Annotated in this window: 50 protein-coding genes and 1 tRNA gene (2 of these 51 running past the window's edge); 14 read left to right on the forward strand and 37 right to left on the reverse strand. The window is 47.8% G+C overall.

The window, feature by feature from the left end; all coding sequences use genetic code 11:
* The 15 genes from tyrS to DW931_RS04820 form a co-directional block, all read right to left on the reverse strand.
* Nucleotides 1-401 carry the beginning of a tyrosine--tRNA ligase gene (tyrS, locus tag DW931_RS04750; protein WP_118469522.1) on the reverse strand. It extends 823 nt beyond the left edge of the window, so only the first 401 of its 1,224 coding nucleotides appear in the window; its start codon is at nt 399-401; the stop codon falls past the left edge of the window.
* Nucleotides 402-1,139: 738 nt separating this feature from the next.
* On the reverse strand, nt 1,140-2,207 hold the full coding sequence (locus DW931_RS04755; RefSeq protein WP_107001487.1) for a M56 family metallopeptidase: 1,068 nt from the start codon (nt 2,205-2,207) through the stop codon (nt 1,140-1,142).
* Nucleotides 2,204-2,599, reverse strand: a complete 396-nt coding sequence (locus DW931_RS04760) for a BlaI/MecI/CopY family transcriptional regulator (protein WP_107001486.1) — start codon at nt 2,597-2,599, stop codon at nt 2,204-2,206. The genes DW931_RS04755 and DW931_RS04760 overlap by 4 nt, the downstream gene beginning before the upstream one ends.
* Before the next feature lie 64 nt (nt 2,600-2,663).
* Nucleotides 2,664-2,969, reverse strand: a complete 306-nt coding sequence (locus tag DW931_RS04765; protein ID WP_107001485.1) for a hypothetical protein — start codon at nt 2,967-2,969, stop codon at nt 2,664-2,666.
* Between the two features lie 17 nt (nt 2,970-2,986).
* Nucleotides 2,987-3,571: a hypothetical protein gene (locus tag DW931_RS04770; protein WP_107001484.1), complete on the reverse strand. Its 585-nt coding sequence runs from the start codon at nt 3,569-3,571 to the stop codon at nt 2,987-2,989.
* 195 nt (nt 3,572-3,766) lie between these two features.
* The gene (mfd, locus tag DW931_RS04775) at nt 3,767-7,297 is read right to left on the reverse strand and encodes a transcription-repair coupling factor (protein WP_118626913.1); all 3,531 of its coding nucleotides are present in this window, start codon (nt 7,295-7,297) and stop codon (nt 3,767-3,769) included.
* Nucleotides 7,294-7,923, reverse strand: coding sequence for an aminoacyl-tRNA hydrolase (gene pth, locus DW931_RS04780; RefSeq protein WP_118293418.1), 630 nt, complete (start codon nt 7,921-7,923; stop codon nt 7,294-7,296). Before pth ends, mfd begins: the two co-directional genes overlap by 4 nt.
* 239 nt (nt 7,924-8,162) lie before the next feature.
* The gene (locus DW931_RS04785; protein WP_118293417.1) at nt 8,163-9,431 is read right to left on the reverse strand and encodes a S41 family peptidase; all 1,269 of its coding nucleotides are present in this window, start codon (nt 9,429-9,431) and stop codon (nt 8,163-8,165) included.
* 212 nt (nt 9,432-9,643) lie between these two features.
* Complete coding sequence (locus DW931_RS04790) at nt 9,644-10,921, reverse strand: M23 family metallopeptidase (protein ID WP_118482352.1); 1,278 nt, start codon at nt 10,919-10,921, stop codon at nt 9,644-9,646.
* A 57-nt stretch (nt 10,922-10,978) separates the two neighbouring features.
* Complete coding sequence (gene ftsX / locus DW931_RS04795) at nt 10,979-11,887, reverse strand: permease-like cell division protein FtsX (RefSeq protein ID WP_117796018.1); 909 nt, start codon at nt 11,885-11,887, stop codon at nt 10,979-10,981.
* A complete protein-coding gene (gene ftsE, locus DW931_RS04800) occupies nt 11,877-12,560 on the reverse strand; it encodes a cell division ATP-binding protein FtsE (protein WP_117796019.1) in 684 nt (227 codons plus the stop codon). Before ftsE ends, ftsX begins: the two co-directional genes overlap by 11 nt.
* A gap of 79 nt (nt 12,561-12,639) precedes the next feature.
* Entirely contained in the window at nt 12,640-13,728 is a 1,089-nt protein-coding gene (locus DW931_RS04805; RefSeq protein ID WP_107001479.1) for a helix-turn-helix domain-containing protein, read from the reverse strand.
* 293 nt (nt 13,729-14,021) lie between these two features.
* Nucleotides 14,022-14,396: a RidA family protein gene (locus DW931_RS04810; RefSeq protein WP_117796020.1), complete on the reverse strand. Its 375-nt coding sequence runs from the start codon at nt 14,394-14,396 to the stop codon at nt 14,022-14,024.
* A gap of 21 nt (nt 14,397-14,417) precedes the next feature.
* Nucleotides 14,418-15,251 (reverse strand): S1-like domain-containing RNA-binding protein, encoded by an 834-nt coding sequence (locus DW931_RS04815; RefSeq protein ID WP_118472934.1) that lies wholly within the window; start codon nt 15,249-15,251, stop codon nt 14,418-14,420.
* Nucleotides 15,252-15,386: 135 nt separating this feature from the next.
* Entirely contained in the window at nt 15,387-16,103 is a 717-nt protein-coding gene (locus DW931_RS04820; protein WP_118293429.1) for an acyl-ACP thioesterase domain-containing protein, read from the reverse strand.
* 282 nt (nt 16,104-16,385) lie between these two features.
* Between DW931_RS04820 and DW931_RS04825 the strand changes: the two genes are divergently transcribed.
* Nucleotides 16,386-16,458 (forward strand) — tRNA-Gln (locus DW931_RS04825).
* Between the two features lie 183 nt (nt 16,459-16,641).
* Here DW931_RS04825 and DW931_RS04830 read toward each other — a convergent pair.
* Together DW931_RS04830 and DW931_RS04835 are read right to left on the reverse strand one after the other, a co-directional pair.
* Nucleotides 16,642-17,142 carry a DUF1700 domain-containing protein gene (locus DW931_RS04830; protein WP_107001476.1) on the reverse strand — a complete coding sequence of 167 codons (501 nt, stop codon included), beginning with the start codon at nt 17,140-17,142 and terminating at the stop codon, nt 16,642-16,644.
* Nucleotides 17,143-17,232: 90 nt separating this feature from the next.
* Nucleotides 17,233-19,170: a fructose-1,6-bisphosphatase gene (locus DW931_RS04835; protein WP_118472935.1), complete on the reverse strand. Its 1,938-nt coding sequence runs from the start codon at nt 19,168-19,170 to the stop codon at nt 17,233-17,235.
* Between the two features lie 232 nt (nt 19,171-19,402).
* On the opposite strand from DW931_RS04835, the gene DW931_RS04840 reads away from it, so the two are divergent.
* On the forward strand, nt 19,403-20,215 hold the full coding sequence (locus DW931_RS04840; protein WP_107001474.1) for an MBL fold metallo-hydrolase: 813 nt from the start codon (nt 19,403-19,405) through the stop codon (nt 20,213-20,215).
* A gap of 15 nt (nt 20,216-20,230) precedes the next feature.
* On the opposite strand, the gene DW931_RS04845 is transcribed toward DW931_RS04840, so the two are convergent.
* Nucleotides 20,231-20,680 carry a PaaI family thioesterase gene (locus DW931_RS04845; protein WP_182429163.1) on the reverse strand — a complete coding sequence of 150 codons (450 nt, stop codon included), beginning with the start codon at nt 20,678-20,680 and terminating at the stop codon, nt 20,231-20,233.
* A 320-nt stretch (nt 20,681-21,000) separates the two neighbouring features.
* Between DW931_RS04845 and DW931_RS16190 the strand changes: the two genes are divergently transcribed.
* Entirely contained in the window at nt 21,001-22,266 is a 1,266-nt protein-coding gene (locus DW931_RS16190) for a M23 family metallopeptidase (protein ID WP_265104164.1), read from the forward strand.
* Nucleotides 22,267-22,465: 199 nt separating this feature from the next.
* Here DW931_RS16190 and DW931_RS04860 read toward each other — a convergent pair whose 3' ends face one another.
* The 10 genes from DW931_RS04860 to scfA form a co-directional block, all read right to left on the reverse strand.
* Nucleotides 22,466-23,629: a phosphoglycerate dehydrogenase gene (locus tag DW931_RS04860; protein ID WP_022359875.1), complete on the reverse strand. Its 1,164-nt coding sequence runs from the start codon at nt 23,627-23,629 to the stop codon at nt 22,466-22,468.
* Nucleotides 23,630-23,769: 140 nt separating this feature from the next.
* Nucleotides 23,770-24,855, reverse strand: a complete 1,086-nt coding sequence (gene serC / locus DW931_RS04865) for a 3-phosphoserine/phosphohydroxythreonine transaminase (protein ID WP_107001472.1) — start codon at nt 24,853-24,855, stop codon at nt 23,770-23,772.
* 54 nt (nt 24,856-24,909) lie between these two features.
* The gene (gene ilvB / locus DW931_RS04870) at nt 24,910-26,592 is read right to left on the reverse strand and encodes a biosynthetic-type acetolactate synthase large subunit (protein ID WP_118482351.1); all 1,683 of its coding nucleotides are present in this window, start codon (nt 26,590-26,592) and stop codon (nt 24,910-24,912) included.
* 238 nt (nt 26,593-26,830) lie between these two features.
* On the reverse strand, nt 26,831-28,507 hold the full coding sequence (gene ilvD, locus DW931_RS04875) for a dihydroxy-acid dehydratase (protein ID WP_107001470.1): 1,677 nt from the start codon (nt 28,505-28,507) through the stop codon (nt 26,831-26,833).
* Nucleotides 28,508-28,614: 107 nt separating this feature from the next.
* On the reverse strand, nt 28,615-29,700 hold the full coding sequence (gene leuB / locus DW931_RS04880) for a 3-isopropylmalate dehydrogenase (RefSeq protein ID WP_117796026.1): 1,086 nt from the start codon (nt 29,698-29,700) through the stop codon (nt 28,615-28,617).
* Nucleotides 29,701-30,042: 342 nt separating this feature from the next.
* Nucleotides 30,043-30,318 carry a preprotein translocase subunit YajC gene (yajC, locus tag DW931_RS04885; RefSeq protein WP_022359870.1) on the reverse strand — a complete coding sequence of 92 codons (276 nt, stop codon included), beginning with the start codon at nt 30,316-30,318 and terminating at the stop codon, nt 30,043-30,045.
* Between the two features lie 17 nt (nt 30,319-30,335).
* Complete coding sequence (gene tgt, locus DW931_RS04890) at nt 30,336-31,472, reverse strand: tRNA guanosine(34) transglycosylase Tgt (RefSeq protein WP_022359869.1); 1,137 nt, start codon at nt 31,470-31,472, stop codon at nt 30,336-30,338.
* A gap of 17 nt (nt 31,473-31,489) precedes the next feature.
* The gene (gene secD, locus DW931_RS04895; RefSeq protein ID WP_117796027.1) at nt 31,490-33,652 is read right to left on the reverse strand and encodes a protein translocase subunit SecD; all 2,163 of its coding nucleotides are present in this window, start codon (nt 33,650-33,652) and stop codon (nt 31,490-31,492) included.
* Between the two features lie 19 nt (nt 33,653-33,671).
* The gene (gene scfB, locus DW931_RS04900; protein ID WP_107001519.1) at nt 33,672-35,075 is read right to left on the reverse strand and encodes a thioether cross-link-forming SCIFF peptide maturase; all 1,404 of its coding nucleotides are present in this window, start codon (nt 35,073-35,075) and stop codon (nt 33,672-33,674) included.
* A gap of 185 nt (nt 35,076-35,260) precedes the next feature.
* Entirely contained in the window at nt 35,261-35,407 is a 147-nt protein-coding gene (scfA, locus tag DW931_RS04905; RefSeq protein ID WP_022359867.1) for a six-cysteine ranthipeptide SCIFF, read from the reverse strand.
* A 336-nt stretch (nt 35,408-35,743) separates the two neighbouring features.
* On the opposite strand from scfA, the gene DW931_RS04910 reads away from it, so the two are divergent.
* On the forward strand, nt 35,744-36,103 hold the full coding sequence (locus tag DW931_RS04910) for a TIGR04086 family membrane protein (protein WP_107001467.1): 360 nt from the start codon (nt 35,744-35,746) through the stop codon (nt 36,101-36,103).
* Here the strand turns inward: DW931_RS04910 and DW931_RS04915 are convergent.
* The gene (locus DW931_RS04915; RefSeq protein WP_118482347.1) at nt 36,038-37,366 is read right to left on the reverse strand and encodes a hemolysin family protein; all 1,329 of its coding nucleotides are present in this window, start codon (nt 37,364-37,366) and stop codon (nt 36,038-36,040) included. The two genes, DW931_RS04910 and DW931_RS04915, sit on opposite strands and share 66 nt — an antisense overlap.
* Before the next feature lie 604 nt (nt 37,367-37,970).
* On the opposite strand from DW931_RS04915, the gene DW931_RS04925 reads away from it, so the two are divergent.
* Nucleotides 37,971-38,813 (forward strand): BadF/BadG/BcrA/BcrD ATPase family protein, encoded by an 843-nt coding sequence (locus DW931_RS04925; RefSeq protein WP_118626914.1) that lies wholly within the window; start codon nt 37,971-37,973, stop codon nt 38,811-38,813.
* On the opposite strand, the gene DW931_RS04930 is transcribed toward DW931_RS04925, so the two are convergent.
* Nucleotides 38,743-39,282: a signal peptidase II gene (locus DW931_RS04930; protein ID WP_118482346.1), complete on the reverse strand. Its 540-nt coding sequence runs from the start codon at nt 39,280-39,282 to the stop codon at nt 38,743-38,745. The two genes, DW931_RS04925 and DW931_RS04930, sit on opposite strands and share 71 nt — an antisense overlap.
* A 137-nt stretch (nt 39,283-39,419) precedes the next feature.
* On the opposite strand from DW931_RS04930, the gene DW931_RS04935 reads away from it, so the two are divergent.
* The gene (locus DW931_RS04935) at nt 39,420-41,111 is read left to right on the forward strand and encodes a S8 family peptidase (protein ID WP_118626915.1); all 1,692 of its coding nucleotides are present in this window, start codon (nt 39,420-39,422) and stop codon (nt 41,109-41,111) included.
* A 110-nt stretch (nt 41,112-41,221) separates the two neighbouring features.
* Here the strand turns inward: DW931_RS04935 and clpX are convergent, their stop codons facing one another.
* Together clpX and DW931_RS04945 are read right to left on the reverse strand one after the other, a co-directional pair.
* A complete protein-coding gene (gene clpX, locus DW931_RS04940) occupies nt 41,222-42,709 on the reverse strand; it encodes an ATP-dependent Clp protease ATP-binding subunit ClpX (RefSeq protein WP_118482345.1) in 1,488 nt (495 codons plus the stop codon).
* Nucleotides 42,710-42,999: 290 nt separating this feature from the next.
* Complete coding sequence (locus tag DW931_RS04945; RefSeq protein WP_347559425.1) at nt 43,000-44,607, reverse strand: trypsin-like peptidase domain-containing protein; 1,608 nt, start codon at nt 44,605-44,607, stop codon at nt 43,000-43,002.
* A 213-nt stretch (nt 44,608-44,820) separates the two neighbouring features.
* Between DW931_RS04945 and DW931_RS04950 the strand changes: the two genes are divergently transcribed.
* Complete coding sequence (locus DW931_RS04950) at nt 44,821-46,029, forward strand: class I SAM-dependent rRNA methyltransferase (protein ID WP_118482350.1); 1,209 nt, start codon at nt 44,821-44,823, stop codon at nt 46,027-46,029.
* Between the two features lie 239 nt (nt 46,030-46,268).
* On the opposite strand, the gene DW931_RS04955 is transcribed toward DW931_RS04950, so the two are convergent.
* Together DW931_RS04955 and DW931_RS04960 are read right to left on the reverse strand one after the other, a co-directional pair.
* On the reverse strand, nt 46,269-47,036 hold the full coding sequence (locus DW931_RS04955; protein ID WP_118482343.1) for a hypothetical protein: 768 nt from the start codon (nt 47,034-47,036) through the stop codon (nt 46,269-46,271).
* A gap of 17 nt (nt 47,037-47,053) precedes the next feature.
* Nucleotides 47,054-48,490: a hypothetical protein gene (locus DW931_RS04960; RefSeq protein WP_118482342.1), complete on the reverse strand. Its 1,437-nt coding sequence runs from the start codon at nt 48,488-48,490 to the stop codon at nt 47,054-47,056.
* A 138-nt stretch (nt 48,491-48,628) separates the two neighbouring features.
* On the opposite strand from DW931_RS04960, the gene DW931_RS04965 reads away from it, so the two are divergent.
* The 7 genes from DW931_RS04965 (at nt 48,629) to DW931_RS04995 (ending at nt 53,769) form a co-directional block, all read left to right on the forward strand.
* Nucleotides 48,629-48,808, forward strand: a complete 180-nt coding sequence (locus DW931_RS04965) for a YlcI/YnfO family protein (protein WP_118482341.1) — start codon at nt 48,629-48,631, stop codon at nt 48,806-48,808.
* Between the two features lie 14 nt (nt 48,809-48,822).
* Entirely contained in the window at nt 48,823-49,305 is a 483-nt protein-coding gene (locus tag DW931_RS04970) for a hypothetical protein (protein WP_118482340.1), read from the forward strand.
* A gap of 258 nt (nt 49,306-49,563) precedes the next feature.
* The gene (locus tag DW931_RS04975; RefSeq protein ID WP_118482339.1) at nt 49,564-49,920 is read left to right on the forward strand and encodes a DUF961 family protein; all 357 of its coding nucleotides are present in this window, start codon (nt 49,564-49,566) and stop codon (nt 49,918-49,920) included.
* Nucleotides 49,917-51,152, forward strand: a complete 1,236-nt coding sequence (locus DW931_RS04980; protein ID WP_118482338.1) for an FtsK/SpoIIIE domain-containing protein — start codon at nt 49,917-49,919, stop codon at nt 51,150-51,152. Before DW931_RS04975 ends, DW931_RS04980 begins: the two co-directional genes overlap by 4 nt.
* A 175-nt stretch (nt 51,153-51,327) precedes the next feature.
* Nucleotides 51,328-52,368, forward strand: coding sequence for a replication protein (locus tag DW931_RS04985; RefSeq protein WP_182364923.1), 1,041 nt, complete (start codon nt 51,328-51,330; stop codon nt 52,366-52,368).
* Nucleotides 52,369-52,371: 3 nt separating this feature from the next.
* Nucleotides 52,372-52,542, forward strand: a complete 171-nt coding sequence (locus DW931_RS04990; protein WP_118482337.1) for a helix-turn-helix domain-containing protein — start codon at nt 52,372-52,374, stop codon at nt 52,540-52,542.
* A gap of 84 nt (nt 52,543-52,626) precedes the next feature.
* Entirely contained in the window at nt 52,627-53,769 is a 1,143-nt protein-coding gene (locus DW931_RS04995) for a site-specific integrase (protein WP_118482336.1), read from the forward strand.
* A gap of 785 nt (nt 53,770-54,554) precedes the next feature.
* Here DW931_RS04995 and DW931_RS05000 read toward each other — a convergent pair.
* The 3 genes in view from DW931_RS05000 to DW931_RS05010 are tightly spaced (at most 28 nt apart) and all read right to left on the reverse strand, a layout consistent with a single transcriptional unit that may run on beyond the window.
* Nucleotides 54,555-55,469 carry an AEC family transporter gene (locus DW931_RS05000; RefSeq protein WP_182429162.1) on the reverse strand — a complete coding sequence of 305 codons (915 nt, stop codon included), beginning with the start codon at nt 55,467-55,469 and terminating at the stop codon, nt 54,555-54,557.
* A gap of 28 nt (nt 55,470-55,497) precedes the next feature.
* Nucleotides 55,498-57,195 (reverse strand): LCP family protein, encoded by a 1,698-nt coding sequence (locus tag DW931_RS05005; protein WP_118626916.1) that lies wholly within the window; start codon nt 57,193-57,195, stop codon nt 55,498-55,500.
* Nucleotides 57,196-57,208: 13 nt separating this feature from the next.
* On the reverse strand, nt 57,209-57,671 hold the end of the coding sequence (locus tag DW931_RS05010; RefSeq protein WP_107001458.1) for an undecaprenyl-phosphate glucose phosphotransferase. 959 nt of this gene lie beyond the right edge of the window; the window shows 463 of its 1,422 coding nt (coding positions 960-1,422); its start codon lies off the right edge, out of view; it ends in the stop codon at nt 57,209-57,211.

Consider the following 57,671-nt stretch of genomic DNA (forward strand, 5'->3'; position numbering starts at 1 on the left):
AGTAAGTTTACATAATTCAGATTCATCAGCCACTCTGCGTTGTTGACTAAGAGCGCCTTGTCATCGGAGAAATCGATGAAACGGCTCATCTGCTTTTTGAAGCAGTCGCAGTTGTGCTGGATCGTCTCCGGTGTCAGCATCTGGCGCATATCCGTACGTCCGGACGGATCGCCGATCATGCCGGTGCCGCCGCCCAGTAATGCGATCGGCTTGTTGCCTGCCATCTGCAGACGTTTCATCAGGCACAGTGCCATGAAATGACCTACATGAAGGCTGTCTGCGGTCGGGTCAAAACCGATATAGAAAATGGCTTTTCCTTCATTGACCAGTTTTTTGATCTCTTCTTCGTTTGTAACCTGGGCGATCAGGCCTCTGGCTACTAATTCTTCGTAAATCTGCATCTTCTCTCTACTCCTTTATTAAAATTTGGGGTACAAAAAGCCCCGTCCTCCAAAAAGGACGGGGCAAAATTCCCGTGTTACCACCTTTGTTCGCAGACAGCTCACGCCCATCTGCCTCTGCCGGTACCCTCTGATACCGTGACCGGATAACGTGTGTCTCTCACGTCGCAGCCTACCAAATCAACCGCCGCACATTTTCCACGCAGCCTTTTCATCGGATCCGATTTTAGATTCTTCGGTGCGAAGCTCCGGGATGTATTCGAATATCCGGTTCACGCGCGCCTCTCATCATCCGGCTGCTTTCTGTGCGCTCTCCTGCGGATCTCTACTTGTTCCCTTCATTGCCTTTGTAAGGTTATTGAGTATATTCTGTATTATAAGCGAAATTTATTATTTGTCAAGGCAATTTCTCAACTTCAAACTTCACGCTATAAAATTTTTACATTACTTTAAATTCAAAGCGTAAAAAGTAGTGTACATATTTATTAAATATAATTATCATATTATTACTTTAGTCACACAGTTCCCAATCTCCCAGCCACGTATCCTTAGAATAATTATATAATCTTCTATATAATTTCCCGTTTTCAACTTTATAAACATATTTTATAACATCTGCTCTAGCTATTGAACTCGATTTTTCAACAGCCACCTCTTTCTCTTATGCAAACGCAGTCCCTGAAAAAATACATGTCATAGCAATTATTACTGCTAAAATTCTGATCGTTTTTTTCATTTTTATTTCCTCCTAATATTAATATTCTTTAATTCATTTGGTATTTCATCCAATGTTCCTATATATGTACCATTCATATATAATTCATACCCGTTTTCTGTCTTTACAAAAAAGTTATTTTTTTTGACTATATCATCTTCTTCAAAATACGGTGCATGCAACTTCAAATCAGCTACTGGTTCTATTACTATTGTACCAGACAATATAATAGCAATTAAGAAAAAGAACAACTTAATATTGACCTGTTTTTTTTGTTCTTCATTCAATATAGAAGAAATTCTAATTTTCAAAAAACTTCCATTAAAAAAAGATAGTGTTCCTCTCCTTTTTAACGCTTTTGTCCTAGACATTTTTAACAATATTTCAACATAATGAATTTTTTCTATTTCAGATAACTCATTACAAACAATTAAATCATTTCTTATTTCTAATATGTTAGAAAAATAATACCGAACTATGTATACTAACGGATTCCACCAGTATAAAAGACATAATATTTCAAAAAAACACTTTAAAAATAAATCTCTTTTAATGTAATGTCCCACTTCATGCAAGAGTACTATTTTTTTTGTTTCTTCATCTATATTCGGTATTATTATATACGGATTTTTTATACCAACAATAAATGGATCTTCTATACTATCAACTTTCAATATTGGTATTTTTTTCACTTTTTTATACTTTTTAACACGAATATACTCTATCGGTCTTATTTCTTTTATTAATTTTATAAATGATATATATGATAAACTTTTTTGCACTAAGATAAGAAAACTTCCAAGTAAACTAATCAAAAAAAGTACAGAAAAATGACTTAAAAATCCTATTTTCCCCCGCATAAAGCGACAAAGTTCTGGATATAATATTTTTATTCCTATCGTATGACTTATTCCGCAAATATCTATTGGAAAAAATAATCTTACTCCTGTTAGTACAGTGCAAAAAATAAGTAATTTTACTTCATACAAGCTATAATTTTCTTGCTTTTTCCATATATAAACCGACAAAAAAACCAATAGCAAAATTGAACTACATATTGCCGATAAAATTGATGTATATGTTATTTTCATAAAATCTCTTTTTTTCTTTTTTGAACTATACGTTCTAATTCGTCAATAACCGACTCTTCATCTACTGCTCCATTCAACAAAGCTGCTGTTATTGTATTTACAAAGGACATAGGATTTCTAGAATTTTTCATACATTTTTCTATTTTTTCTTCTATTTCTTCATCCTGAGTCTTTTTCGCTTTATATCGCCTAGCAAAAACTTTTCCAGTCTGAACTGTATCAATAACCTGAACATAACCCTTATCAAGCAATTTTCTTAACACAGTATGGACTGTTGGCGTTGTCAATTCTTTTTCAGATTCTACAATTTCTGTCACCGTCATGGGTTTTTCATACTTCCACAAAACCTGCATAACATTCATTTCTCGTTCACTTAAATAATTATTCTTCATAAAATTCCCAATCTCATAATTTATAGAAACAAAGGGAGCAACTGACGCCCCCTTTGTTTTTCACTCAAGTTCCAATACTACTAACTAATATTATCATTTCCAAGATCCACATTCCATAAATCACTCTATCTTTTTTCATTAGCTCATACCATTCAGGCGTATCTAATAATCTTGGTTTTTTAATTATATAATAATAACAAAAAATCAAAATACAAAGAAAAATTCTAACAGTTCCCACCTGATCATACCAATTTCTAATTCCCATTATGGAAGCAATTCGCTCCCCACAAAGACACAGTTCCATTAATAAAGCGGCAAACGTTGCTTCTCTTCCTTGACGGAATTCATTTGATACTCTATTCTCTTTCATTGCATCTCCCTTTTTTATTACCAATACTCATACTTGGTATAACCTGGCGTCCACCCTAATACTCCATCATTATTATAGCCATATGTATAAGATATTGTAACTTTTGCATAGTTTATGCCACCCTTTTGTGCAGCTGCTAAAACTGTTTTAGCAACAAGTGCTGCCACTGCTACCCCTGCTCCTGCTCCGCCTACCTGTCTTGCGATAAAATTAGTTATTGTCGCTAAATCTTTCATTTCTTGCAAATCAATTGTATACACAATATTTACAACGGTTCCTATAGCAGCTGTTGCTGGTAATCTTCCAGTTATACTAGATGCCCTCGAAGCACCTGTAGATCCTCCACTACCACTTTTGCTTACTTCCAATAATTCTTTAACTTCCGATCTTGAAAAACCAAAATCTTCCATTAACATATCTTCCACAACAGTTTCATCCGTTACCGAAGCATATTTATCATAAATATCTCTCAATTCATGTTGATCAATCACAACCTTTGTTGCCACTTTATCTATTGAATATGGCGGCGCTTCCGCAAATGTTGGGATTACCAATGAAGTTGACATAACTATCGACAATAAAATACTCATAATTTTTTTCATAAAACCACCTCTTAACGTTATTCACATTATTAATGAGCATCCCACATTTTTGCTGCATTGGAATCCCTCCCTTCTTTAAATTTAGTAAACAAGCTTTAATTTGATTATATATTATCATCTTTGATTATATATGTCAATATTAAAAATATATTTTCATTTCAAATATACTTTCAATCTTTTCTACACAATTAAAAACTACTCTTTCGCCAGCGCCGCGAGCCCGGAAAGAATCTCCCGCGCCTTCACAAGCATCGTCTCGCAGTCCGTATGTTTCTGCCGCACATCGCGGTAATAGAACGACGGCACATCACCCGTCCTGAAGGTCAGCGTGCCCTTATATTTCTCCATCAGCGCCGGAATGCCGGAGACGTCCAGATCGGCTTTCTGGTACATCTGAATCGTGATATCCTGCTTCTTTACATCGACCTCCACGACGCCCGCCTGATGAGCAAGCGCTTTTAGATCGGCGATCTTTAACAGGTTCTCCACCGAACGTGGAATCTCGCCAAAGCGGTCGATCAGCTCATCCTGCATATCCATGTACTCTTCCTGGTTCTCAATACCGGAAATCCGCTTGTAAACGTCGAGTTTCTGATATTCATTGCGGATGTAGGACGGCGGAATATACGCGTCGATGTCGCAGTCCACCACCGTCTCGAAGTCCTCGGCTTCGTTCTCACCGCGAAGTGCCAGCACCGCCTCGTTTAAGAGCTTGCAGTACAGGTCATAACCGACCGCCTGCATGTGGCCATGCTGTTCCGCACCCAGAAGATTTCCGGCGCCGCGCAGCTCCAGATCGCGCATCGCAATCTTGATACCGCTTCCCAGCTCCGTAAATTCACGGATCGCCTGCAGACGTTTTTCCGCCTCCTCACGCAGCAGCTTGTCGCGCCGGTACATGAGAAACGCATACGAAGTCCGCCCGGAACGTCCGACGCGACCGCGGATCTGGTAGAGCTGCGACAGCCCCAGCCGGTCGGCGTCGTGGATGATGATCGTGTTCGCATTCGGAATGTCCAGTCCCGTCTCAATGATGGTCGTGGACACCAGAACGTCGATATTGCCCTCGACGAAATCCAGCATAATTTTTTCCAGTTCATGTTCGTGCATCTGCCCGTGGGCGAACACGACGTTTGCCTCCGGCACCAGAGCCGCCACATGGTTTGCCACCTCGTCGATGTTGTTGACACGGTTGTAGACATAATATACCTGTCCGCCCCGTGCCAGCTCCCTGTGAATCGCCTCGCGCACCATCTCGTCGTTGTACTCCATGACGTAGGTCTGAATCGGCAGGCGATCCACCGGCGGTTCCTCCAGGACACTCATATCCCGGATGCCAATGAGACTCATATGCAGGGTACGCGGAATCGGCGTCGCCGTCAGCGTCAGAACGTCTACATTTTCCTTTAGTTTCTTGATCTTTTCCTTATGTGCCACGCCGAAGCGCTGTTCCTCATCGATGATCAGAAGCCCCAGATTTTTAAAGACAACATCCTTAGAAAGGACGCGGTGCGTTCCGATCACGACGTCCACCTGCCCTTTTTTCAGATCTTCCAGCGTTTTTTTCTGCTCGCCCGCCGTGCGGAAACGCGACAGCATATCGACCCGCACTGGGAAATCCTTCATCCTCTGCACAAAGGTATTGTAATGCTGCTGCGCCAAAATTGTGGTCGGCACCAGATACACAACCTGCTTCCCCTCCTGAATCGCCTTAAATGCCGCCCGGAGCGCGATCTCCGTCTTGCCGTATCCAACGTCGCCGCAGATCAGGCGGTCCATGATGCGGCGGCTTTCCATGTCTTTTTTGGTCGCCTCGATCGCCTCCAGCTGATCCTCCGTCTCCTCAAACGGGAACATTTCCTCAAATTCCCTCTGCCAGACCGTATCCGGTCCATACTGGTAGCCCTCGCTCCGCTGACGCGCTGCATAAAGCTCGACGAGATCCTTTGCAATATCACGGACCGCACCGCGCACCTTGCTCTTCGTCTTATTCCATTCCATTCCGCCCAGTTTATTGAGCTTCGGCGTCCTGGCATCCGAACCGGCATATTTCTGGATTCCCTCCAGGCGTGTCGCCGGAAGGTAGAGATTACCGCCGTCGCGGTACTCAATCTTGATGTAATCCTTGACGACCTTGTCCTGCTCGATCTTCTCAATGCCCCGGTAAATGCCGAGTCCGTGGCTCTCATGCACCACATAATCGCCGATCGAAAGCTCGGAAAAGCTCTGGATTTTCTTACCCTGGTAGGAGGTCTTTTTCTTCTTTTTCCGCCCCCGTCCGCCGCCGAACATGTCTCCCTCGGTGATCACGACGAACTTAATCAGCGGATATTCAAATCCCCGATGCAGCTTTCCGTAAGTCACCAGGATTTCACCCGGTTTCACGGTGTTTTCGCCCTCATCCGGGCAGAAGGCGCTTAAATCATACTCCCGCAGATCGCCCGCCAGACGGCTCGCGCGCGTCCGCGAACCAGCCAGCAATACCACCCGGTATTTTTCCTTCTTCCAGCGCGCCAGATCGCTGATTAAAAGCTCAAATCCATTCTGGTAGGAATTGACATTTTTAACGCTCAGACTGTATTTTTTCTTAACCGTCATGCCGGAGAGCTTCTGATCCAGCCCCAGCAGTAAAAGAGTGCGCGGACGCATTGCCATCGCCAGCGTCTCCTTCGCCGAATAGAGGAAGGAAGTCTGCCCCGGAAGCAGATAGCCGCCCTCGAGACGGTGCGACATGCTCTCCCGGAACTCCGTCTCGGTCGTCTCTGCTTTTTCCTTCAAGCGCAGCGGCTCATCCAGGAAAATCGTCAGCTCATCGACTGGAAAATAGTTTAAAAATGATACCGTTTCCTTGCAGAAATACCGGATATAGCTTCCCAGCCCATGCACCCGGAAGCCCTCGCGAAGCCCCTCTAAGACCTCCGAGACAGCCGAATCCATCCGGTACGCCTCTTCCGTCTTCATGGCATCCCGGAGCTTTTTCACGTATTTCCTGCGGTCTTTCTCGATCGCCTCGGTTCCATCCTGAATCTGCTCCGGCGTCAGCGCCATCTCCGTCGCCGGATAGATCACTGCCTCGTCCACCTGCTCGATCGATCGCTGGCTTTCCGGGTCGAAGGTACGGATCGAATCGACCTCATCGCCCCACAGCTCGATCCGGTACGGCACCTCCTCCGTCAGCGGGAAAATGTCAATGATACCGCCGCGCACCGAAAACTGCCCTGATCCCTCAACCTGCGCGACCTTCTCATATCCCATTTCCGCCAGGGCGTGCGTCAGCTTCCCGACCTCGACCACATCTTCTGCCCCGATCGTGAGACTCCGCTCTTTCATCCACGCAAGCGGCAGCAGATGTTCCATCAGCCCGTCGATCGTCGTGACCACCACGCCGCCGGAACTCTCCAGAACCCGCCGCATGACCTGAATCCGCTGTTTCGTCAGCAGGTTTCCGTGGATATCCGACGTATAAAACAGCAGATCCCTCGCCGGGTACAGCGAAATATCCGTATCAAAGCACCGGTAATCCTCACAGATCTCCCGCGCCCTCGAATCATCGTAGGTGACAATCAGCTTCCAGGGCGTCAGATCCGAAAGCTCGGACAGCAGATGCACCTTCTGCGAATCCAGGCATCCCGTGACAAGAAGCGGTCCCTGTCCGCGCTGTAAATCCGTCTTGAGATCCTGAAACTCGATCATCTCCTCTAACGGATTTGCAAATAAATCGCTCATTGTGTCTTGACTTCCTCCTTCCTCTCCGCCTTCTGCTTCTCTAGCTTCTCCTTCTCCCCGCGCGCCGCGCCGTTAAAATGGTTCATCGCCGCCTCAACGCCCTTTGTCATCATATCCACGACTGCCGCCGCACCGTCCTTAAACGCCGTCGTCATCGTTTCGGCTTCCTCTTTCGGAAAATGTCCCAGCACATAGTCTGCCAGATCCATGCGCGCCGGCTTCTCGCCCACACCGATCCGCACGCGTGGAAATTCCTGCGTTCCCAGATGGGCGATGATATTTTTGATTCCATTGTGACCGCCCGCGCTGCCTTTTTTGCGGATCCGGATGCCGCCCGGAACCAGGCTGATATCGTCATAAATTACGATAAACTCCGATGGATCTACCTTATAATAATCCATCACCTGACGGATGCACTCGCCGCTCAGGTTCATATACGTCTGCGGCTTTACCAGAATGACCTTATTTCCCTCGATCATGCCTTTTCCGATCAGTCCCTTAAATGCTTTCTCCCGGACATCAATGTTATACTTGTCTGCCAGCGCATCCAGCGTCATAAATCCCACATTGTGGCGGGTTCCCTCATATTCTCTTCCCGGATTTCCAAGTCCTGCAATTACATACATAATTCTATTTCTCCCTCTTTTTCCATAGTATCAAAAATACCAGATTCTTCACTCATCGTCTTTCTCAAAAAGCCAAAACAGACACGACTTTAAGCGTTAAATCCTGAAACTGCCACTTTTTCAAGCTGTTTCAGGATCTAACGCACTTATTTTTCTGGATACTTTTAAAGTTACTGTTCACGGATAGACACTTTTGGAATCGAAAGTGCCGTAAGTTTTGGGGTCGTGTAAATAAGAAGTTACTTTCCCTTCACAACCTCAACCGCCTTCTGCAGCTGATTATCCTTCTCCTCTGGAATCACGACTTCCTGCGCCGCCTCTTCATCCAGCTCCACCTCGAGATCCGGCTCGATGCCTTTTCCATGGATATCATTTCCATTCGGCGTATAATAATGGTCGGTCGTCAGCTTGATCGCGCTTCCATCCGAAAGCGGCATCAGCGTCTGCACGATACCTTTACCGAAAGTCTTCGTTCCGACGATCGTCGCCACGCCGTAATCCTTCATTGCACCGGTAAATACCTCCGACGCGCTGGCGGAATTGCCATTTACCAGCACAACCATCGGGATCTCCAGGCTGTGTCCATCCTCAGCGTCGTATGTCTCCTCCGTGCCCTTCTTATTTGCCACGGTCAGGATCCGTCCGCCATCCTTCAGGATATAATCCGCCATTGAGACAACCGTCGTCACCTCGCCGCCCGGGTTGTTCCGCAGATCGATGATCAGGCGCTTCATGCCCTCGCCCTGCAGTTCCTCGATCTTGGATTTAAACTGATCAGCAGTCACACGGTCAAACTCCGCAACGGAAATATATCCGATCTCTTCATCCAGCATCTTGCCTGACACCGTCTGCACATCGATCGGTCGGCGGGTCAGAGTGATATCCTTGTACTCGCCGCTATTTTCACGATAAACCGTGATCGTCAGCTGGCTGCCTTCCTCGCCCTTGACGTAATTATTGACCAGAAGCGACAGATCCATGCCAATCACCTCGGTGCCGTCTACCTTATAAAGCGCATCACCCGGAAGGATGCCCGCCTCCTCGGCCGGGCTGCCCTCAAAAACGCGCACGATCGTGCTGACGCCGGTCTGGACATTCTGGGATACCAGAGCGCCGATGCCGCAGTAAGAACCATTTGTCTCATCCAGGAAGCTTGTCAGCTCGTCCGGCGTATAGTAAACCGCATACGGATCATTTAAACCACTCAAAAAGCCCTGATAAATGCCGGCTTCCTCCTCGGATGTATCAATTTTTTCCTCAAACAGGTACTTTTTATCGATAATATCCTGTATCTGCTCCAGCTTTTTCGTGACATTCTCAAAATTGACCGGCTCCTGTGCCTGTGACGGTGTTCCCTCAGTCTGTACCTGTACCTGTGTCTGGTTATCGATCACACGGCGTCCAAACATGTAAATACCCGCCGAAGCACCGACCGTGATCAGACACACCAGTGCTGTCACCAGCACACCGACCATCACACCGCGCCAGAATTTATTTTTACTGTCCATCTCTTATGCCTCCTGATTCCTGTCTATTCCTTCCGGATTTGTAACTGTTCAGTACCTTCACAGTCACGCGCAAAAATCCATCAAAAATTGCCTACGGCAATGGGATTTTTTCCTGCTGGTCCATGTTTTCGTACGGTCAGCGCAGTAAATGCGCAGACCTACTGAACAGTTACCCGGATTTCATCTTTTGCAGCCACCTGATACTTTCCGCACTACGGACTTACATAGCTCGAAGGGTTTACATAACTTCCGTTCTTGCGGACTGCAAAATGCAGATGAGAACCTGTCGAATATCCGGTCGAACCTACCTTCGCGATCGTCTGTCCGGCTTTTACCGTATCCCCTGCCGATACCAGAAGCTGGGAACAGTGCATATACACGGTTGAAAGTCCATTTCCATGGTTGATCACAACATAATTTCCAGCCGAATAGCTGTAGGTTGCAATCGAAACCGTTCCTCCGTCGGCTGCCACGATGCTGCTGCCGGTCGAAGCGCTGATATCAATGCCCTTATGGTTCGAGGACGCGCCCGCCGTCGGTGATTTACGGTTTCCGTATCCAGATGTAATGCGTCCGCTTGCAGGGCACGGCCAGCGCAGCGAAGAACTTCCCGTCGAAGTGGTAGTCGTACTGCCAGTATTCCCTTTCCCGGTCGAATTATTCGTCTTTCCCGCTGCTGCGGCTTTTCTGGCTGCTTCCTCCGCCGCTTTTTTCGCCGCCTCTTCCGCTTCCTTCTTCTTAATCTCCGCCTCCATCTGCGCGATCTTGGCTTCCTGCGCCTTGATATCGTCCTCATACGCTTTCGCCTGCGCTGATTTCTCGCCGATCTGCGCGTTGACGTTCTGAAGCTCTTTATTTTTCTCATTCAGGAGAAGCTGGACCGAATCCTGCTTTGCCTCCGTCTGCGTCTTCATGTCCTGCAGCTCCGCTTTCTCCGTCTCCAGCTTTTTTTTGCTGTCCGCGATGGACTCTTTCGTCGCCACATACTGGTCGAGCATCTTCCGGTCATATTCCGAAATCTTTGAAACATACTCTGCCCGGTTTAAAAGCTCCGAGAGCGAACGGGCTTCCAGAAGCAGATTTAAGTAGCTGCTGTCGCCCTTCTCATACATATATTTGATACGCATTTTCATCGAAGCATACTGCTTTTCTTCGGTTTTCTGCGCTTCCTCCAGCTTTACCGCCGTCTCATCGATGCTTTTCTGCTTGCTGGAAATATTATTTTCCAGCTTCGTGACCTGCGACTGCAGATCATTCATCTTTGTGTCCAGCTCCTTGACATAGCTCTCGGTGTTACTTTTCAGCCCCTGAAGGCTTTTGATCGCCTCCTCGGTTTTCTTTTTCTCCTGTTTCAGGGTGCTTTTCTTATCCTTGGCACTGCTTACATCCTTTTTCGTCGCTGCCGCCACCGAGGTCAGCACTGGGGAAGACGCCAGCGCCGCCATCACAAGAAACAGAGCCGCACGCACTTTCAATCCCTGTTTTTTCATATTCTCATCCTTTTTACCGCAAATTCCCGCTGCCCCCACAGCAGCCGCCAATGTTTCTTACACCTTTAAATGTCTGCGGATCGTAAAGAAGCTTCCGACAAAACCGATTCCCACGCCCAGCGCCATCGCCACGGCTACCATGCTCGGGAAAATGGTCTGAATCGGGATAAATTCAATCAGGTTCGACAAGATATCAAACCGTTCCATCATATATACAACCGCCTGGCGGTACAGAAAATACGTGATCGCCAGCGGAATCAGCGCGCCGACCAGACCGATCATCACACCCTGTACAACGAACGGCGCACGGATCATGAAATTCGTCGCACCGATCAGGCGCATGATCCGGTTTTCCTCCCGTCTAAATGCAGCTGCCGTCGTGATCGTATTGCTGATAAGGAAGATAGCAACTGCCAGCAGAATAGCGATGATCACCCCCGACAAAAGTCCCAGCATCTTGTTGAAGCTTGAAAGCCCGGACGCCGTATCGCTCGAATAATTGATCTTCCGGATCCCCTGCACCGTGCCAAGCCATGCAACCATGTCATCCTGCATGTCAATGTCTTTCAAATAGATCTCATAGGACGCCGAACCGGCTAACGGGTTGTCATCCGCAAATCCCTCTGCCAGATCCTCGACTCCCTTAAAATATTCTTTCTTAAAGCTCTCCCATGCCTCCTCGGCAGAAACATACTTTGCTTCCTTGACCTCATCGCGGGCGCGTATCTCATCCCCGATTTTCTGTATCTCATCCTCACTTATATCTTCATTGAAGAAAATCGTGATTCCTACTGTAGATTCTGCATTCCGCACCATATACTGTACGTTGGCAATCAAGCCAAAAAACATACAGAACAGGAAAATACATGCCGAAATAATCGCCACCGACGCCAGTGAAAACCAGATATTCCGGATGATATTACGCATGCCCTCCTTGGTGCAGTAAATCAATGTACTAATTCTCATGCCAGATACCGCCTTTTTGATCTCCCGTCAGCACGCCGCGCGTCAGCGTGATCACACGTTTTCCCATCTCCGCTACGATCTCCCGGCTGTGCGTTACCACAAGCACCGTCGTCCCGCGCCGGTTTATCTCCTCCAAAAGCTCCATGATCTCCATGGAATTATGTACGTCCAGGTTTCCCGTCGGCTCGTCCGCCAGAAGTATCTCCGGCGAGTTGATCAGCGCACGGGCAATCGCAACACGCTGCTGCTCGCCGCCCGAGAGCTGGTTCGGGTATGCTTTATATTTTGAAGAAAGCCCCACCAGCCGGAGCATTTCCGGCACATTTTTCTTGATCTCACGGGACGATACGCCGATGACCCGCTGTGCAAACGCGACATTTTCATATACCGTCTTATCCTTCAACAGACGGAAATCCTGAAACACCATTCCCAGCCGTCTGCGGTACTTCGGGATGTAGCGTCCCGGCATCTTTTCCAGATCCATATCGTTGACGATAATCTGACCAGAAGTCGGCTCCAGCTCTTTCAAAAGAAGCTTTAAAAGCGTCGATTTGCCGGAACCGCTTCGTCCCATGATGAAAACAAACTCGCCGTCCTGAATCTGAATATTGATTCCCTTTAAAGCTTTATTCCCCGTCTTGTACGTCTTGGTGAGATTTTTAACCTCTATCATGCGTAAATCCTCTTTTTCAATTCTCCAAATGAAATTGCTGCGGCAAAGGCAATCTTCCTCCCCGCCACAGCAATTTGGCTTAATAATCCAGGTTTTCCATGTATTTCATATATTTTACAACCATTAGGGCAATCTTAAATGTGATCGCATCCTCAAACACCCGCAGATCCAATCCCGTGCTCTTCTGGAGCTTATCCAGACGGTATACCAGTGTATTGCGATGGATGTAAAGCTGTCGGGAAGTCTCAGATACGTTCAGGCTGTTCTCGAAGAACTTGTTGATTGTCGTAAGAGTCTCCTCATCAAACTCATCCGGCGATTTGCCATCAAAAATTTCCTTGATAAACATCCGGCACAGCGGCAGCGGCAGCTGATAGATCAGACGTCCGATTCCCAGCTTGCTGTATGCGACCACATTTTTGCTGCTGTAGAAAATCTTTCCTACATCCAGCGCCATCTTCGCCTCTTTATAAGAACGCGATACGTCCTTGATCTCGTTGACAATCGTACCGAATGCCACGCTGACACGCGTCAAGGACTCGGTATTGAGCATATCTACGATGGATGTGGCTGTCTTTTCCAGATCGTCATAAGTCTCGCCCGGCTTCACTTCCTTGACCAGAATAATGTTCTTCTCATCCACTGCTGTGATGAAATCCTTCGTCTTGGTCGAGAACAGGCTGCGGACGGTCTCAAGCGCATTCACATCCTTCTCATGCTGCGTCTCGATGATAAATACGATCCGCTTGACGTTCGTCTCGATGTGCAGCTTCTTCGCACGGTTATAAATGTCAACCAGAAGCAGGTTGTCAAGCAGCAGGTTCTTGATAAAATTGTCCTTGTCAAAGCGCTCCTTGTAAGCTACCAGGAGGTTTTGAACCTGAAATGCCGCCATCTTGCCGACCATGTATACGTCGTCGCTTCCGCCCTTGGCAAGAAGTATATATTCTAACTGGTGATCGTCAAACACCTTGAAAAACTGATATCCCTGTATCACCTGACTGTCCGCCGGAGAGTCTACGAAAGCCAGAATTGCACTCTCATATTCTTCAGCGCCAGTAAATGTGGATGCCAGCACCTTGCCTTCCGTATCACAGATACAGAGATCGACACGCGTAATTCCCTTTAACCCCTCGATGTTTGTCTGGAGTATCTGGTTCGAAATCATATTCCTCTCTCCTTTTCTTTTATCCTCCGTCCAGCTGTGTTTCCGGGTCTTCCAACCTGTCATCCCCCAAACCCGTTTGTTACCCCTCCGGCAATCTGTGCCTGTGGACCATAACCGTTTTCTCTCTGAATCTTGGACGGATCTTTCTCTCTATTTTAAAGCAAAGTGACGAAAAAAAAAAGAGGGCGGACGAAAAAAAGTGAATTTTTTCGTCATTTTGCCCTCACACGCCGGGATTTTCACAAACTGGAACTTGTTTTTCCGGCGAAATTTTCCAAATATGCGATTCATTCTTATTTTGCTGCGATCGCTTCCATCTCCATCAGTACACCCTTCGGAAGCTTAGATACCTCGACGCAGGAACGTGCCGGGCATGCGCCCTCGAAATATTTCGCATAGATTTCATTTACCTTTCCGAAATCATCCATGTTCTGGATAAATACGGTGGTCTTTACAACCTGCTCCATGGAAGCGCCTGCTGCCGCCAAAAGATTCTTTACATTGGTTAAAACCTGCTCTGCCTGAGCCTCGATTCCCTCCGGGATCTCGCCGTTTGCCGGATTGACCGGAATCTGACCGGATGCAAATACCATTCCATTTACCTCGATTGCCTGGGAATACGGACCGATCGCTGCCGGTGCATTGGTTGTGCTGATTACTTTCTTCATGCCAAATCTCTCCTTTGTCTTTTATTTTAAACGGATAGAATCTTCGTTTACTTCTACTTTTCCTTCTTTTAAAAGGTGTCCAACCGCACGCTTGAACGCGTTTTTGCTTAAATTAAATTCGCGGCGGATAATCTCCGGCTCCACGCGGTCATTGAACGGAAGAACGCCGTTTTTTTCTTTCAGACGTGCCAGCACCGCCTCGGCATCCGCATTCATCTGACGATACGCCACCTCGCGCAGGCTCAAATCCAGTTTTCCATCCTCGCGCACCTTCGTCACGCGTACCTTTAAAACCTCGCCCAGGCGGCATTTTCCATACAGCTCACGGTTCGGAATCAGACCGAAATAGTGGTCTGCCACTGCCACGAACACGCCCAGATTTTCATTGATCTCATAGACTCGCCCCTCGGTCCACTCGTCCTTCCTGTACGGTGCATCGCTGCAAAGATACGAATATACCTTCATCGTCGCCGCCAGACGACCACTCTTATCGATATACAACGCTACCAGGCACTCTTCCCCGGCGCGAACCGGATATACCTGCTCTTTAAACGGGAGCAGCAGATCTTTTTCCAGCCCCATATCGAGAAAGGCGCCGATCTTCGATACATCCTTGACCTTCAAAACCGCCGTCCCGCCCAGTTCCAGCTTCGGCATCGAGGTCGTCGCAATCAGGCGATCCTCGGAATCTTTATAAATAAATACCTTGAGCTTATCGCCCACTTTTGTGCCCTCCGGCACCTGTTTCTTCGGAAGCAGGACCGCCGCCGCATCATCTTTCTTCTGTCCCAGATACACGCCGAAGTTTTTCTCCCGCACTACCATCAGTTCCTGTACTCTTCCCAGTTCAATCATGTCATTCGTCCTCTCTTTTCTGCCGATCTCTTTTTTTATTTAACGGTTGCATTTTTCATTCACTGGCAGACAATCCACGCCGAATCTTTCTTCGGCTGCAATGATTCAGTTTCTTCACTGCTACATACAAACTCTTTACAAACCAGTCCTTGCCAGCCACAAATTCGCATACACCTGACCTTCCGCATCCTGCAGCGATACCACGTATCCTTCCGGCACCTGCGCCAGTTTCGGGTACATCACATTCCCAAGCACTGCCGCCTTCCGGTACTCCACTCGCAGTTCTCCGAGTGCAAAGTCCACAGGCAGCAATTCACGCGCAATCGCCACATACTGTGCATTGTTCACATGCCGGTTCGTATCGAGATGATGGCGTTCCACCGTGACCGGCGCCGCCGTCTCATACGTCTCAGGCAGGCGGATTTTCTTCGGCGCTGGCGGCATTGCAAGCGGTTTATCTTCAATCTGGTAGCCCTCCAACTGGCTTTCCGGCACCCGCACCGGGCATCCTTTTTCCAGATCGTAGTAAAACCAGGTCGAATCCGCCCGCACCAGCGGGTTTCCCATCTCATCCTCGATCGTGAAATTCCGGTAGCCATAGATTCCCTTAAACCCATACGGCCAGGTCGAAATACGGATCCGCTCGCCAAAATGCGGCTGTCTGAGAATCTCTATCTGCCATCCGCTCAGCCACCACGCCCGTTTTTCCTCATTCAGATAGGAAATCCCGAGTTTCAGATCCTCCGACTGGAACGTCGAACAATCCTGAAGATAATTCATGATTCCCACCACAGAAAGATTTCCCTCTTCATCCGTCTCACTGTACCGGACCCGGCTGTCAAATGTATACATATCGCTCTCTTTTCCTTTCCGTCTTCCGGCTCTCCGCACCATCTCCGCGCATCCGCCATCTGCCGTTTCGTCCTATACTGCCTTAACATTCTGTCATGAAACTCATTATATCCGATTCGAACCACGTTGTCTACTTACAGACCCAGAATATTGCAGAATTTGCCGGACGCATGGCGCGGTTTCTGCCACAGCAGCCGCCCAAACAAAAAAATTATCAAAAAAGCGAAAAAAATAGTTGACGAATCTGTTTCCTTACAGTATAATATAAATCGTTCAATTCATTGGGCTATCGCCAAATGGTAAGGCAACGGACTCTGACTCCGTCATTTTCAAGGTTCGAATCCTTGTAGCCCAGCTAAAAAGCATTTGTTTGCCAAAGACGGCATGACAAGTGCTTTTTTTGTATTATGGAAACTCCCTCTGAAATGTTCCATAATACAACATTTTTCAACTCAATAAACCTCCATATGTTTGCGAAAAAACAAGAAAAGAACCCCCGCTCCGGTCATCCCTCACAGCCGGCGGCAGGGGTTCTTTTCTATTTCCAAATACTCTTAATAACTGTATAGATCAGCCAAATCAGAAGAATCGGCCCCGCCAGATGAATCAGGATGGTAAAAATACCTCCGACCAGTGCAAACAGCACAAATAAGATCGCAATAACCACCACGCTGAGAATCACCTTCCAGTACCATTTGTTCAAATCGATGTAATGGAAGTTCGGCGGCAGACCGCTGTCGTCCCGCTCCGAAAAACCGCCGTTGTAGGAGGACGCTGTGCGCCCGCTCCCGGCAGCGTCTCCCGAAGTGTACGAACCGCCCTGGCCGGTCTCCCCGGCGCCCTCGCTGCTGTCGATAATGGTTTTCGCAATCAGGCGTGGGCTGCCGATCTCCTCGATCACTTCTTCCTCCCGGCGCCCTTTCGCCGCCTCCTGGCTGATATACTGATCGTAATAGCTTATGTTGCTCTGGATGACTGAAGCCGAAACCTCGCCGTCCAGCGCCTCCCGAAGCTCCTGTAAAAACTCTGTCTTTCTCATCTTGTCTCCTTATTCCTCAAACCGTCCCGTTTCTCCCGTTTCACCCAGCCGAAAGAAACAAGCTTCCAGTTCCCGTCCCTTTCAACTGCCTCAGCGTATGCGCTCTTTCAAAAGTCCGCTCCGGTACGCTTTCAAGAGCTCTTTCAGATCCTCGATGCGGCCCGCCAGCTCCTTGCCCTCATCGGTATCCGCCACTGTGATGCGCTTCTGCATTTTCTCCACAATATATACCTTCGGCGTCCGCTCGCGCTCCGGGTCAAATGGCTTGTGTTCCGCAAGCGCGAGATGGTGCGAATTGAAAATCAACGTATATCCGGCGATTCCCGTCCGCTCCTGGTAGGCTTTCGACAGCCCGCCGTCAATGATGAAGAGCTTGCCGCCAGCCCGGATCGGTGTCTCTCCACTCTTAATCTTCACCGGCATATGCCCGTTGATGATATGCGAGCCCTTCGTCGGAAGTCCAAATTCCTTCAAAATCATATCGCAGGTCTCTTCTTCCTCACTGAGCTGGTAATACGGGTTCATCGTCTCTCTCATCACTTCCGGATCCTCGATGAAATAATGCTCAAAGCTGCGGTTTTTGTCCTTTCCAAATACCGGCGATTTCGCACCATTCCACAGATACCACATAAAATCGCGGCACGCCTCCTTCTCCGGCGCGTCCTCTGGAAGAAAATAGGCATTTTTAACCTGTGTGTCAATAAAATCCATCAATTCCTTGCCGCGGTACATCTTGCCGCCCACCATCAGACCGTCAAATTCCCGATTCTCCGTCATCGGGATACAGCCGTGATAGAGCAGGTTGGAATTGCAGCATTTATACATGCTTCCGTTGGAATATAGGAAACGGACATGCTCATGCAGCCGCGCATTGTGGCGGAACGACAGCTCCAGCGTGTGAAGCAGCTCTTCCTCTTCGTCCGTCAGCCGCAGCGGATCCGCCGGATCCACCGTCGGGAAATTCATGTCGCGCATCGGATACTCTTTTCCATCGATCGTGACCGTGCCGCGGTCATAACGAATCGCTGACAGAAGTATCCGCTCTTCCATCCCGTACTCCGGATGGCGCTTGATGATCTGCCCCTCTTCCTTATACTGTAACACCGCGATCGCCTTGTGCATCTTCGCCGCCAGCTTCGGATCCACTGCATCGTAAATATTTTTGTCAAGAATCTGCGGCAGAAAACAGGTACACGGATCGTCCCGGTACACGCGCTCCGCAAACATCGACAGCGGGCGCAGGTTAATTCCGTAGCCGTCCTCCAATACATCAAATCCATTGTAACCGAGCGCCATACGCAAAACATTGCAGATACACGCCCGGTTGCCCGTCGCCGCGCCCATCCACGAAATATCATGATTGCCCCACTGGATATCCACATCATGGAAATGCATCAGTTCCTCCAGAATGATATCCGGTCTCGGACCACGGTCAAATATATCGCCCAGGATATGAAGATTATCGATCGTCAGACTCCGGATCAGGCTGCAGATCACGACAATAAAGCTGTCCGCCACCCGGACGTCAATCAGGGTATTGATAAGTTCGCTGTAATACTCCGTCTTATTGTCATCGGTATTATCGACATATAAAAGCTCATCGATCACACCCGAAAATTCCCTCGGCATCTTTTTTCTTACCTTGGAACGGGTGTATTTCGACGAAACCTCCCGGCAGATCTGCACCAGACGGTAGACCGCCGTCTTCTGCCAGTCCTCCGTGTATTCGTTCGCCTGTTTGATCTGATTGATCATTTTTTCCGGATAATAGATAAGGTTCGCCAGCCGTACCTCGTCCTCCTCCGAAATAATATGTCCAAATGTCTCGCGGATCTTCTCCCGGATAATACCCGACGAACTGCGGAGCAGATAAATAAACGCCTCATGCTCACCGTGCAGGTCACTGAAAAAATATTCCGTGCCCTTCGGAAGTCCACAGATTGCCTGTAAATTAATAATATCACTCGCCGCCGCCCGGATATTCGGATACTCCCGCGAAAGCAGCTTCAAATATGCTAAATCCCTCATGTTATCAGCTCCCAAACTGCGCTGTCTGCCCGGATATTGTCGTGACTCGTTATCGTCGCGCTCGCTTTGGGTAAACAGCACATTATCTACATTGCATTTGCCTTTTTGATAGATTTATAGTAGCATAGATTCAGATCAGGGTCAAAATATATTTTCGGCACTTTCAGTTCCTAAAGTGCCTACCCGTGAACAGAAACATTTTTTTCCATACATAAATACAGGAGGAACATTCATGACAGAACCACACACTCTCTACGTGTTTGGCACCGGCAACGCCACGATGACACGTTATTATAATACCTGCTTCGCCATCCGCTCCGGCGAGGAATATTTCATGACAGACGCCGGCGGCGGCAATGGCATCCTGCGGATTCTGGAAGAAATGCAGGTTCCATTAAACCGCATCCATCATCTCTTCGTGACACACGAACACACCGACCACATTCTCGGCGTGATCTGGATGATCCGGATGATTGGCACTGCCATCAAAAAGGGAAATTATGAGGGAATTTTTCATATTTACTGCCACGACGGCCTGATCGACACGATTCAGACCTTCTGCCGCCTGACACTCCAGAAGAAATTCTGCGACCTGATCGGCGATCCGATCCAGCTCATCCCGATTTCTGACCGAGAAACCCGGCAGATTCTCGATATGGAGGTCACCTTCTTTGACATTCATTCGACCAAGGCGCGCCAGTTCGGCTTCCGCGCTGTGCTGCCGGACGGCAAGATCGTCTGCTGCCCGGGCGACGAACCGCTGAACCCGCTCTGCGAAGAATTTGCCAAAGGCGCCGACTGGCTTTTCCACGAAGCCTTCTGCCTCTACCGCGACCGGGAAATCTTCTCCCCTTATGAAAAACACCACAGCACCGTCAAAGATGCCTGCGAACTCGCCGAACGCCTCGGTGCGCGGCATTTGATTCTGTGGCACACTGAAGATAAGACTTATCCGGAACGCGCTGCTTTGTACCGCGCTGAAGGGGAAGCCTATTATCATGGGGATTTGCTGGTACCGGAGGATGGGAGTGTGATAGAGCTGTGATTGTATCTTGCAGCTCTACCTCTTCCTCAAATGATAATACGTCATCGTCGCCGACGTCAGCAGCGTCTCCTTATCATCATAAATCTTGCATTCGCACACCGAAAATGCATAACCATTCTGTATTTCCTGCGCCCGGGCGATGATTTTGGATGTGTTTTTTCCAGCTTTCAGATAATGGATCGTGCCATCCACGGTCGGGACTGCGTAGTCGCGCCCGGTCATCGCTGCGGTGCCGCCCACGGTATCCGCCAATGAATACAGGACGCCGCCGTGCACGATACCTAAGATATTCATATGCCACGGTTTCAATACAATCTCTCCAACTGCATAGCCCGGGCGTGCCTCGGTAATCTCCATCTCGATTTTCTTCCGGAAATCATTGGCTGCATCCGTCTCCTGTCCGCGCTTCTCCCAGACTTCTGAGAATGAGCCGGACGGCTTTTTCTTTTCTTCCTTCTTTTCCATTTCATGTACCTCCTTGTATATATGATTTACTCTCTTTTTTATTTCTCTGCAGGTCATCTATTATTTTCTTCTATTTTTTCTATCACTTTTCTCTCTGATATAATCTGTTTGTATAATCTGTTTGCCTGAATCAGCCCATCCTTTTTCCTCGCCTCAAACGCTTTTTCTCATAATTTTTCCAAAGATGGACTCATACTTTCTCCCATCCTCTCATACAATCTTATCAGATTGCAAAAATGTTATTGTTCACGCATACGTGCCCAGTAACGGAATTTGCCGTGGCTTCGCATTTAAATACTATCGCACAGGAGGGATCTGTCTTGAAACGAAGTTCTGTTATCATTGCACTGGAAATCTGCGCCATTGCGGCGCTCTTTGTCAGCTGGTCCTTCCAGCGTCCGAACAGCCGTCAGGTCACGGTCGGGAATGCGTCGGAACATTTTATCCGCTGGGTGGATTTCGATGTAACCGCCGACGCCATGACACAGGCGTTCCGCTATGATGTTGATACCTGCCAGCAGGATCTCCATCTGAACTGGGTCGATCTGCTCGCCTACCTGGGGGCGCGCTACGGGGGCGATTTTTCACATTATCAGGCGTCCGATATGACGGAAGCTGCCGAACAGCTCCAAAATGGCGTTACAGTGGAAGAATTGACGAAAAATATGACCTCTTTTGCCTATTATCGTGAGGCTTACGGCGCGGTTCTGGATGGAATGGTCGGACTGTATGAAATTGAGATTCCGAAATCGGAAGCACCGGCTTTTGCACTGGCGGACGCGCAGATACAGGAAGGGGATCCGGCTGCCAATACCTCCTACGCAACGACACCACCAACAACAACAGCAACCACAACTGGTACAGACACAATCGACTCAGCCAGTCAAGCTTCACCAGAAACTTCAGCCTCATCCAACACACAAACTTCTCTCGAAACCCCAGCCCCCACTCTCTCCGATCCCGACGCTGTCCCCCTGACTCCCTCCGGTGAGGAAAAAGTCTGGGTTACCAAATATGGTCTGAAAGCGTTTCTCCCACTGGCGAAAAACTTTCCCTACAGCCACTATGACGATTTCGGTGTCTCCCGCAGCTACGGTTACCGGAGACGGCATCTCGGGCATGATATGATGGGGCAGACGGGAACGCCTGTGATTGCTGTGGAATCCGGGCGCGTCGAGGCGCTCGGCTGGAACCAGTACGGCGGCTGGCGCATCGGCATCCGCAGCTTTGACGGGAAACGATACTACTATTATGCACATTTACGCAAAGACTACCCCTACCAGTCAAATCTGAAAGAGGGCAGTCTCGTCACCGCCGGGGACGTGATCGGTTATCTCGGGCACACCGGCTACAGCAGCACTGAAAACACCAACAACATCGCTGAACCGCACCTGCATTTCGGATTGCAGCTCATTTTTGACGAATCCCAGAAAGAAGGAAACAACGAAATCTGGATTGACTGCTATGAACTGATCCGTTTTCTGGCGATAAACCGCTCCGAGACCGTCAAGAAAGAAGGCACCAAAGAATGGACGCGTGTTTATGAAATGAAAGATCCTAGTATCGATCAATTTTCCACCCCATGACAAAGTTTTCTTACCAAGTCAATCCTGTCGCTTAATATAACCCGCCACTGACAGTTTCTCACCAATATATACATATAATTATCACGTTAAAAAGCCATGCAGAGATTCTTCAATAAAAACATTCTGCAATCCATAAAAATACAGCCGGAAAAGGTGCACCCAAAACCGCACTTTCTCCGGCTGTTTTCAATAAAACTTATTATTTGATCACACGCACGCGCATCATACCCTGAATAGCTTTCAGCTTCTCAATCGTCGCCGCGTCTGCCTTGGTCTCCAGATCAACCAGCGTATAAGCGTATTTATCACGGCTCTTGTTCGTCATGTTTGCGATGTTCATGTCAGTCGATGCCAGGATCGAGGAAATCTGTCCGATCATGTTCGGCACGTTCTTATGAAGAAGTGCAAGACGACCTACGGTTGTGCACACGCCCATATCGCAATTCGGAAAGTTGACGGAATTCTTGATATTACCATTGTCCAGGTAATCCATCAGCTCTTTGACTGCCATCACGGCACAGTTATCCTCGGATTCTTCTGTGGATGCGCCCAGATGTGGGGTTGCGATGACGTTCGGCATCTGCATTACTTTTGCATTCGGGAAATCGGTGATATAGCGTTTTACACGACCGGAAGCCAGCGCCTCTGCCATATCGTCGTCATTTACCAGAAGGTCACGCGCAAAGTTTAAGATAACCACACCGTCCTTCATCTGTCCCAGGCTGTCTTTGTTGATCATCTGGCGGGTGCTGTCAAGCAGCGGTACATGAACGGTGATGTAATCGCATTCCTGATAGATCGTATCAACCGATGTGATGTGCTTTACGTCTCTGGAAAGCATCCACGCTGCTTTGACAGAAATAAACGGGTCATAGCCGTATACTTCCATGCCGAGCGCTGCAGCTGCGTTTGCAACCTCTGCGCCGATGGCGCCCAGTCCGATAACACCAAGCTTTTTGCCGCGGATCTCATGACCGGCAAATTTCTTTTTCGCCTTCTCCATATCTTTGGAGATATTTTCATTGTCCTTCTGCTCCTTGCACCAGTCGATGCCGCCGACTACGTCTCTGGCTCCCAGCAACATGCCAGCCAGCACCAGCTCTTTGACACCGTTTGCATTGGCGCCCGGTGTATTGAATACGACAACACCAGCCTCCGCACACTTGTCAAGCGGAATGTTGTTGACGCCCGCTCCGGCACGTGCAACAGCACGCAGTCCCTTCGGAAGTTCCAGATCATGCATGGCAGCACTGCGGACCAGAATGCCCTCTGCCTCCGCCAGGTTGTCAGTCATCTCATAATTTTCGGTCAGTAAACCGGTTCCCAGCTTGGAAATCGGGTTCAGGCAATGGATTTTTCTCATTTTTTAACTCTCTTTTCTTTCAAAATTTCAAATCTTCCCATACGCGGGCTGTTTTTGTTTTAAAAAGTCCACTGCTGCAGCAGAAAGGAACGGATTCCCCCTCCCTTTCGCCGCAGCAATGGCATAAATTTTAAAATTGATTAATTTGTATGTTTTTTCTCAAATTCGCGCATGAAAGCAACTAATTTCTCAACGCCCTCGATCGGCATTGCATTGTAGATGCTGGCACGCATACCGCCGACGGTACGGTGACCTTTTAAGTTCACAAAACCTGCCTCTTTGGCTTCCTTGACAAACAGGGCATCCAGATCTGCATCGCCGGTGACGAACGGTACGTTCATCAGGGAACGGTCTTTTTTCTCAACGGTTCCCTTGAAGAGCTTGCTCTCATCGAGGAAATCGTAAAGAATCTTCGCCTTCTTCTCGTTGCGCTCCTTCATGGCACTTAAACCGCCCATTTTCTTGAGCCATTTAAATACCTTGCCGCACATATAGATGGTGTATGTAGGCGGTGTGTTGTACAGAGAGTCATTGTCTGCGTATGTTTTGTAGCGCAGCATGGTTGGTGTTCCCGGAAGAACATCCTCAGTGATCAGATCCTCGCGGATGATGACGATCGCCATACCAGCCGGACCTACGTTCTTCTGGACACCGCCCCAGAGAATACCAAACTTACTCACATCGAGCGGCTCTGACAGGAAACAGGAGGAGATGTCTGCTACCAGTGTCTTGCCCTTGGTGTTCGGAAGCTCGTGGTATACGGTTCCGTAAATAGTGTTATTTAAGCAGATATACACGTAATCTGCGTCCTCATCCACTGGAAGGTCCGAACAATCCGGGATGTAGGAAAAGGTCTTGTCAGCGCTGGATGCAATCGCGTTGGCGGTACCAAACATCTTTGCCTCCTGATATGCTTTCTTTGCCCACTGTCCGGTGATGATGTAATCCCCCACCTTATTTTTGAACAGGTTCATCGGAACCATGGCGAACTGCATATTGCCGCCGCCCTGTACGAATAATACTTTGTAATTGTCCGGAATCTGCATCAATTCGCGCAGATCCTTCTCTGCATCATCAATGATGGCCTGGAAATCCTTGGAGCGGTGGCTCATCTCCATGACGGACATGCCGCTGCCCTGGTAATCCAGCATCTCTGCCGCTGCCTCTCTCAGTACCTCCTCCGGAAGTACTGCCGGACCTGCCGAAAAGTTATAGACTCTGCTCATAATAAATCTCCTCCTGTCTTACACAAAAATGTGATAATTGCCCCCATTTTACAACTATTCGATGCGTAAGTCAATCTCATCAAACGCTTCCTCGATGGGTTTTCCAGCCGGAACCATCGGGAATACCTTGTCATCGCTGCCGATCTGGCACTCGATCATAACCGGGATATTTAAGCTGATCGCCTCGCGCAGCACCGGCTCCACATCCTCTTTCTTCGTGATACGGTATGCTTTCGCGCCCATGCCCTCTGCCACCTTGACGAAATCCATCTGATCGTAAAGCTCCGTCTGGGAATAGCGTTTTCCATAGAACAGGGTCTGCCACTGGCGCACCATACCCAGAACATGGTTGTTAAATACAACCTCGATAACCGGAATGTTGTAGCGGGTTGCCGTCGCAATCTCGTTCATGTTCATACGGAAACAGCCGTCTCCGGCAATATTGATAACCGTCTTATCCTTGCAGCCCATCTTCGCACCAATCGCTGCGCCCAGACCGTAGCCCATCGTGCCCAGACCGCCGGAGGTCAGAAGCTGTCTCGGACGTTTGTATTTATAATACTGTGCCGCCCACATCTGATGCTGTCCGACATCGGTACAGATGATCGCATCGCCGCCGGTTACCTTGTAGATCTCTTCCATGATATACGGACCGGTCAGAACTTCCTTGTTGTAGCGGAGCGGGTACATATCTTTCAGACGCTCAATGTGGCTCAGCCACTCGTCATGGTTCATCGGATCCAGACGCGCGTTTAGCTTACGCAGAATAATCTTGACATCACCAATAATGCTCGCATCGGTCTGGATGTTTTTGTTGATCTCCGCCGGATCGATATCTATGTGTAAAATCTTTGCATTGGCTGCGAAATGGTTCGGATCGCCCACAACACGGTCACTGAAACGCGCGCCTACAACGATCAGCAGATCGCACTCTGCCACACCGAGGTTGGATGTCTTGGTTCCGTGCATACCGATCATACCGGTATAAAGGACATCGGTTCCGTCAAATGCACCTTTACCCATCAGGCTGTCACCCACCGGCGCCTGAATTTTATGTGCAAATGCACTTAATTCATTGGCAGCATCCGATGCCACTGCACCGCCGCCGACAAAAATAAACGGTTTTCTCGCCGCCTTGATCATCTCGATCGCCTTTTCCATGTCTTCCTCACGGATCAGCTCTGTCTCGCGCTCGATCGGCTGCGGTTCCTTCGGCTCGTACTCGCAGGCCGCTGCCGTCACATCCTTGGTGATATCCACCAAAACCGGACCCGGACGGCCACTCTTAGCAATCACGAACGCACGACGGATCACATCTGCCAGCTTCGTGACATCCTTTACGATAAAATTATATTTCGTGATCGGCATGGTAACACCCAGAATGTCGATCTCCTGGAAGCTGTCTTTTCCAAGAAGCCCTGTCGTTACATTACAGGTGATGGCTACCATCGGAATGGAATCCAGGTTAGCCGTTGCAATACCCGTAACCAGGTTTGTAGCTCCCGGACCGGATGTCGCCATACACACACCGACCTTACCGGTTGCTCTCGCGTAGCCGTCTGCCGCGTGGGACGCTCCCTGTTCATGAGAGGTCAAAATATGGGTGATTTCATCCTTGTGTTTATAAAGTGCATCATAAATGTTGAGGATCGCGCCGCCCGGATAACCGAACACCGTGTCTACCCCCTGCTCTTTCAAGCATTCAATGACAATCTCTGCTCCTGTCAATGTCTTCATCTGTCTAACCTGCTTTCCTTCCTTAAACCATTTTAAATGCATATACTCCCGGGCTTTCATCAACCGCAAAAGCGGGGCTGAAAAACTCCGAGAGTACATATCCCCGCAAAGCTTCCGAAAGCGTCTGTCGCGCTGTCAAGTTCTCCGTAGGGGCAGCCTGATAAATCGTCCCATCCACTGCCTTTTGGCACAAGCAGTACTTTCCGTCTCAAAAGCACCTGTCTGAAGCCCGCAATGATTACTTCTGTGTCTTCGGAACCTCCAGGATTGCGCCCCGGTTTCCGCTCGTTACAAGCGCTGCGTAACGTGCCAGGTATCCGGTCGTAACCTTCGGTTCTCTCGGCTGCCATTTCTTTCTTCTCTCTGCCAGCTCCTCGTCGGATACGAGTACGTTCAGGGAGTTATTATTGATATCGATGGAAATAATATCGCCTTCCTCAACCAGCGCGATCGGTCCGCCGACTGCCGCCTCCGGAGAAACGTGTCCGATGGATGCACCTCTGGATGCGCCGGAGAAACGTCCGTCTGTGATCAGAGCTACGCTGGAACCAAGTCCCATACCTGCGATGGCAGAAGTCGGGTTCAGCATCTCACGCATGCCCGGACCGCCCTTCGGTCCCTCGTAACGGATGACAACAACATCGCCAGCCACGATCTTGCCGCCCTTGATCGCTGCAATCGCGTCTTCCTCACAGTCAAACACACGCGCCGGTCCCTGATGTACCAGCATCTCCGGTGCAACGGCAGAACGTTTTACAACGCCTGTATCCGGTGCCAGGTTTCCTTTCAGGATCGCGATACCGCCAGTCTGGCTGTACGGATTGTCGATCGGGCGGATAACCTCCGGATTCTTGTTGACACAGCCCTTGATATTCTCGCCAACGGTCTTGCCGGTTACGGTCATGCAGTCCAGATTCAGAAGGTTCTTCTTGGACAGCTCATTCATAACCGCATACACGCCGCCTGCCTCGTTCAGATCCTCCATATAGGTCGGACCTGCCGGTGCCAGATGGCACAGGTTCGGGGTGCGCTTGCTCATCTCATTGACCAGCTCCATGTTCAGGTCTACGCCTGCCTCATGTGCAATCGCCGGAAGATGCAGCATACTGTTGGTAGAACATCCGAGTGCCATATCCACGGTCAGTGCATTTAAAAATGCCTTTTCTGTCATAATATCTCTCGGACGGATGTTTTTCTCATACATCTCCATAACCTTCATACCAGCGTGTTTTGCCAGTTTGATTCGCTCGGAGTAAACTGCCGGGATCGTACCGTTGCCCTGAAGGCCCATGCCGAGTACCTCTGTTAAGCAGTTCATGCTGTTGGCGGTGTACATACCGGAACAGGAACCGCAGGTCGGGCAGACCTTACATTCGAATTCTTTCACATCTTCTTCCGTCATGGTGCCTGCTGCGTAGGAACCAACTGCCTCGAACATGCTGGAAAGACTTCTCTTCTGTCCCTTTACATGACCGGCTAACATCGGACCGCCGCTGACAAATACAGTCGGTACATTGACGCGGGCTGCTGCCATCAGAAGTCCCGGTACGTTTTTATCACAGTTTGGAACCATAACCAGCGCATCGAACTGATGTGCCAGCGCCATACATTCGGTGGAATCTGCGATCAGATCACGGGTAACCAGAGAATATTTCATGCCGACATGTCCCATAGCGATACCATCACAGACTGCGATCGCCGGAAATACAACCGGTGTGCCGCCAGCCATCGCTACACCCAGCTTCACGGCATTTACAATCTTGTCCAGGTTCATGTGTCCCGGAACAATCTCATTATAAGAACTTACGATACCGACGAGAGGTTTGTTCATCTCCTCTTCCGTCATACCGAGTGCATTAAACAAAGAACGGTGAGGTGCCTGCTGCATCCCTTTTCTTACTGCATCACTTTTCATCTTTTCGTCTCCTTCTATCTCTTTCGACGACCTCCGCCCCTGGTGACAGGGGCGGTTTTTACGTTTATCTTTGATTTTATCGCATTTATGGAATTTTTGCAATCTTTCTATTTAATTCTCTCACAGATCAGCCTGCCCATCTCAACGGTTCCAACCTGCTTGCAGCCATCCGCCATGATATCCACGGTACGGTAGCCCTCGGTCAGTACCTGCTGTACGGCATCCTCGATGGCTTTTGCTTCCTTATCCAGATCGAAGGAATAGCGGAGCATCATCGCTGCGGAAAGAATAGTTGCGATCGGGTTTGCGATGTCCTTGCCCGCAATGTCCGGTGCGGAACCGTGGCTCGGCTCGTAGAGACCAAATTTGCCCTCGTTTAAGCTGGCTGAAGACAGCATACCGATGGAGCCGGTAATCATGCTTGCCTCGTCAGAAAGGATATCGCCAAACATGTTCTCAGTCAGGATCACGTCGAACTGTCCCGGATTCATGACAAGCTGCATCGCGCAGTTATCAACCAGCATATGGGTCAGGGTAACTTCCGGATAATCTTTAGCAACTTCCTCGACTACCTTTCTCCACAGGCGGGAGGAATCCAGTACGTTTGCCTTATCGACGCTAATAACGCTCTTGCGGCGCTTCATCGCGATATCGAATGCCTTGATTGCGATCCGGCGGATCTCATTTTCATTGTAGGTCAGGGTATCTACCGCGGTCGTCACGCCATCAATCTCCTTCGTGTAACGGTCACCGAAGTACAGACCGCCGGTCAGCTCACGCATGATAACCATATCGAAGCCGTCGCCGATGATCTCTTTCTTTAACGGGCAGGCATCTGCCAGCTCTTTGTAGAGGTATGCCGGGCGGATATTCGCGAACAGTCCCAGACCTTTACGGATGGCAAGAAGACCGGCCTCCGGACGCAGGTTCGGAGCTACATCGTACCAGCGGGAATTTCCCACGTTGCCGCCGACTGCACCGAGCAGGACGGAATCACTCTTTTTCGCGGTCTCCAGTGCCTCATCGGTCAGCGGTACGCCGTACTCGTCGATGGAACAGCCGCCCATCAGGATTTTTGTATAATTAAATGTATGACCGTAGACGGCGCCCACCTTGTCCAGCACGCCGCATGCCTCTCTCACAATCTCCGGTCCGATTCCGTCGCCCGGAATCACAGTAATATTGCAATTCATAATAAAATACCTCCCTTGTTTCAAACGGTTACTTTTTATCATATCGGATTCCGTCCTATTTTGCAATCTTCTGACGAAGGAAAACCGGTATTCCCCATATAGTAATTTGGAATTTATTCTATAACCTGGGGTTATCTGTAAAATAAAAAAGAATGTGCCTTGGCACATTCTCGCGCCGAGCGCGGTCGCTTGCGACATGTTTCTGCTTCGCGCGAGGGCGCATCATTGGCACGTTAGTGCCTTTTTGTGTAATAGGGAATTCCAAGGAATTTCCTGTTACACAAAAAAAGGACCGCCGCCCCCATCGGGAGCTGCGATCCTCTCACTTTCTTACCGTTCTTCTTAGACTTCCGGTTTCTCAACCTGAACGATTGCATCCTTACGCATCGGGATGCGGCAGTTCTTGTTGCTTCCGAACTCTACGATTACAGTATCATCGGTCATATCGATAATCACGCCGTAGAAGCCGCTGGATGTCAGAACGCTGTCGCCTACTGCTACGGTTGCCATCAGTTCTGCCTGTTTTTTCTTTTCCTTGGACTGTGGACGGATTGCCATAAAATAGAAGATGGCAATGATAAATACAAGGTAAACGATCATTCCGCTTGTGCTGCTCATGTGGTATATTTCCTCCTTTAGTTCGATTCACCCATCATGCCTGCAAGTTTCTTTGCTTTATACTCAGCATAACAGTGATGTTCGATCGCGTCGCGAATCTCTTCCATCATTTTATTATAAAAATACAAATTATGCAAGACGCATAATCTCATCCCCAGCATTTCCTTCGCCTTAAACAGGTGGCGGATATATGCGCGGGAGTAAGAACGGCATGCCGGGCAGCCGCAGCCTTCCTCGATTGGGCGCGGATCCAGCTCATATTTGCTGTTCAGGAGATTTAATTTGCCATGGTTCGTGTATACATGGCTGTGGCGTCCATTCCGGGACGGGTACACACAGTCAAAGAAATCGACGCCCCGGTCTACCGCTTCCAGGATGTTTGCCGGTGTTCCAACGCCCATAAGATAAGTCGGCTTGTCCTCCGGCAGGTGCGGAACGACTGCATCCAGAATCCGATACATTTCCTCATGGCTCTCGCCAACTGCCAGACCTCCGACCGCATAGCCATCGAGGTTCATTTTGCTGATTTCCTTCGCGTGTTCGATACGGATATCCTCGTAAATCGCACCCTGATTGATACCAAACAGGAGCTGTTCCCGGTTGACCGTATCCGGCAGTGCATTAAGGCGTGCCATCTCATCCTTGCAGCGCGCCAGCCAGCGCGTCGTGCGCTCCACTGATTTCTGTACATAGTCCCGATCGGCAAGACTCGGCGGGCACTCATCAAATGCCATCGCGATCGTCGAACCTAAGTTGGACTGAATCTGCATACTTTCCTCCGGTCCCATGAAAATCTTGTGACCATCGATGTGGGAGTTAAAATAAACGCCCTCTTCTTTAATCTTCCGCAGTCCCGCCAGGGAAAACACCTGAAATCCGCCGGAATCCGTGAGGATCGGGCGATCCCAGTTCATAAATTTGTGCAGACCGCCAAACTGTCGGATCAGCTTGTCGCCGGTACGGACATGGAGGTGGTAGGTATTGGAAAGTTCCACCTGCGTGCCGATCGTGCGGAGATCATCGGTCGAAACCGCGCCCTTGATCGCCGCCACCGTGCCGACATTCATGAAAACAGGCGTCTGGATGGTTCCGTGGACCGTTTTCATTTCCGCGCGTTTTGCGCGGCCATCTTTGTATAAAATCTTGTATTCCATCTTTTTTCCTATACTTTTTACTTCTCTGCCTTTGCCTTCTTGCCAGCCGGTTTGGCATTCTTCTCCATGCGCTTTTTATTCAGCACATACCAGACAGAGCCGGACAGGCATACGGACGAATACGTACCGCAGATCAGACCTACCATCAGCGGAAGAGCAAACTCACGGATGGAAGATACACCCAGGATGTAAAGAATCAGGACCATGACGAAGGTCGTCAGCGTCGTGTTGATGCTTCGCGTCAGGGTCTGGCTGATACTGGTGTTGACGATCGTCTCAGCGGACTCTTTATTGCCCAGAAGCTTCATATTCTCACGGATACGGTCGAAGATAACGATCGTCGCGTTGATTGAGTAACCGACAATCGTCAGCATGCAGGCGATGAACGTCGAACCAACCGACCAGCGCAGCATCGCATAGCAGGTCAGGACAACCAGTACATCGTGCATCAGGGCAAGAACCGCGCCCGCCGCGAACGTGATATTGCTGAAACGGAACCAGATGTAGATCAACATGCAGATCGTCGCAATCGTAACCGCCACAATCGCATCGCGCTTCATCTCCTGGCTGACTGCACCGGAGATACTATCGGCTGTGATCTTCTCTTTATCCACACCAAACTGATCCGCCAGCGCCTGGTTTAACTCTTCGCGCTCGTCCATGTTCAGGGTACGTGTCTTGATGATAACCTCGTTGCTTCCGGCTACCTTCTGGGTCTGTGTGCCAGCTTCGCCGGTAATCTTTTCTACCACCGGAACCACCTGGGAGGAAATATCTTCCAGAGACATATCCTCGTTAAAGGTAACGTTTGTAGAAGTACCGCCTCTGAACTCCATGCTGTAGTTGAGCGGCACACCCATCGAAGACTGATTGTGAACCATGCTGCCGACGCCTGCCAGAATGATCACGAGCGACAGAGCAAAGTAAAGCTTGCGGAATTTCAGGAACGGACGCGTCTTCATATCCTTGCGGCATCCGTAGAATTTCGCATCCTCAAAGCCCATCTCATAGAAGCAGTTCAGGGCAAATTTGGTTACAAACAGCGCCGTGAACATAGAAAGCACGATACCGATTGCCAGCGTCGCCGCAAAGCCCTTGACGGTACCGGAACCTCTCCAGAACAGAACCGCTGCCGCAATCAGGGTGGTTACGTTTCCGTCGATGATCGCGGAAAGTGCCTTGGCGAAACCTGCCTTGATCGCATTCTTGACGGATGTTCCCAGACCGATCTCCTCTTTGATACGGGTGAAAATGATAACGTTCGCATCCACCGCCATACCAATCGACAGGATGATACCAGCCACGCCCGGAAGCGTCAGAGTCACCTCAAATGCAACTAACAGGATCAGGATCAGACCGACATACAGGCACAGAGCCAGAGATGCAGCCAGACCCGGAAGCAGATATACGGCAATCATAAATACAATGACAATGGCAAATCCGATCAGACCTGCCTTTAAGCTGGTGGAGATCGCCTCCTGGCCCAGCTTCGCGCCAACTACGTTGGAACGCAGCTCTTCCAGCTCCAGGGACAGGGAACCGATACGGATCGTGGACGCAAGATTATTTGCCTCTTCATAATCCGCCATGCCGTCGATCTGGCACTGTCCGCCTGTGATCGCCTCACGGACGGTCGGAGCAGAAATAATCTGGTTATCATAAATGATATAAATTGGTTTTCCGACGCCATTCGTGGTCGCCTCAGCAAATGCCTGTTTACCTTCCTCGGTAAAGGTCAGAGAAACGACATACGCCTTGGAACCGGTCGCCTTATCCTCGGTCATGCCGGCTTTCGCGCTGGCAACCTGTTTACCATCAAGGATCTGATTTCCTTCAGAGTCCACGAAAATCAGGGAACCCGGTTTTCCTAACTCTTCCAGAATCGCGTTGGCATCCGATACACCCGGAATATCTACGTTGATACGGTTATTACCCTCCTGGTAAACCTCCGCCTCGGTACTGTAATTCTGTACACGCTGCTGGAGCTTGTAGATCGTATCCGCCATATCCTCGGAAGACGGATTTTCTTCTTTCGCCTGATAGGTAATGCTGACACCGCCAGCCAGGTCAAGACCCAGCTTGATCTGATTCATCGTCGAATAGCCGAAATAGCCGAATACGCCGATGGCAATCAGAAGGAGCAGCATCCCCAGGAAGCTTTTTCCTTTTTTGTTCTTCATTCCTCTCTCTCCTTGTTCTCTACTCGTCAGAGCCGTCTGCAAGAGCAGCTTTTATCATGATCGCGCACTCGATACGTTTTTTCTGCATCTCGCACCCGATATCATACGCATCCGTGATGGAACCGTGGAAGTTGTAGGAATTGGCCGCACAGCCGCCACTGCAGTAAAATCTGGCAAAGCAATCCCGACATTTGTCTTTCGCATAGACATTGCAGAGCTTGAACTCGTCGCGGACTGCCGTGTTGGTCACGCCCGTATCCACGTTGCCGAGCAGGAAATCTTCGTTTCCTACAAACTGATGGCACGGATAGAGGTCGCCCCACGGGGTAACTGCCAGATACTCAGTTCCTGAACCGCATCCGGACAGACGTTTTGCCACGCACGGTCCCTGTGTCAGATCGAGCATAAAGTGGAAGAACGTGAAGCCGCGTCCCTCTTTGTGTCTCTTGACATACTCTGCTGCCAGACGGTCATATTCCTCGAGAATCTGCGGAAGATCCGCCTCTTTGATCGCGTAAGGCTCTTCATCCGGTGCTACGACCGGCTCAACCGACATTTTCTTGAATCCAAGATCGGCAAAATGCAGAACATCTTTGCCAAAATCCAGGTTGTTGTGTGTGAAGGTACCACGCACGAAATAATCGCGGTCTCCGCGCTTCTCTGCAAATTTCTGGAACTTCGGCACGATCAGGTCGTAGCTTCCGGTTCCGTTGCGGAATGGGCGCATCTTGTCGTTGACCTCTTTTCGTCCATCCAGACTGAGCACGACGTTTGACATCTCGCGGTTGCAGAATTCCATAATTTCATCGTTTAACAGAACGCCGTTGGTGGTCAGTGTGAAACGGAATTTCTTGTTGTGCGCCTCTTCCTGGGAACGTCCGTACTCGACTAACTGTTTAACCACCTGCCAGTTCATCAGCGGCTCGCCGCCGAAGAAATCGACTTCCAGGTTCCGGCGGTTTCCAGAATTGGCAATCAGGAAATCCAGCGCTTTCTTGCCGACCTCAAATGTCATCAGCGCTCTGCGTCCATGATACTCGCCCTCTTCTGCAAAGCAGTACTGACAGGCAAGGTTGCAGTCATGCGCGATATGCAGGCAGAGTGCCTTGACAACCGTCTGGCGCTTCTTGAAATCCATAACGAAGTTTTTGTAAATGTCAGCGGTAAAGAGTTCTTCCTGATCGATGAGCTCCTGAATGTCCTCAAACGCCTCTCTGATCTCTTCCTGGCTGTATTTCTCTTTTAATGCTGCCGCCGTCTCGTCTTTCAGGGACTGGGCAATCTGAAACGGCTTCTCGCTATCCGGAATCCGCTCCGATAAAAAGGAAATCACATCGTACAGAAGCGGATCGACCGAATGGACGGAGCCACTGTTGACATCCAGTACGATATAATATCCATTATTTATATACTGATGAATCACTGTCTTTCTCCTTCTATAAGACATAGGCAGGCAGACAACCCGGAACATATGCAGTCCTCTCCTCGGACCGCGCTCCGTCTTGTCTGCCTCCCTGTGTCAACTCTGCGTTTTCTCAGACTCCAGCTCTCCCACTCATGAAAAGCTCTGATTTATCAGAAAACGCCTCATTTGTTTTGTACTGCCAATTAGCGGTTCTGGTTCTCGCAGCTCTGGTTACCTACAGTACAGGATGTCTTACATGCAGACTGGCAGGATGTCTGGCACTCGCCGCAGCCGCCTTTCTTCATGCTGTTCTTCAGTGTGCTTGCGCTCAGTGTCTTTACGTGTTTCATCTCTATGTCCTCCTTCATTTTTTTAGTATATAAAGTCCTACAGATTATATCATATGTTGCCCGCTTGTGCAAGCATTTCAATTTACCGTGTTTCTCACAGATTCCGGCTTTTTTGGAACTGTTCACGGGTAGGCACTTTTGGAACCGAAAGTGCCGTAAGAAAACGTGGTGGCAGCAGGAATTTGCCGTATTGAGATGCGAAGCCACGGCAAATTCCGTTACTGGGCACGTATGCGTGAACAGTAACGCTTGTTTGTAACAATGTTTCATTCTGCAGGCATATTTGTCCTTCTTTGTTCATACGAATAGAAAAAGAATGCACACAGGTATTTTATCATGGAAAAATCAGCTATCCAGATTCTGCTCCGTTCTTCCCTCTTCTCCTACGCGGCAACCGCTGTCTTTCTGCTTCTGCTCGCGTTTGGGATGTACCGGTTTCAGTGGGGTGAAAAGGAAATCACGCTAGGAGTGCGCGGCATCTACATTCTCGCCTGCTTTCTGGCAGGACTCGTCGCCGGAAAGAAAGCAAAAAGGCGCCGGTTCCTCTGGGGATTCTGTGCCGGCGCCCTTTATTTTCTTATTTTTCTAGCCCTGTCTTTTGCGATCCGACAGTCCCTCAAGGAGACTGCCTCATCCCTGCTGCTTTCCTTCGCCCTCTGCGCCGGAAGCGGCACCATCGGCGGTATGTTTAGCTAACGCCGCCTCCGACGGGCTTAACAGGTACAGATGAATCTTATCGATCCGGTTCTTATCCACACATTCGACGACGAGGCGGACGTTTTCCACCACAACCTCTTCTTTTTCCTGTGGAAGATGGTTCAAAAGTCCGATCACCAGTCCGCCAATGGAATCATATTCGTCTGACTGGAGTTCCAGATTCAGGCGTTCATCCAGATCGTCAAGTTTGACCGAACCGTCTACCATGTATTCCCGCGGGGCGATGCGCTGTATGGACTTTTCCTCGTCTCCATCGTACTCGTCCCGGATATCTCCGACAATCTCCTCCAGCATATCTTCCAACGTGATAAGACCGACCGTCGAACCGTACTCGTCGAGCACGATCACGATGCTGATCGCTGCTTTCCGCATCTCGCGCATCAGCTCAGCAACCTTCTTAAATTCATATGTATAGAGAGGTTTCCGCAGATATTTCCGGACAGAAAAGCCCTCTTCCCCGCCTTTTAAGAAAATATCCTTGATGTTCAGAACACCGATGACATTGTCCGTCGTCTCCTCATAGACCGGGTAACGCGTGTATTTCTCACTGCGGAATACCTCCATCAGCTCGTCATACGTCGCATCCACATCCACAAACGTCATGTTGACCTTTGGAAGCATGACATCGCGCGCCACGGCGTCCCCAAAATCAAACACATTGTTGATCATCTTCTTCTCTTCGGACTCGATGACGCCCTCTTCGTGGCTGACCTCCACGATCGTCCGTAGCTCATCCTCTGTGATGGACTCCCCCTTCGCCTTCACATCCACGCGAAGCAGCTTCAACACTAAAAATGAGAGCTGGTTGACCACAAAAATGACCGGTGTCAGCACCGTCATGATATAATAAATGATTTTGGCGAACCGAAATGCAATCCGCTCAGACTGTATCGTCGCAACCGTCTTCGGCGTGATCTCGCCGAAAATCAAAATCAAAAGCGTCAGAATGCCCGTCGCAATCCCTACGATCTTGTTACCCCAGATGTGGGTGGCAAGAACCGTCGCAAGAGAAGACGCATACAGGTTTACCACATTGTTGCCGATCAGAATCGCACTCAGCATTTTGCTCGGATCCTCTATGATCTTTAATACATACTCTGCCTGCTTATCGCCATTCTCCGCCAGCGTCCGCACCCGGATCTTGTTGACCGTCGTCAGCGCCGTCTCCGTTGAAGAAAAGAAAGCCGACATCAAAAGCAGCAGTACCAAAATCAATAGCTGTATCCCATCACCAGAACTCAAAAAACTCAACTCCTATCTCCCCTCATAGGGGATTACTCTTTTTTAAGGTTGATTCTACCGTATTTCATAGGTTCTGTCAATAAATACAGACCTGCATTTCCATACTTCTGCCATATCCGGGAGTTTGACAGTTGTATAATAGAAAAATACCTTGCAGGCCGCATAGAACCTGCTTTTTTTGTGTCAAAAAAATTCGGAGTCTTTTTATATTGCAAAAAGCTATATTAATAACGAGGGAAAAAGTACATCTGTTAATGTGCGTAAACTGGGAACACTTAAAGAACTCCTTATTAAACATGGACCTCATACTCTCTGCTCCACCATGCCTGATATCCCGTATTTCCGGTCACTATTTCCTTATCACTAAAGCATATTTCAGTCTCAGCCGGAATCTCAACAAAGCTTGGGCGTGACATATAAATCTTTATGTTATCCATTTCAAATATCATTTTAAGAACATTCGGACCACATTCTTCCATTGCACTTTATTTTACTTTACCCTATAATGTTTATAAAAACAATCCAATTCTTACAGTCATAAAAGATACGGAACGACTGCCCTGGCAGCCATATCCTATTTTTATATCATAAAGGAGATAAGCAAATGAATTTATCCCTCGGAATCGACATCGGCAGTTCCAGCACCAAGGCGGCGGCGCTGGATGAGCATGGCACTCTGCTTGGTACGCTTCAGGTTCACGCGGATGACCCGCGCACCTCGGCTTACGGTGTTCTCGGGCGTTTCCTGGATCAGCAGGGCGCTTCGTTTGATGATGTTGAAAAAATCGTCCTGACCGGGCTCGGTTCGACGTATTTCCATGAAAATATCTTCGGCATCCCGACCATCCATGCCCTGGAGCTGGATGCCATCGGACACGGCGGCCTATACCTGTCCGGGCTTGACGAAGCGCTGGTGGTCAGCCTTGGAACCGGCTCTGCCTTTATCCGCGCTTCCAGGACAAACGGCTTCCGTCATCTGGGCGGAAGCGGCGTCGGCGGTGGGACACTTGCCGGCATGGCGGAGCGTTTTCTCGGCGTCACCGACATTTTTGCCCTCTCAGAGATGGCGCTGCGCGGCAATAAGGCCATGGCAGATCTCCGCATCGCCGACGTGCAGGAGGAAGATGTCCCGGGACTTGCCGCCGACTTAACCGCTGTCAATTTTGGGCGAATCAAAAGCGGCGCCTCGGATGCTGATCTGGCTGCCGCTCTTTTCAATATGATTTATGAAAATGTGGGTGTGATGGCGTCCCTAGCGCTCAGCCAGGACACCACCCGAAATGTCGTCCTGACCGGTTCTCTCGCCAGCCTTGCACCTGCTGCAAAGACCTTTGACATTTTCAATCAGATGCACGATGTCTTTGGAATCGACTATATCATTCCGCCTCATCCGTCTTTCGCCACGGCAGTCGGAGCGCTTTTATGTGATCCTCTGCCGGAGAAGTAAGATCACGGACGGCTCCCAGCAGATCGAAGGCTGCGATCAGGGCGCTTCCTGCGAAGATAAAAAAGTCTCCCAGATTAAAGACGACCTTTTCCAGATATTTACACCGGATGCTGAAATAATCTACCACATAACCGCGTTTGAGGCGGTCATACAGGTTGCTTAAACCACCCGCCGTGATGAGGGCAAACCCGATCCGATCGGCTTTTCTGCCTTCGTCCCGGCACAGTAACCATGTCAGAATGCCCGCTGCCGCCGAAGTAAAGACAACCGGCACCATGCGAACCAGTTCTTTCTTTTCTTTTTTTACTCCAAAACAGAAACCGTCGTTGTGATTGCGGTACAGACGGATCTTTCCATGGCTTTTTTCCATGTCGCGCGGAAAATCTTCCGGTTTCTGGGCTTCTATGTTTTCCTTGCAGAAATAATCGATGCCGAACAGGGCAACTATCATATACAGGTATTTTTTCATAAGGGCACCTCCTCATATAAATGTCATTATCTAACTTATATTTATTATAACAAGTTTTTCCGACAGAGTATAGGGAAGCTTTCGTATTTTACCGCATATCTTATCTTAAATTCTAAAAAATCTCTATGGAAAACGCTATGAATTGTTCTTCTCTTCCAGACAACCAAACCGCCGATTTTATCGAACGTTTTTTTCCTTTTACCTATAACCAGATTTTGGAAAATGATTCCGGCTGCTATGATTTTGTCAATCATGAGTATGTGATCTGGCACCGGTCTCTGGCGGAGGCGCTGCCGCTCTCAGTCCAGCAGTATGGCTATGACTCGATCCCGAATCTTTATACCATATTAGATACATCCAGCCTGGACAGCGCAGGAATTTCCCGGACGGCAGAACAGCCCTTCCTGGGAAACAAGGGGCGCGGGACGCTGATTGGGATTGTGGATACGGGGATCGATTATACAAATCCCTTGTTACGCGATCCGGATGGAAGCACGCGCATCGCCGCCATCTGGGATCAGACGGTTCCGGGCGCGGGGCTTAGCACGCCGGATCCGATCGATGCGCTGCACTACGGAAGTGTCTACCAGCGTTCCCACATCAACGAGGCGCTGCGCTCGGAAGATCCGCATTCCATCGTTCCCACCTCGGATCCTCTCCGCCACGGCACGCAGATGGCGCTGGTCGCCGCCGGTTCCGAAGATGCCGATGCTTTTTTCTCCGGGGCGGCGCCGGAATCGGAACTGGTCGTTGTCCGCTTGAAACCAGCCAGAACCTATCTTCGCGATTTTTTTCTGATCCGCGAGGATGCCATCGCCTTTCAGGAGGACGACATCATGCTCGGAATCAAGTTTCTTCTTTATATTGCCAGGCAGGAGAAAAAGCCCCTTGTGATCCTGCTGGGTCTTGGCACCAATACCGGAAGCCACAGCGGCACTTCGCCGCTTGGTCTGTATCTGAACAGCCTGTCGCGCGCCAGCGGGCAGATTCTGGTCGCCGCCGGAGGCAATGAAACCGGGCGCGGGCACCATTTTCGCAGTGTATTTCCTGCTTCCACCTCCTATGAGGATGTGGAACTGCGGGTCGGTCCCGGCGAACGGGGATTTACGCTGGAACTGTGGGCGCGTGAATCGGAGCTTTACAGTGTCGGATTTTTATCCCCCTCCGGCGACGAAACGGGACGCATCCGGCTCTCCGGCGACGAAGAACGCCGGATTCCCTTTCTTCTGGAAGGAACGACCATTCACCTCAACTACACCAGCTCCGAGCTGGCGACCGGAAGCGAACTGATCCTGATGCGCTTTGATGCCCCCGCCGCCGGAATCTGGAAAATCCGCGTCTACCACACGCTCTCGATTCAGGGTGAATATCATATGTGGCTGCCGGTGCACGGCTTTATCTCGGATGAAACCTTCTTTCTGCGCCCGGATCCGGACACAACCATCACCGATCCGGGCAATACAGCAGCCATCATCACCACCGCCGCCTACAGCCACCAGACGGGCGGGATCTATCTGCATTCCAGCCGCGGTTTTACCCGCACCAGAACTATCAAGCCCGACCTTGCCGCCCCCGGCGTCCGGCTCCCGCTTCCCGATTATCAGGAGGTAACCGGAACCTCATTTGCCGCCGCCATGACCGCCGGAGCCGCCGCGATCCTGCTCTCCTGGTCTGCCTATACGCCATCAGCCCCGCGGATCAACACCTCGATTGCCAAGGCATTTCTGATCCGCGGGGCTGACCGCCGAAATTCCATCGAATATCCCAGCCGGGAGTGGGGGTATGGGACGTTAAACCTATATAACTCTTTTTTATCCATGAGAAGTTAATTAACTTCTGCTGTTTTCTCTTCACACACAAATTGCTTTTCCGGATCCTTACATCGCTAACTTTCACCACATCCATGACACCGTTCACCGATCATGCTCCTGAAAAGCTATTATCCCCGCATCTCTATCCGCGGACCGCCATTCTTCTCCAGATACGGGCGCGTGATCACAACGGATCCGATATTCGGATCTTTCGGGATCTCATACATGATATCCATCATAAAATCCTCTAAAATGGCACGCAGCGCACGGGCACCCGTATCTTTTTCCAGCGCCCGCTCGGCGATCCACTCCAGTGCATCGTCCTCAAACACCAGTTTGACCTCATCCAGCGCCAGCAGGCGCTCATACTGCTTGAGGATCGCATTTTTCGGTTCTTTCAGAATCCGCATCAGCAATTCCTTTGTCAGCCCCTGCAGGCTCACAAGCACCGGCAGACGTCCGAGAAACTCTGGAATCATGCCAAAATTCCGCAGATCTTCCGTTGTCACCTGGCTCAAAATATCCGGATCATTGTCAAATTCATCCTTCAAATGGGAGTTGAAGCCCATCGTGGAACGCTTTTTCAGGCGCTCCTTGATGATATCATCCAGTCCCGGAAACGCGCCACCACAGATAAACAGGATGTTGTTCGTATCCACAGTCGCCATCGGCGTGAGTGCATTCTTCTGGTTTGAGCCGACCGGCACCTCTACCTGGCTGCCTTCCAGAAGTTTTAAAAGCTCCTGCTGTACCGACTCACCGCTGACATCGCGGCTCATCGTATTTTTCTTTTTCGCAATTTTATCGATCTCATCGATGAAAATGATGCCTTGCTCAGCTTTCTCCACATCATTTCCAGCCGCTGCCAGAAGCTTGGAGACTACGCTTTCTATATCATCTCCGATATATCCAGCTTCCGTGAGCGCCGTCGCATCCGCGATCGCCAGCGGCACATCCAAAAGCTTCGCCAGCGTCTTGACCAGGTACGTTTTTCCGCTTCCGGTCGGTCCCAGCATCAGGATGTTGGATTTCTCAATCTCCGGCTCGCCGCCCTGCATCTGCATTCCCTGTGCCGCCGCGTTTTCCGCCTTTTCTTCCGTATTTTCATTTGCCCGGAGCTCGTCCTGCTGCCGGAGAATCACGCGCTTATAATGGTTGTAGACTGCCACTGAAACTGCCCTTTTCGCCCGCTCCTGCCCGATCACATATGCATCCAGCTGCGCCTTGATCTGGTGCGGTGCCGGAACATCCTTCATCGTCAGAAATTTCTCCGTGTCTTTTGCCTTGCTCTTTTTCTTGATCTTATTTTTCTCTGGAATCTCTGTATTCGGCACCTGCATGCCCGCAAAATCATTGAGATTCATGTTCATAAACGGCATATTTTGAAGCTTGGAAAAGTCCATGCCCGACTTGGAAATCGAGTCAAATGCTTTCTGCATACACTCATGGCAGAAATTCATCCCGCCCGGCATCGTGATCATCTCTCCCGCCTTGCTCTCCGGGCGGCGGCAGACGTAGCAGATTTTCTCGTAATCATCCGAATGATCTGTACTGGTTTTATTTGTATCTGTTTCGTTTATATTGGTTGTCGTATCTATATTCTGGTTATCACTCATATTTTTATATTTCCTCCAATCTAAAAGCACCTTTTCATTTTATCATAGCTTGTGAAAAACGTAAATCATAACAGCAGCCGTCATTTCGTTTTTAAAATAAAAAATTTCCTATGAAACAAAAAGACAGATGAATCACCGCCCTCTCTAATTACAAGAGGATCTACCGGCGGTTCACCTGCCTTCTTTTCTATATCTTCCTGATTTTATTCATTTCCGCTTCGCAACAGTTCCGTATCTTCACCGTTACGGGCAAATATCCATTCCAGCCCACTTCGCTGATGGGATACTTTCTATCTTCCCAGTTTTCTCTGCGGACTTGCCTGTGATTCACTCCGGCTCTCGTTCTGGCCATCCTGGCTCTGCGGCATATCGCTCTTGGAGCCCAGTGTAATTTGTACGTTTCTCTCGACATATTTGCCATTTTCCAAACTCTGTACCGTCATGGTAACGGTGGAACCTGCCTTATAGTAAGTCAGCAGTTTCTTGAGATCATCACCATTCTTTACCTTCTCACCGTCAAACTTGGTGATAATATCGCGCTCCCGCAGATCCGACCTGGATGCCGCGCCGCCCGCAACAATCTTGTATACATAGATACCTTCCGGCATGCCATACGCCTGCGCCATCTGGCTGTCGATATTCTGAGGCTGGATTCCCAGATAGCCCTGCTCATTCTCATCGACAGCTACCTTCGTCGTCTTCGTCATCAGGTCGCTGATAATATCCTTTGCCTGTGAAATCGGGATCGCATAGCCGATACCCTCAACACTGGTGTCCGAATACTTCGCCGCATTGATGCCGATAACTTCACCGTTCATATTTAAAAGTGCGCCGCCGCTGTTGCCTGGGTTGATCGCCGCATCGACCTGCAGAAGTGTCCGCTCTACGTCGTTGATGGTTAGCTTTTTATTTAAAGCGCTGACATAACCGACGGTAACCGACTGCCCCTGTCCCAGTGCGTTACCGATTGCCACAACACCCTGTCCCAGCTTCAGGGAATCAGAATCGCCCAGATCGGCTGCCTTAATCTGTTTTCTCGTTTCTTCCGGTATATCCGAAAGCTGTACGGCAATGACTGCCAGATCCGAATCGGAATCAGTACCTTTGACCGCTGCCTTAACGCTCTGGTTATCAATAAAAGTAACCGAAAGTTCCTCGGAATCTTCAACGACATGGTTATTGGTAATAATCAGAAGTTCCGTGTCATTCTGTCCGGCAATGATTCCTGAACCGCTGCTCGGCACCTCGTACTGCTGCTGACCAAACAGCCAGTTGTTCTGTGTATAAATCATCTTGTTGTTGATCGCTACAACGGACGGCATCGCTTTCTCTACAATCGAAGAAACATCGTTGCCAATGGAGGCCTGCGTTTTAGTGCCCGCATCTGCCTGCGTCTCCTGGGAAACCTGACCGATCGTTTCCTGTGCGGTCTCACCCGGAAGAAGCCGGTTTGAAAGTGCATTCACGCCAACCATGGTTCCGCCTGCCACACAGCCAAACAAAATGCCCGACATCACAAGTGCCGCAATTTTCTTACCAGTATTCTTAGAGCCATGTCCCCGGCCACTCCGTTCTTCCGGAATATAGCTGCGTTCCGGCTGCTTCTCTGCATTCTCTTTCGGGTCTGCTCCGGCTGCTGCCTCCGGTTCTCCATCGAGACTGCCCCGGTAACGGGAATCATGATAACCGCCATAATCGGAAGTTTCTTCTTTTTTAGCAGTATCGTTATTCTTTTCCTCATAAGCGCTGTCCGAATAAGCGCCCTCCGTATAATCTACATCCTGATCGTGTCTCTCATTTCTTTCATTCTCGTCATACATATATTCATACCTCCTGTTCTCAGGAATCACAGCCGCGTACTGTCCATTTTGCGAACCTTCCCGCAGCGGATTGTTCATACTCTTATATTCTGTCTCAGGCTTTCTGCCCTCTCTCTGTTTACATGAGATAGTCTATCAGTTATTTGTGATGTAATTGTGAAAATAAAATCATAAATCTGTGAAGCTTAAAAACATCTCTCGGTTTTCACTTGTCAGTCCTTCTCTCCTCTTGTATACTTAATAAAAGAAACGAATTTTACATTTTTATATGAAAGGACTGTTACATCCATGATGAATACACAGGCAGTTGTCCATATCCGCAAAGGCGAGGCTCGTTCCCTGAAAGCCGGCGGTATGTGGATCTATGATAATGAAATTGAACGAATTGAGGGCGAATTTGAAAATGGCGATATCCTTCGTGTCGAAGATTTTGACGGTTATCCGCTCGGATGTGGTTTTATCAACACCCGCTCCAAGCTTACCGTGCGGATGCTTTCCCGCAAAAAGGATACTGTCATCGACGATGCTTTTATCGAAATGCGCGTCCGCAATGCCTGGGAATACCGCCGTCAGACAGTTGATACCAGCAGCTGCCGCCTGATTTTCGGCGAAGCAGATTTCCTTCCGGGCATCGTGATCGACAAATTTTCCGATGTGCTGGTCGTTGAATCCCTGGCGCTCGGTATCGACCGTCTGAAACCGCTGATTCTGGAAAAGCTCGTCAAGGTGCTTGAGGAAGACGGCATTCATATCCGCGGTATTTACGAGCGCAGCGACGCTAAGGTCCGCTTACAGGAGGGCATGGAGCGCTATAAGGGCTTTATCGGGGAACCATTTGATACAAAAGTAGAGATCGTTGAAAATGGTGTCCGCTATCTGGTAGATGTCAAGGACGGGCAGAAAACTGGCTTTTTCCTCGACCAGAAATACAACCGTCTGGCAATCCAGCGTCTCTGCCCGGGCAAACGCGTTCTGGACTGTTTTACCCACACCGGCTCCTTTGCCTTAAATGCAGCCGTCTCCGGCGCCAAAGAGGTCATCGGCGTGGATGCGTCCGAACTTGCCGTCGCACAGGCGCGTGAAAATGCAGAGTTAAACGGTGTTTCCGGCACTACCACCTTTCAGTGCGCGGATGTCTTTGACCTGCTTCCGGAATTAGAGGCAAAAGATGAGCAATTTGACGTCGTGATTCTCGATCCGCCTGCCTTCACAAAATCCCGCAGCTCGGTCAAAAATGCCATCAAGGGCTACCGCGAGATCAATATTCGCGGTCTGCGTCTGGTAAAGGACGGCGGCTACTTCGCCACCTGCTCCTGCTCCCATTTCATGACGCCGGAACTCTTCACAAAGGCGATTCAGGAGGCAGCCCGCAGCGCCCACCGCCGCCTGCGCCAGATCGAATACCGCACCCAGGCAGCCGACCATCCGATTCTGTGGGCGGGGGATGAGACGTCCTATTATCTGAAGTTCTACATCTTTCAGGTTGTGGATGAGAAGTAATTTTTCAGAATGGCAGAAATCCTTGATTTATACGGTTTACAGTGCATTTGTTAAAAATGTGAAACTATCGTAACTTATCGGAAAATGGTGTAATTTTATAGCCAGATGGTGTAGTAAATGGTGTAAATCAAAGGGTATGCAGATGTAAAAAGGGATATCCCAAATCACTCTCTTGGAATATCCCTTATATATTATTTTTCCTTATCTCCGGTCTGATACCACTTCATTCAACTTGATACTTAATTATCCTCTACTCTGAAACTTGACAATATAGCAATGACCTCTGTCTGTTCCGCTTCTGTGAACTGTCCGTCTGGTGCTTGTGCTGTGAATGAAACATAGCCACTATACCAGAATGTATTTTGAACACGCAAAGGAAGATCTGTTGTTTCTTCTGTCCCGGTTCTGTTTTCCGGCAAAACAGCAAAAGAAACTGCTCCATCCGCATCTACAAAATCTGAATCTGTAAGCATATCCATTGTACCTGTGATTTTAGTTTCAGCTACTACAAATTTCCCTAAATCCTCATAATTTCTTGCATCCACATAACCGGGAATAAACTGGGAATCTGCCACAGTAGAAAGCTCAATCCTTGTCATATCAGTTGCCGAACCAGACCCTAACTGTCCTTCTGCAACACCACCAATATAAGTATATGTTATGGTTGAACCTCTTTCGTTTGTAAGCACCACTGTTTCATCAGTCTGCGATACCTCTTCATTCGTTACCGTCCAATTTCCCGGATAATCAAACAAAAAACAGGGATATGATACTGCGTTTACCGTTCCAAACTGTGTTACATAGGTGTGGTCTAATTTTAATTCCTGCGTATCAGAATTTTCCTCACTTTCCGAAACTGGTGTTTCTTCGGAACTGCTAACACTGTTGTCTGTTTCTTCCTGAATACTCTCTTTCACAGGTACAGGGGTTGTTTCAGAACCACAGGCAGTACAGCTTGCAAGTATTCCTGCCAGCATAAGGAAGCCTAATCTTCTGGTTAATTTCATAAATTGTCAAATCTCCTTTATATGTTGGGTGTTTCTTTTTCATATTGTCTGTAACAATCTTCGCCACAATTTTTGCAGACATAATGAATCTCGTATATTCTTCTGGTTCCCGGAATATATTGCTCCTGCGTTCTAACAACATTTCCATTACGATTTCTGGTTTTTACTTCCTGTAAAATAGAAATACGTTCAGAACTAGCCAGCTCTTTTCCTATCCGTTTTAACGCAAACCGTTTCTTGCAAGTAGGACACTTATACATAGCCCCTAAAGAAAAATAAATGATAAGAAATGCAAGAAAAATTATAACGGCAACAGAAAAAATCACTTGATAAAGTGAATGCACTTCCATTTTAATCATAACCGGACTGAAAATGATATAGAACAGGAAAAATCCCAGAAGTTTAAGTTTCCAGGTACTTATCGACAAAAAACTGTATACATATTCCAGAAAAGTCTCTTTCGCATTTTGTAAATCTGAAAAACTGAATGTTGAAGCCCCTTTACCCATTGATTCTGCTCCATTTTCTCTATTCATAAGAAAATTGGCAATCTGTTTTCCTCGCTGTTCAATGCACTTGTTTACCGTTTGAAAAAATGTCTCATATTCTTTTAAGGTTTTCGGAAGCGGGTTCTCTAAGGAATGTCCCGGAAAAAATTTCTTCGGCACTCCTTTTTTATCTACAAATGCTTCTAAATAATTTTCTTTCACAAAATTTTTCCATGTTCCAAATAGTTGTAACCATGCTTCACAATACTGAATAGTCGATTCTTTATTTTTTGCATAAGTAAACAAATGCTCTAATGCTCCATGATTACAAATAGTCGCCATATCAGAATTATCCGTGTACCATTGGAATATCTGTGCCAGTGTTAAATCCCATGAATCCCATTTAGCATATTCTCCACTCCGTCCAGTATTAAATCCTCTCGGAACAGGTATAAAATTACCAATAGAATGCGTTAATTGCAAAAAACGTCCGGCTTCCGGTGACAATCTTACTTTTTCCATATTCCTAAGAAAATAAAGTTCCCACATATTCCCTTGCATTTTAATCTGACCAGACATTTTTAACTGAATATAATTTTCTATGGGAATCCATGCACTGGTCATGGTATCTCCTCTATAGGTTATATCCCCGTTTGTTACTTCATATTTGACCGCCGTAGATGGTTGTTGCTCACTCCGGTATCCGTCGAGCCAATGATATGTTTTCAGATAAGAAGTAGTCATTTCTTCACATACATCGCAATCAAATTGTTTTAAATCAGAATCATCTAAATAATATGACAGTTTGTAAATCAGGAATCTTTGCAAATTCTGTCTTGCTGTGCTTGTTTCTTGATGATACTGTTCTAAATAGTATGGCATTTCCAGTACACCGGCAAAGTCTTGCTTTGTTTCCAGTAAATCAATCAAATTATTTTTTACATCGTAATCATATCTGTAAACCATGCGAACCCTCCTTTTTGTCAATTCTACCATGCTGAATTTAATTTGCAATATAATTTGCAACATATTTTGCAATACAATACGCAATGCTTATTTATAAAGTGATTAGCAATATGATAGTAATGACAGGAGGTAATGCTTATGGCTTTTCAACTAAAACCAAACCGAAAAGAATCAGAAAATAAGACTATACGCTTCCCCGTAGAACTAATTGATAGAATAGATAAAGCAATCGTCAATCAGGATGTGACATTTTCCAGTTTTGTCATTCAGGCGTGTGAATATGCCTTAAATGATATGGATACTTCTAAAAACCAATGAAAGGGGGATACAATATGTCTAAAGTGATAAAAGAACCATCTATTGCAGACTATGATTATTCTGAATGGATTAAATTAGAACAACAATTCTACAAGGACTTTGAAAATTCAACAAAATACAATAAATCATTTAATGAAATGATAAGCGAAATATTAGAAGGTGAAAGTTATACATCTTTTGCGGAAAAAACAGAACTGAACGCTAATATGCTTTATAGACTAAAAAAGGTCGTTGATATATCAACGCCAACGCAACGCTCTACAGTTATGACTGTATGTGTTGCATATAAATTAGATTTAATGCTTTCTCAAGCTTTATTCAGCAGTCTTGGAGTAGAATTTTCCAGATTTAACAAACGAGACTATGCGTATACTTTTTTATTAACAAATTGCCGAGGTAAATCCATAAGTCAATGCAATGAAATTTTAAAGGCGCTTGGCATTGAAAAGCAATATTGGCTAGGCTCTTATGCTCGTTCCCGAAGAGTCTACAAGTAAAAAATAACAACATCTATAATGCACGTTGAATCATCAGCGTGCATTTTTCTTTCACATCTTTTTACATGGTCTGTAAAAAATTTCACCTGTTTATCACGTTTTTTCGCTACTCTGAAATTTGTTTTTTGAAAAAATCCCTTATTTTATGCGCCTTTCCGCTTCTACTTGTCTTGTAATATCCAACGGCTTCATTTTCCGCTATAATCCGATTCATAAGTTGCGCGACTTAGAAAAATTCAAATTTTGGAGGATACATACATGAAATTAAGTGAAGTAGTTTTTGATTTTAATGAAACCTTTGGAGAACTGATGTTAATCGGAGAACCGAAAGAAGTCTATGTCTATGCAGATGGAAAACGTACAAATGAACTGGAAGCTATCGGCTACCCGGTTATTTCTACAAGACAGTGGGAAAAGTTCGTGGTTAAAGTAAAAGAGACTGTTCCGTCTGTAGAATTTAACGGAAAACCGACTCCGGTTATCTTTAACAATCTGGATGCGAAACTCTGGCAGGATTTTAGAAGCAATGAAATCAAAATCAGTGCCGTAGCTGACCAGATTGAGATTGTCAATCCACCCAGACTGCGGGTAAATACGGGAGACGCACAGGCATGAAATACCACAGAGTAACCGCCCATTCCTTTTGGTGGTTAAAATGGTGCTGTAGCCTGTATATGTTTCTCATGGTTATCTTTTTGACAGCTTATGTAGTAACCAGAAACATAAGTTTTGCAATCGCATTGGCTGTCATGCTTCTGATTTTGGTCATGTTCTTTACAGTAGTACGATATACCAACTTCTACAAGGCGGGAAAAATTTCCCGCCTTATACAGAAGCATATTGAAGAAAATCAATTATATGAAACTGCATTTCGGGGAAGAAAGAGAGTGTACACATTTTACCCGCAAACGGATTGGTGTATGGACACAGCTTCTAATACGCTGCATATCCGCTTCCGGCTGTCTGGAAACCAAATCAATCTACGGGGACTGGAAACAGGGTTAGCTGACCGTCTGGAAAAGGTATGCCTGAACATATATGAAAAAAGGGGCTACATAGAATATCTGTTTGAATTAGAGCAGGAAAAAGCTCTTGTTATTTCGTCTAAAGCAGATATTCCGGGGGATTCCGGAGAAACTACAGTTTACCTCTCCCCATCCCTTATATGGAATTACAGGAAAATCCCGCACTTTCTGATTGTTGGCTCTACTGGTTCAGGCAAAACAACTTTTACACGCTTTATTATTTCCAGTCTGTTAAAATGCGGTGTCCGTGTCCTTTATCTGGATGTAAAAAGAGACGTTGAAATGGAGCAATTTTGTCATGGAAATATTGCAATTACTTATGCGTATGAGCCAAAACAGATATCAGAAGAAATTTCACTCATAACAGAAGAATTACAAAGCAGGACAGTCGATATTTCCAATATGGAACAACAGGGAATTGATGGAAATACAGATTTTAATTTTAATCCTGTCTGTGTTATTTGTGATGAAATTATCCTGATGAAACTGGTCTTTCCAGATAAGCTGTATAAAGAAACTTTAGGTAAAATCAATGCTATTATTGTCAGCGGACGAAGCAAAAATATTTATGCCGGATTGATTTCGCAATCTGGATTAGCAGAATATTTCGGAAACAGCGGTATCCGTGGGAATATCGGCTTAAAGGTTGCTCTCGGTCAGATGTCAGCCGGTGAATATAGTATGATTTTCGGAACGGAATATGCAGATGTAAAAAATCTTCGCTATGGAGAAATCGGCTCTGGTTTGATTATGAGAACAGGGCTTGACAGCAGACCACGGGAATTTGTAGCACCTTATATTAAAAATCATGCACTTGATTAAGCAGGCTAAAAGCAACGGGGAATAAAAAGTTTCTGCCCCAGTGACCGCCACCGGCGGGGAACTGGGGCGGTACAACCCCTTTAGTATTACAAGGGGTTGTAGCAACCCTCTGATTATCCAATAAAATCAAGTGTTTTAGGCTGTTACATCATTTTGTAGCAGGTAGGAGAATCTTATGGAAGAAAAGAAAATACAGGAATCAAAAGACCGACAGGCACGAAAATATAATATAACGCTTAATAATCCGCTTAGTATGATTCCACCTATGACCCATCCGCAAATTAAAGAAGAAATTGGCAGACTCGGCTCTGTATCTTACTGGTGTATGGCGGATGAAATCGGGCTGAAAGAGCAGACACCACATACACACATCTATTTGTACAGCGCTTCACCTATCCGCTTCTCTACGGTAAAAAAGCGTTTTCCACAGGGACACATAGAATCAGCCTATGGTTCATCAGCAGAAAACAAAGATTATATTCTGAAAGCCGGGAAATGGAAAAGCACCTCTAAAACAGAAACTTCTATCGTCGGAACTTTTGAAGAATATGGCATTATGCCCGCCAAAGAAACTATGAGCGAAAAGGGCGAACTACAATTTATCTATGATATGATAGAAAGCGGACTGAGTACAGCAGAAATATTAAAAGCATTTCCACAGGCTATGCGTTATCTGGACAAAATAGACCGGGCAAGGCAGCTTTTAATTGAGGATGAATATAAAAATACATGGCGGGAACTTACTGTTACTTATATCTTCGGGAAAACCGAAACTGGTAAAACACGGTCTGTCATGGAGAAATACGGATATAGTAATGTATTTCGTGTGACAGATTACATACATCCATTTGACAGCTATAAAAATCACAGTGTTATTATCTTTGAAGAGTTCCGAAGCAGTCTGAAAATACAGGATATGCTCAATTATCTGGACGGCTATCCCTGTGAACTGTCTGCCCGGTATAATAACAAAACAGCCTGCTATCTGGAAGTCTATATTATTTCTAATATTCTTCTGGAACAACAATATGTAAATGTACAGGCAGAAAGCCCGGCAACATGGGAAGCGTTCCTGCGACGGATACATCAGGTTATTTTCTATCAGGATGCAGAACACGTTATAACCTACTCTTCGGTAAAGGAATATCTCGAAAGAAATAACAACTTCCACTCACTGACAAAGGCTGAACAGTGTTCTATACCGTTCAAGGAATAGCCTATGGAGAAGAAGCTATTGAACCTGAAAGAATTATGCTCCTATCTGGGAATTGGAGAAACGAAAGCAAGGGAACTTGTCAGAGGTAAAAACGGATTCGGTGTACAGATTGGAAACCGATGGTATGCTGATAAAAACAAGCTGGATAAATGGCTTGACAAAATGGCTGTATAGATTGAAAACAGGGGTATTGCTGTGATATACTATGCGTACATCTTAGCAATACCCTTTTGATTTACCATAGAAAAGGAGTACAGAATGGGTAAATCATTAAAAGGAAAAGAATTGGGGAAAGGCATTTCCCAACGTAAAGACGGGCTTTATCAGGCACGCTTTATCAATCGTTTTGGCAAAAGACAGACGATTTATGCAAAAACATACAACGATATAACAAAAAAGCTGCGGGACGCACAATATGAGGACGAGAAGCAGATAAATGTAGTTACCAGTAATATGACCTTGGACGAATGGTATAACGTATGGATGACCACCTGTAAAAAGCATTGCAGAGATACAACCAGGCGCACCTACTCCGTCCAGTATAATCGGCTTCGTGAGGAACTGGGATGGCGTAAACTGACAAATCTGAATCTGGTCATTATTCAAAACGCTTTCAATAATTTAAAAAGTGATAAATCCAGACGAGATTGTAAAGCGCTCCTTGTTGATATGCTTAACAGGGCTTTTGAATCAGATTTGATAAATAAAAATGTTGCTGTATCGGTCAATACCAAAATAGACGGTACGGAACAGCCTGAAAAACGTGTATTAACACCGGATGAAATTCAGATACTTTATCAATCAACGAAAAACAGTCAGCTTTATCCCTTTTTTGTTCTTGCGTTAAATACTGGTATGCGAATGGGAGAAATTCTTGGTCTTACATGGGAATGTGTTGATTTTGAGACTGGTTTCATCCATGTAGAAAAAACGCTCTGTTATCTTCCCAACAATGGAACTGCAATCTATGAGTTTCATCCACCGAAAAGTAAGGCGGGCAAGCGGAACATTCCCATGTCTAAACAGGTCATGGAAATACTGCAAGAGCAAAAGGCATGGCGGGACAAGGTAAACAGCAGATTTAAAGCTCAATCGGGATTTGAAAATCTGGTGTTTACAAGCAAAACCAATCATCCTCTGCATGAAAGCAATATAAGAACTGCTATACGCTATCTGGTCAATCGCATAAACACAGAAAATCCCGTACAAACATTTGAAGTATTTGCACCACATTGTCTTAGACACACTTTTGCAACGAATTGTATCGCAAAAGGTATGCGCCCTAAAACATTACAGAAATTGTTAGGACACAATTCCCTGCAAATGACAATGGATTTGTATTGTCACGTATTAGATTCTACGTTGAAAGATGAAATGTCTATTATTACAGAAATGGTGTAAATGTGGTGTAGTAAACGTATTTAACAAGGAAAAAGCCTTGGAAAATCAAGGAATTTTAAGTGTTTACTTGAAGTTTATTATTTTCCAGGTTGTGGATGAGAAGTAAAATTACAGAATGTTTGTAAGACTATAACCAAGCAATATGAACTGCTATTATAAATCATGAATATGCAAATCCTCTCAGAGCAATCTGAGGGGATTTGTTTCGTTTTATCATTGTCTGTTCTGATAAAATATGATATACTTCGTACATGGGAAAAACCAGAGAGCCAGGCGGCTTACCCTCTGTTATCGGAGGGTTGCTAGATTTCAGCAAAGCTTGTTTATCAAAGACTGGAACGAGGCACAAATCTAACCCTCCAGACGAAAGAAAGGAGGGCATTGCCAATGTATGTTACATACTCTGATTTGATTCAGATTGGAATATTCATTTGCGCCCTTGTTGGATTGTGTTATACAATTTTCAAGGGAAAACGAAAATAGCCGCCATTACTGCAATAATGACGGCTGTTAATAAAACAGTTGTTTAATTTATTCAGGTAAGCCGCTCCTCTGGCTTTTCCTTTTTTCTATCCCTAATATAACATATCTTTTCATCCAATGCAAGCGAAAACCCCCTTATAGAAATACGAACTCATAAGGGATGTTACTGTTCACGCATGCGTGCCCAGTAACGGAATTTGCCGTGGCTTCGCATTCAAATACGGCAAATTCCTGCTGCCACCACGTTTTCTTACGGCACTTTCGGTTCCAAAAGTGCCTACCCGTGAACAGTAACTAAGGGATTACCGCTGCAGCACCATACACCAAACCGGTGCCGACACCATCGAAAGCAGCGTCGTAAATACCACGCACTTCGTCGCAAAGACTTCATCCCCGCCATATTTCGCGGCAAGAATCGCCGTCGTGCTTGCTGCCGGCATCGCTGCCAGCACCACGGAAATCCCCATCACCAGCGTGTCGATATGGAACAGGAGGCAGCCGATCCACACAAGCGCCGGAATCAGGATCAGGCGCACGGCGGCATAGTAGCAGCTGAGTGGCGTGATCATCGTCTTCATATCTGCCTCCGCCAGAACGGTTCCGACAAAAATCATGGAGACTGCCGTGTTTGCCTTGTTTAAGCTATGTACCGTATCTCCCAGGAATCCCGGAATCTGCATCTGTAAAAGCATCAGCACAAAGCCGATGAATACGGAGACAATACACGGATGCGTGCATATCTTTTTAATCAGCGTCTTCCGATCCGGCGCCTTCGTAAAATACGTCATTCCCAGAGACCACATCGCAGTTCTCTGCGGAATCAGGTAAAAAGAGGCGTAGAAAAGCCCCATCGAGCCGAAGATGCCCTCCGCCACCGGATTTCCCAGAATCCCGGCATTGGACGCCATCGTCGCGTATTTGAGGACCTTCTTCTTTTCCTCTCCCACACCCGGGTACAGTACCATATTTAAGATATAACAAGCCACCTGAACCATACACGAGACGAGCAGCGCCTGTGCGCTGCTCTTTAAGATATCCATGCTCAGTTCTACTTCAAATGACTCGATGATACTGCAGGGAAGTGTCACAAAGATGACCAGATCCGCAATGACCCTTTTTCCCTCATCCGTGATAATTCCCTTCTTCTTTAAGAATGCACCCAGAATCATCAGGGAAAATAACATTCCCTGCATCCGGTACAAACCATCTAAATTCAAAGCATTTCCTCCGTTTCACACTCTCTCATCACTCAATGATGATTCCCGCATCCGTCTTACTTCCCGGTGCACTGCTTCCATTCGGGGAACCGCTGCCGGAAGGTTTTTCTCTGCCATTCTCCGTGCCGGTGCCAGAATTTCCGCCCGGAAATGCCGACGAAGAACCGCCAGACTCTGCCTCACTGCTCTCCCGCGCATTTTCCTTTGATGCATGCGTACCGTCCGGACGGCTTTCCTGCTCAGAAACGCCATTCTCCTGTGTTTCCGAAGCATTACCGGTCTCTTTCTCCGACTCGTCGATGCCGCTCCCGGCTTCCTGGCTTTCGTCCGCGCCGCTCTCCTGCGTCGGATCCAGAATGGAAATTGTCGTCGCCTCGGTCGTCTTCGGCAATGCCTTCGTTTCTGCCTGTTTCGTGCCATGAACGCCTGTATCTGATACAATTTTCTGACTGATCGTCCGGACCGTCTCAGTCGGCGTGTATTCCTCATCGCCAAACAGGAAATGATGCAGCTCGATGACATTGCTCTCCAGCGTCTGCGGGATGACGCAGGCGCCCTTGCGTCCCATCTTCTTTTCCCTCAGCTCCGACGGGAAACCGGTCGTCTCGGTCAGATGATAACGCGTAATATTTCGTCCTATCTTCAACAGATCATTGATCTCGATGCTGGTCGCCACCTGTGGAAATACCGTCTGCACAATATTGTTGATCGTCGCCCAATCTGCTTTTTTCATCTTCTCAAACGCGAGGGAAATAACCTTTCTCTGTCGTTCGGTACGGGCATAGTCCGTATCCATCAGACGGAGACGCCCATATGCAACCGCCTGCACACCGTCCAGATGGTTCATGCCCGCTGATTTAAGCTGGGTCGAAGCGACGCCGGTCGCCTTGACCGTCTCAGAAATGAACGCATTGATATAATAAAACTCTGATTTCGTGATCTCCACGTCAATGCCGCCCAGAATGTTGATCGCATCTGCAACGGCTTTCCAGTTAAAGGTCGCATAATCGTCAATATCGATATCCAGGTTCCTATTGAGCGCCTTGACAACCTGCTCCGGTCCGCCCTGCATATAAGCAGCGTTGATTTTGTTGTAGGTATTCTTGTCGCTGATATTTAAATATGAATCCCGGTACACCGAAACCAGACGTATCTCACCGGTTCCCTGATCGATGTTGCAGAGAATATTGACATCCGAGTTGTTGCCCTTTCCGACCGATGAGTTACGGCTATCCACGCCGAAAACCGCGATCGTCCAATAACCGCTCATCTGCTCCTGCTTCTCCTCCGAAATCTCGACGTTTTTGATCTCATCCGGGTTCCACGGAAGCCGCTGCATCAGATCCAGACGGCTGCTGATATACGAATATCCCGCAAAGCAGAGAATCCCGATCAGCATCACGCTCTCCAGAAGAATAAACCATATCTTCCGCTTCTTTTTCCGGCGCGCTTTCAATTTAACCGGGTCGGCGTAAATATCCGACCGGTTCATGGTCCGGGTTTTCTCCTGATTCCGGCTCTCCCGGCTGCTGCCAGGCTGCGTCTGTCCCCTCTTTGCCGCTTTCTGACCACTTCGGCTTCTATCTCCGCTCCGGTGGGATCCGTCCTCCCGGCGTTCCGTAAATGAATCCGTGATCAGTGTCAGACCATCGTCTTCCATCTCCGACGGTTTTGCCCGTCGGCTCCGGCGGTGTCCTGACCTATCTCTTTCTTCTTCATATCCCATGTGGTTTTCCTCATCAATACGCGTTTTTATTTATAAAGCCCTTAAAAACCGTCAAAAACATGATTTTAAAATCAAATCCCAGCGTCCAGTTCTCGATGTAATACAGATCATGCTCAATCCGCTTCGTGATCGAGGTATCGCCCCGGTAACCATTGACCTGTGCCCATCCGGTCATTCCCGGACGCACCTGGTGTTTGATCATATAACGCGGAATCTCTTCCTTGAATTTTTCAACGAAAAACGGGCGTTCCGGGCGCGGTCCAACCAGGCTCATATCGCCCTTCAGAACATTAAACAGCTGCGGAAGCTCGTCAATGCTCGTCTTCCGGATAAATCTTCCAATCGGAGTCACACGCGGGTCTCCCGGCGTCGTCCACTGGCTTTTCTCCTTTGCCGCCGACTGTACCGCCATCGAGCGGAACTTATACATCTTAAACGGCTTATTGTGAAGTCCCACCCGCTCCTGACAGAAAATG

The sequence above is a fragment of the Clostridium sp. AM43-3BH genome (assembly GCF_003479985.1).
In the GTDB taxonomy this organism is placed as follows: domain Bacteria; phylum Bacillota; class Clostridia; order Lachnospirales; family Lachnospiraceae; genus Otoolea; species Otoolea fessa.

Coding starts and splice junctions, on each gene's coding strand:
- DW931_RS04755 (WP_107001487.1), bottom strand. CDS start 2,207: ATGAAAATAACATATACATCAATTTTATCGGCAATATGTAGTTCAATT.
- DW931_RS04760 (WP_107001486.1), bottom strand. CDS start 2,599: ATGAAGAATAATTATTTAAGTGAACGAGAAATGAATGTTATGCAGGTT.
- DW931_RS04765 (WP_107001485.1), bottom strand. CDS start 2,969: ATGAAAGAGAATAGAGTATCAAATGAATTCCGTCAAGGAAGAGAAGCA.
- DW931_RS04770 (WP_107001484.1), bottom strand. CDS start 3,571: ATGAAAAAAATTATGAGTATTTTATTGTCGATAGTTATGTCAACTTCA.
- mfd (WP_118626913.1), bottom strand. CDS start 7,297: ATGAGCGATTTATTTGCAAATCCGTTAGAGGAGATGATCGAGTTTCAG.
- pth (WP_118293418.1), bottom strand. CDS start 7,923: ATGTATGTAATTGCAGGACTTGGAAATCCGGGAAGAGAATATGAGGGA.
- DW931_RS04785 (WP_118293417.1), bottom strand. CDS start 9,431: ATGGACAGTAAAAATAAATTCTGGCGCGGTGTGATGGTCGGTGTGCTG.
- DW931_RS04790 (WP_118482352.1), bottom strand. CDS start 10,921: ATGAAAAAACAGGGATTGAAAGTGCGTGCGGCTCTGTTTCTTGTGATG.
- ftsX (WP_117796018.1), bottom strand. CDS start 11,887: ATGAGAATTAGTACATTGATTTACTGCACCAAGGAGGGCATGCGTAAT.
- ftsE (WP_117796019.1), bottom strand. CDS start 12,560: ATGATAGAGGTTAAAAATCTCACCAAGACGTACAAGACGGGGAATAAA.
- DW931_RS04805 (WP_107001479.1), bottom strand. CDS start 13,728: ATGATTTCGAACCAGATACTCCAGACAAACATCGAGGGGTTAAAGGGA.
- DW931_RS04810 (WP_117796020.1), bottom strand. CDS start 14,396: ATGAAGAAAGTAATCAGCACAACCAATGCACCGGCAGCGATCGGTCCG.
- DW931_RS04815 (WP_118472934.1), bottom strand. CDS start 15,251: ATGATTGAACTGGGAAGAGTACAGGAACTGATGGTAGTGCGGGAGAAA.
- DW931_RS04820 (WP_118293429.1), bottom strand. CDS start 16,103: ATGTATACATTTGACAGCCGGGTCCGGTACAGTGAGACGGATGAAGAG.
- DW931_RS04830 (WP_107001476.1), bottom strand. CDS start 17,142: ATGAGAAAGACAGAGTTTTTACAGGAGCTTCGGGAGGCGCTGGACGGC.
- DW931_RS04835 (WP_118472935.1), bottom strand. CDS start 19,170: ATGAGGGATTTAGCATATTTGAAGCTGCTTTCGCGGGAGTATCCGAAT.
- DW931_RS04840 (WP_107001474.1), top strand. CDS start 19,403: ATGACAGAACCACACACTCTCTACGTGTTTGGCACCGGCAACGCCACG.
- DW931_RS04845 (WP_182429163.1), bottom strand. CDS start 20,680: ATGGAAAAGAAGGAAGAAAAGAAAAAGCCGTCCGGCTCATTCTCAGAA.
- DW931_RS04860 (WP_022359875.1), bottom strand. CDS start 23,629: ATGAGAAAAATCCATTGCCTGAACCCGATTTCCAAGCTGGGAACCGGT.
- serC (WP_107001472.1), bottom strand. CDS start 24,855: ATGAGCAGAGTCTATAACTTTTCGGCAGGTCCGGCAGTACTTCCGGAG.
- ilvB (WP_118482351.1), bottom strand. CDS start 26,592: ATGAAGACATTGACAGGAGCAGAGATTGTCATTGAATGCTTGAAAGAG.
- ilvD (WP_107001470.1), bottom strand. CDS start 28,507: ATGAAAAGTGATGCAGTAAGAAAAGGGATGCAGCAGGCACCTCACCGT.
- leuB (WP_117796026.1), bottom strand. CDS start 29,700: ATGAATTGCAATATTACTGTGATTCCGGGCGACGGAATCGGACCGGAG.
- yajC (WP_022359870.1), bottom strand. CDS start 30,318: ATGAGCAGCACAAGCGGAATGATCGTTTACCTTGTATTTATCATTGCC.
- tgt (WP_022359869.1), bottom strand. CDS start 31,472: ATGGAATACAAGATTTTATACAAAGATGGCCGCGCAAAACGCGCGGAA.
- secD (WP_117796027.1), bottom strand. CDS start 33,652: ATGAAGAACAAAAAAGGAAAAAGCTTCCTGGGGATGCTGCTCCTTCTG.
- scfA (WP_022359867.1), bottom strand. CDS start 35,407: ATGAAACACGTAAAGACACTGAGCGCAAGCACACTGAAGAACAGCATG.
- DW931_RS04910 (WP_107001467.1), top strand. CDS start 35,744: ATGGAAAAATCAGCTATCCAGATTCTGCTCCGTTCTTCCCTCTTCTCC.
- DW931_RS04925 (WP_118626914.1), top strand. CDS start 37,971: ATGAATTTATCCCTCGGAATCGACATCGGCAGTTCCAGCACCAAGGCG.
- DW931_RS04930 (WP_118482346.1), bottom strand. CDS start 39,282: ATGAAAAAATACCTGTATATGATAGTTGCCCTGTTCGGCATCGATTAT.
- DW931_RS04935 (WP_118626915.1), top strand. CDS start 39,420: ATGAATTGTTCTTCTCTTCCAGACAACCAAACCGCCGATTTTATCGAA.
- clpX (WP_118482345.1), bottom strand. CDS start 42,709: ATGAGTGATAACCAGAATATAGATACGACAACCAATATAAACGAAACA.
- DW931_RS04945 (WP_347559425.1), bottom strand. CDS start 44,607: ATGAACAATCCGCTGCGGGAAGGTTCGCAAAATGGACAGTACGCGGCT.
- DW931_RS04950 (WP_118482350.1), top strand. CDS start 44,821: ATGAATACACAGGCAGTTGTCCATATCCGCAAAGGCGAGGCTCGTTCC.
- DW931_RS04955 (WP_118482343.1), bottom strand. CDS start 47,036: ATGAAATTAACCAGAAGATTAGGCTTCCTTATGCTGGCAGGAATACTT.
- DW931_RS04960 (WP_118482342.1), bottom strand. CDS start 48,490: ATGGTTTACAGATATGATTACGATGTAAAAAATAATTTGATTGATTTA.
- DW931_RS04965 (WP_118482341.1), top strand. CDS start 48,629: ATGGCTTTTCAACTAAAACCAAACCGAAAAGAATCAGAAAATAAGACT.
- DW931_RS04970 (WP_118482340.1), top strand. CDS start 48,823: ATGTCTAAAGTGATAAAAGAACCATCTATTGCAGACTATGATTATTCT.
- DW931_RS04975 (WP_118482339.1), top strand. CDS start 49,564: ATGAAATTAAGTGAAGTAGTTTTTGATTTTAATGAAACCTTTGGAGAA.
- DW931_RS04980 (WP_118482338.1), top strand. CDS start 49,917: ATGAAATACCACAGAGTAACCGCCCATTCCTTTTGGTGGTTAAAATGG.
- DW931_RS04985 (WP_182364923.1), top strand. CDS start 51,328: ATGGAAGAAAAGAAAATACAGGAATCAAAAGACCGACAGGCACGAAAA.
- DW931_RS04990 (WP_118482337.1), top strand. CDS start 52,372: ATGGAGAAGAAGCTATTGAACCTGAAAGAATTATGCTCCTATCTGGGA.
- DW931_RS04995 (WP_118482336.1), top strand. CDS start 52,627: ATGGGTAAATCATTAAAAGGAAAAGAATTGGGGAAAGGCATTTCCCAA.
- DW931_RS05005 (WP_118626916.1), bottom strand. CDS start 57,195: ATGGGATATGAAGAAGAAAGAGATAGGTCAGGACACCGCCGGAGCCGA.